Below are 51,558 nucleotides of genomic sequence, written 5' to 3'. Positions count from 1 at the left end.
ACGTGCGACTTCCTATGGAATACAGAATATGGAAATGCAGGGGGCTATGGCAATTTTTACCGTAAACTTAAAAAGAATCCTAAAACTGATCTAATATTCAATAAATCTGAGTTAAATCCAGTCAATTGCAACCAAAATGCTTATTTATCCTTCGAAAAAGACAGGTATATATTGATCAAAAAATCAGTATAACGAAATCTCAACTTTGTTCAATAAAAAAAACGATCAAGTAAAAAACATGTTCTACTTGATCGTTCCTTAAGCTGGCTCATAAATGAGGAACTTTTTCAGTGCCCTCAACGCTTGTTGCATCCCCTTTTTTTAAGCCCCCATCGTCTCCGACATCATTAGTTAGTTTTCCTTTTGGAAGGTCTCGAAATGAGAAGGGAATAAGTAGGGCTAAAGTTGGGAATGAATAGGGGGTTGCTTTACCCTTGCCTTACCCTTGGTTTAGGGTTGCTTTACCCCTAGGGTAAGTCAAGGGTAAAGCAACCCCCTATTTTAGCACTACTTATTCCCAACTCATTAGCTACTCGTTCTTTTTGTCTTATACTGTCTCTTGTACTGATATTACTTGTTGATTTAGGCTAATTCCAACTAGCTTGAAGCTAGTTATTCCTGATTTTGTTTGTTTACCGAGGAAAACATTCCTGAAACCATTTGATTTTGAAAAATACTTTCCTGAAATCAGTTGTGACAAACCATTTGACGTAAGCGTTGTTCTTATATAAAAGAAACATAACATTATGGAGCATCCTATGGAAATGAATACCCTGAGTGAGATTTTAGAGAAATTGAGACTTAAAGGCCTTGACAAAGAAATAAAAATGACTGACCACGGCAAAATGCAAAGTGATCTGAAAATTTATAGTCCAGAAGATTTAACCATTATCAAAACATATCGTTTTGAAGGGGATTCCGATCCCGCAGACAATTCTGTTCTTTATTTGCTAGAAGATAAGGATGGACAAATCGGATATATCATGGACGCCTACGGAATGTATAGTTCACAGGAGAATACGGGGTTTGATGATTTCCTCAAAAAGATACCTACGGCCGATAGAGATTTACAAGAACTGTTTAGCTAAACAGTTCTTGTATTATATTTTAATAATCTACATGGTAATCCTTGGCAAAAGCCTCGCCAGCCCATGCCCGCTTACTTGTCCAGGCTACTGGTTTGGCAGTCCAGAAGTCATGACTAGCTGGCAATCCCAATGGTAAAAAAGACAATGTAGCCATGTATAAACTTCCAGTTGAAGTATAATAATCTGCTATTTCAGATTGGTGACCACAAAAACCTAGTTGCAACCAGTCATTTTTATCAAAAGTACCTGGTGTTCCGTACATGTTCTGCTTCACTTTAGTCAATGCACAACGTACCTGAGCGGGTTTAATGGATTCAGGTAGTTTTTCCATCAATGCAACCTGACTTAATGCCTGGAATGCACCAGTCCGGTAAGTAATAGATCGACCAATTGCAGGATAGGTTCCCTCCGGAGAAATCATTCGCTCCTGCCCTACGGCATAACGTTGCATACGTTTTAAAGCAAGATCATAGACTTTCTGTTCGACCAATTTTTTATCAGCCATCACCGCCAGGGTATCCACCATCATGGGATGGATCACAAAAGAATTATAGTAATCGAAGGCAAGGTTCGGGCCATCGCCATACCAGCCGTCACCTTTATACCATTCATTCAATTTTTTAGGCCCTTCATTTAGGCGTTCGGCATCATAATCTTCTCCAACGGAAAGCAGGAAGGCTTCTGTAATCGAACCGAATAACAGCCAGTTGCTTTTAAATGGTTTTCTGTTTCTTAATGATTTAAAGGCGCTAATGATCCTTTGTTTAGTTTCTGCTTCAAGCGGTTCCCATAATGCTTTTGGCGCTCTTAAAAAAGATTGCGCCAGGTAAGCAGCATCAACAATTGGTTGATAGTCTTTGGCGAAGTTTAAGGCATCTGGGCTGCCAGGTGCAAAACATTTATTCAAGCCATTAACGGCGTCGGCTCTTAATTTTTTTCTTGCTATCCCTTCTGCACTCTCATCATCGGGCAAGGCCAACCATGGGGCAATGCCGGCATAAGTACGACCTACTGCTTCAAGGTAAGTCACTGATAGCGAACGGGAATCGAAAGTAGGTGATTTTTCAACCGGCATATTTTTGATCAATGTACCATTGGCCAGATTACTGACTACAGGACTAGCAATTTTATTCAATAATTTCCACCAATACTCACGGTCGTTTATGGCATACCCTATCGATGTTTTTGACTTGTCTGTAGCGGCTAAAATATTTTTCGGACTCATTGCGCCAATAATTCCAGCCAATGAAAAAGCACCTATAAATTTTCTTCTTTCCATATAATTATGCTATAAATACCAGTTTTTGTAACGCATTAAAGCCTCTAAATAATAATAATCGGCATAAGTTAGAGGCACATCTACTTCTGACCTAAGCGGCAATGCACCTGTACTGTGCATCAGTAGAAAGCCTCCATTTTGGCCAGCCTTAGCACGATAAGCATCAGAGGATAGTGAAGTAATCATTTCCTCCGCAGCATCAATATAAACTTGAGCGTCTTTCTTTTCTGTATATTGTCCAAGCTCTAACAATGCTGAAGCAATCACAGCCGCAGCAGATGCATCCCTATAAGTATTTGGAATACCAGGGGCATCAAAATCCCAATAGGGAACTTTATCGGCAGGCATATTAGGATGGTTCAATATAAAAGAGGCAATGTTTTTCGCCAGGTTTAAATATCGCTTTTCTTTTGTAAACCTGTACATCATAGTATAGCCATATAAGGCCCAGCCTTGCCCACGACTCCATGCCGAAGCATCGAATGCACCCTGGGCTGTCCCCCTCTTAACCACAGCCCCAGTTTTCATGTCATAATCTACCACATGGTACGAGCTATAATCTGGTCTGAAATGATTTTTCATTGAAGTATTGGCATGGTTGATCGCAATCTTTTTATACTTAGCATCGCCACCATGATCAGTTACCCAAGCCAGCAATTCCAAATTCATCAGGTTGTCGATAATCACAGGCCCTTTCCATTTTTTACTGGAATTCCAGGATTGAATTACTTTTGCATTGGGGCGGTAACGTGTAATTAATGAAGCCGCAGCCGTATCAATTGTTGGTCTATATTTCGGGCTTTTAGTAATGCGGTAAGCATTGCCAAAACTGCAAAACATCATAAAGCCCAGGTCATGATTGCCGGTATAGTGTTTTTCCTTTTCCAGTGTGGCCAACCTCAATTCCGCTTCTTTTAAAGTAGTCGGATCTTTGGTATATTCATAAATATAAAGCAATGACCCCGGGTAAAAACCACTGGTCCACCATTTGGTATCACTGGTTTCGACCTTATTGGTTTTAAGATTATAAGTTTTTGGCATTACCTGCGCCGGGACATTTTTAGCGAGCACTTTATATTGCTGTTCGGCAAATCTAAATTGCTCATCAATGAGCTCTTTCATCTGCACCTTGTTCCCGTTTGCCTGCTGCGCACTGGCCAAACCTGCGGTAGCCAGTAAGCAGACAGTAAACAATAGTTTTCTCATAGTTTCCTTGTGTGTTCTTGTATTCCTTTGTGTGTATTTTGTTTTGGGGCTTATGTTTTCGCTTTGTCGTAAACATTACCGCTATTGTCCGAGCTGTTTTTTGTTTCTAAAACGATGACAAAAGGCTGGTCTCCGCCTTGTTTTTTAAGGTGAATAAAATACTCGTTGGTATGGATCTCCTCGGTTGATAAACTTTGTGTAGGCGTAGCCAATGCGTACGCCTTCGTAATGCCCATTTTTGCAGGTAGCTTTACACGGTAAGCGCCTGAAACTGGGGCATTGAATACAACCATGTACAGTTTATTGCCTCCTGTCTTTTTGGTGAAATAACCCCAATCTTGTTTTTCTAATCCGGCGTACTGGCAGTTGTAAATGGCTTCTTTGTTGATTTTCATCCAATTGCCGATTTGTGTTGCCAACTGTTTTTCTTCTTTTCTAATGGCCCCATCACCTTGTGGACCAAAATTGAGCACGAAATTTCCTCCCAGAGAAACAGACTTGGCAGTCATTTCGATCAGTTCATTGGCAGTTTTGATGTGTCCTTTCCAGGCCTTGTTATAACCCCATTGGTTTTCCGGCACAGTCATTACACAGTCCCAATCGTTGCCATGCACATCTTCTATTTTGTTCGGTAATTTACGTTCCCAACCTTGCTCGTAATCGCCCATTAACACGTTATTCGCATCGAAATGGCGCTTGCCTTTTTCATCTGCACGGAAACGACTTCCAATGATGAGTCCTGGTCTGAGTTTACGCATTTCCGTTTCCAGTTGATCTGCAAATTCAGCCTGTTTTACCCATGATTTATCCCAGGTTCCATCAAACCATAAGCCTTTAGCCGTTGGATACATGGTAAGCAGTTCTATCAGCTGATTGCGGGTAAATTGTTTAAAGCCCTCAAAGGCAACGCTATCTTCTTTTGTTTTGATGTCATAACGCCATCCCGGATGGTTCCAATCCATTACAGAGAAGTAAAGGATTACATCTATTCCTGCTTTATCATAGGCATCAACCAAAGGTTTCATAATGTCTTTTTTCCATGGAGAATTGGCAACCGTATATGAGGTATATTTACTTGGCCATAAGCAAAAACCATCATGGTGTTTGGTCGTGATGGTTACATATTTTGCGCCCATCTGTTTGGCTGTCGTCGCCCATTCGTCTGCATTAAAATTTACAGGGTTAAACTTGTAAATTAGCGAATCGTAAGTAGATTTCGGGATACCATTCCATGAACGGATCCATTCGGCAGCACCGTTATATTGTTTGCCATTCCATTCTCCGCCCGGGATTGCATATAAGCCCCAGTGAATGAACTGCCCTAAACCATAGCCACGCCATTTTTGCATTACCTCATCGGTACGTTTACCAATACGGTGACTACCGTGTTTTAATTCGATTTTAGCCGCAACAGGTGTTGCTTGCTGCGCTTTTATAGAAGCCGGACTAAACCATAGCCCTGTGCATATGCATGCGAGTAAGATCCTTTTCATTATTGATTTCCGATTTTATTTAAAGCTTTCCTTTTACCTTCTGTGACTTATCCAACATACTTAAGCCCAAGATCAACAAGGCATCTAAAACAGCCAACACCATGATATACCATTGATAAGATTCCATGTTTTAAGTTTTAAGCAGGCATGTATTCACATGCCTGCGGTTTGTAATTCAGGTCAGTTTTTATGAATTGTGCTTTTAATTATTGAATATCTGAAGACTTCATAGTCCTTAATCCATTACCATCTACGATATAAAACATCCCTGTATAGCCATCATAGTGAATTCCAATGGGGCCTGCAAATCTTGCTACATTAGCGGCTCCATCAATATATCCACTAGTAGAAGTACTAGTTACTCTAGTAAATACTGAAGCATTACCTTCCAGTTCAGTCTGCATAAAGGAAATGTAGTTACCTGTTGTGTTAGACAAGAACACTTTATTCGCTGGACTTACATACAATCCTCTCGGTGAACCCATATTCGTTTTTGACTGGCCCAAAACGGTAACATTATTATCTGACAAAGTTACTTTGCTAATTGCATTCCCGTTCCAACTTGCAACATAAACTGAATTTCCATCAGCACTCAGTTTTACACCCCATGGAATCTGGAATTTAGCCGCCGTTCCCACTCCTGCTGAAACACCCGAAGTAGAACCAGCAAGTATTGTAACCTGATTATTAGAAAGACTTATTTTCCTTAATCTATTTCCGCTCCATTCAACAACATACAGGCAATTTCGAGCCTGATCATAACAAATACCCGCTGGACGGTTAAATGTAGCGGCTGTTCCAATTCCATCTACCGAACTTGCAGTCCCACTACCTGCAATTGTTGTTACAGTAGCTTTATACGTTTGATCAAGCGCAATTTTACGTATTTTATTCCCGCCGCTTGAGTTGTTGTCTGTTGTATATAAATTCCCTTCAGCATCAATCGTGATCCCATATGGCGCACTAAACTGAGCAACAGCACCGTCACCATTAGCGGTTCCCGCAGTTCCTGTTCCGGCTAAGATGGTTGCATTTCCAAATCTATCTATTCGTAATATGCGATTTCCATTACCCTCAGTAACATATCGGTTGCCTAGTTTGTCGGTTACAATATCTTGAGGGGCATTAGCGCTCAAACCATTGTTCAATGCCAATGTCCCTACCTGCAAATTAGTTAATATAGGTTCCGGATATTTAGCAGCTCGCAGATCAAGAGAAAAATCTATAGCTTTCAGTGTGCCATCAGCATTGGCATATGAGATGGTTTTATCTGCAAACCGATCATCTCCTGTTACCGCAAATTTAAACTCCTCCCCAAAAGGAATGCTCATTGTCAACTTACCATTAGTCGCTATCGCGCTGGTTACAAAATCAGTAAATGTAGTTTGCCCTTTTTTTCTGTAACTTACTTTCACATTAGTTCCAAAGGCAGCTCTTTTATTATTTATGCCATACACAGCACTAAACACACTTAGTTCTACCGGAACTATAGGATTTTGAAGTTTAGATAATAAGGTTATTTCTCTGTTTTTCTCGTAAGCCAGGCGAGTAATATAACTGTCTGCCAGATAGTACAAATCATCATTTGTTTTCACCAATACCTCTCCGGAGAATGGGGCATTTAGGATTAATTTTCCTTTAACATCCGTTACACCAAGCAGTCCAATGTCCCTAAAATCAGCTTCACCAGTCAATCTTTGCCATACCGCAATCTCTACATCAGCCAATGGTGCTTGATTGTCTTTATCCAATACGGTAACTTCTAATGGTGCGGTTAAAGGCTTTAATTCCGTTTTTAGGGCAACCGTAGCTCCCCTTACATTTTTAAGGTTGGTTACAACTGTATCGGGAAAATACTTAATGGTATCGGCTACTGCCACCCTAACCTCATTTGGATAAGGAAGAGAAACCATCAATTTACCCGCAGCATCGGCATTTTCGGGGCCGGAAGAGAGCCATTCGGTTGTCTCCGGCACACGGCTACTGATAGAAAGCGCTAAACCCGAAATTGGAACTGCAGTTGTACTATTGGCTACTTCAATACTTAAAGTTGCCATTCCATATTTTGGCGTGGTATGTAATACTACACTACCCCCATTTTCAGTTACAAACTCAAGCGTTTGCTCTCCTTTATGGTAATAAGTCGTGTCTACTTCTATTTTTAGAAAATTTGGATAAGGAAGGATGTAACCACTGATCTGTCCCTTTTCATCGGTACGTACGGTATCAACCCTTACATAATCATCCTTTGGAGAGGTTTTACGACTAATGATCACCTTTACACCAACCACTGGCAGTTGATCATCATCGTTAAGCACAGCTATGTTAAGTGGTGCAGTCAACACCGGGTGTTCCTGAAAAGCATCAGTGGTTAACTTTCTGCAGGCCGTAAATACGACTAGCAAAATTATAACCTGAACAGCATAGTAAAAATATCTTTTCATACTGGTTTGTTTTTTGGTTCTTAATGGCTGCAAACGCTTTGTACTTGCAGCCAATGGTTCTTATTTTGATGCTATTTTATAAATTCAGACTCGAAGACCTCCAGGAATACCTTTCCATCAAGTTTCCAACTGTCTTCTACGGGCACACCATACCAGTAAAATAGCTGTGAGGCGACATCAGTATTCCTTAATGCAAACTGGTCTGGCAATATTGGAACGGGTGTTCCGCAGGTTGGTTTTTCAAGGAAACCCCAAGTGAAGTTGCCGGTTAGCTCTAAATCTTTACCATCGGCCAATGGGCTATAGTTTTTAAAATATGATAACCCGTCATTACATGGCCAATAGCCAATAAGATTGGTATAATAAGGATCAGTTGAGCTTACCCCATCCGCGCAGGCATCTTCAAGGATTTTACTGTCTGGCAAGGCGGTATTCCAGAAACGGATATTGGAAACACTTTGATTAGTGTTGGCCCCAAAGGTTCCTCCTGCGGATCTAAATCCGGCCCAAAGATCTATTGCATTGGACACGTCCTGACCTGTAATCTCCATTGGATTTGTAGCCTTAACCCCATCCTGATAAATCATGATGTACCGCTTACTGGCTAGCATATATATTTTAGCTGCCAATGTATACCAGCGGTTAACAACCATTTTTGGAGGTGCAGCAACACCAAGATCTGAAGATGCCGTTGTCTTTGTAAGCTGGGTGTTGGTTGGTAATTGGCTTCCTTTTATCACAAACCGCCAGGTACCATTAGAGCCGTTATGAACAAACCACCAGCCGGGGTTGGTATTAGCAGGACTACCAGATTTAAAAAAGATGGTAGAATTCTGCGTTCCAAAGGCATGTATTCTCAACTTGAATTCGATCGTATATTCTCCTGTTAATCCTAAATTATACATACTGGCATCTACTGCAGGTACATGAGCAGCAATTGCATCTGCTGAAAATTTAACGCCATCTATAGCTACCGGGGGAATGATCTCCTTAGACTTAAAGTTGGGGTTATAATAAAGGGTAAGTATATTTCTTTCGCGTTCACGATTAGCTACATCACCATATCCCTTTCCTGTGCCGCCATGCGTAGCCGTTACGACAACAAGCCATTCTTCATCTCCATAGGTTTTTCTGGCCTTAATTGTCTCCAACAACTCTCCAATATATCCGTCCGTTTTTAAAACTGCATCCTTGTATTCAGGAACATTTGCAGAGAACCCAAAATTAAGTCCCGCCTTGCTTACCTCGTTAAAGTTAACGATCACCAGGTCGTCGCTTAGCGATTTCAATTTAACGATGGCCGTATCTTTGGCAGCAATGTCATTAGCAACGGTAATAGGCTGGTCTGCATAAATTAACAATTTATTACTTAACTGCTGCCATGTTGTTATAGCCGACGATCGGCGGATTTTTCCTGATGCCTCCAACCTTTCAATTAATGTTGGCCATGAAGTAGTGGCATCATGCTCGTGTCCGTCGTCATTTGATGGGACTTCAAACGTATCGTCTACAATTCCATGTTTGCCAACTCCTACGCCTGTCATGATGTTTTTCCATGTTCCAGCGTCGCTGGGTACAAAATCGGCAAGTGCATTCCAGCTGTATTTGCTGTTAGCCAACATGGCGGTAATTTTAGGGGGGGCTATTGTTTTTACCTCGGCACCAGTGGCACCATCTATCACAACCAGTAGAACCTTTCTTCTTTTCTTGGCGACCCCTTGCGGTTCTTCATTTACGAAGGGTGGATCGAAATATTTCTTGCAGCCCTGCAAACTAAACAAAACCAATACCATTGCAATGGTTAAGGCAGTTAAGGAGCCCAGGCTAAGAGGAGATTTTTTTATATTTTTCATAACTTATATCTGCTTTTATTTAGTTGGATCGAACAGCCATACCTGTTCGGTTAACAATGGGAACTGTGCTGCAATCTTATTTTTGGATACCGTACTAACATACAGGCCCCATTGTCTCATGAAGGGCTCCATGTCTTTTTTAGTCCATTCGGAAAGCCGCTCGTAAAAGAAATCTTTTTGATCCTGTTCGTTCCCCGCGCCAAACCTCGCCATACGCGCCGATGTACATAGGTAAGTCATAAAATCGTATCCATATCGTTCAAAGATCTGAATGAACATTCCCATTCGGGCATCGCCTGAAGCATCGGAAAATTTCTTGGCCCCGAGCGGATTAGCAATCGAAGCAAAGGCTATAGTTGCTGGCATGGCGCGATAAATATTGCTGTGTTTATAGCCGTGTCTATTGGTGATTTTTAAAGAAAAAAGGTTATTCGATACCTCACCCAAATCAGACCAGCTCCAAACTGGGCCCATTTGCATGTTGTGACCAAGTTCATGATAGGTACCCCAGTTAGAGCCAACAACAAGGCTTAGCGTAACTGCCTGCTTGAAGTAATTGTCGGTTGCCATTGCAACCACCGGATATCCAGAATGTTGGGCACCTACACTTGGTTGAATATCGTGTACAATACGCCATGGCAGTGTAGGATTTCTGTTCCTTAAATCGCTGGTAGTTTCTGACAAACCGTACCATTCCCAATAGCTTTTCAAGATTTCCTCATCCCAGGCTGTCATTAAAGCTGTTGGACTTTCAATCGGAAATTTCGCCAATTTATTTACTGGCAGTGTAAAGATCATGCGCTTGCTGCGCAATTCGAACCATGGTACAGTAGTTTTAGCAATCATGGCCTTCCATTCGACATCAGTCGTTTCACCAAGTATAAAATCTGGCGATTTAACCGCACCACTAAACATAAGATCTACCTTTCGGCCAAGTGATCTACTAGGGATAATAAAGATGCTTCCCCCATACGGATTGCGAACATAATTTATTCCGGGAAACAACTGTACACGTGTAAAAATAAGGGGTGCACGCTGCAAGGGAGACTTACCCGTAAGATTGTCATCATGCGCTCCAATCTGCACAGTCAAACCAAAAGTATTATCAGGAACTTTGATTGTAATCAATTCCCCTGGAGGCGCATAAGTACCCGTGCTAAACCAACCCTGAGGGGCTACACTGATTCTCAGATCGCTGGATTTAACTTGTACATAATCTAGGTCTATAGTAACCTTATAATCCTTAAGTCTTGGTTCTTCAATACCTACCATGCCAGGAAATACCCTTGCGGCATTGAACTGAGACTTGTCTACTTTAAACATTGATGTGTCTAATACCAGGTCTACTGTATCTGCCGGATGATTATTGTCCGTTGTTCCTTCGGGATACTGAATACCATAGTTTTTGGTACAGCTCATCATCACCCCCAAAAGGAGTAACATCCCAATGCTTTTAAAAAGTGTTGTTTGTTTCATCATTTTTAGGGGATTAAGGTTTAACATCATTATAAATAGGTATCCAGGTTTTTCCATCCAACCCCATGTTTAGGCTTTTAATATTCATCCATCCATAGATGACATTGGGAATATCAATTCCATTCGGTATTCTGGTATAAATATCTTCGGGAAGGTCCACACAGAATTTTGGTGAATAATCACTGAATGCCGCCCACTCATATTTGTTTCTTAGTATGAAATCATTTTTGAAAGGACTTTGATCTTTGAAAAAACCACTAGATCCATCCGTTGCAGGCCAATACCCTATTAGGTTATTGAAGTAAGGATGCTTGGGGCTCATTGCTCCTTTACAAGCATAAGCAAGGATCACATTATCAGGTATGGCGACATTAAAGATTTTTATTTCGGTAACCAGTTGTTTTGTTGTATTTCCAAACCCAGATCTGTATCCAGCCACCAGTTCTTCATTGTTATTTTGATTTGCTCTGGTGGTAATATCTACTGGATTTGCATAAGCTTTTACCCCATCTTGATAGATCATCACCCATCTTTTGTTGTTTTCGGTATAAATTTTAAACCCAAGGGTATACCATTCACCAACTTCAAGCGCAGGTTGATTGGAAACCATATATGATGCCGGTATACCGCCGAATCGCCAACCGCCGTTGATACCTGAATGAATAACCCACCATCCTGTAGTGGAGTTTGCTGGGCTACTTGTTTTAAAAAGAATAGGGGCATTACTTGAACCCGTAGACCTTCTGAGTACTTTAATTTTAAATTCAACCGTAAAGTCGCCTGTTGTACCAAAATTATATTTAGCCGCTTTATCAGCAGGAATATTTGCGGTAGAATCATTTGCCAATGGCACCGCTTTTCCTTCATAAGGTAATTCTGTTGTATTTGGCTTTGCGTAGTATTGGTATGAAAAACGAGGGTTGTAAAAAATGGCAAAGCTGTTTAACAAAGGATTGCTAAATAAAGTCCCGTCATTTTGACCCGGTGGTACATTCAAGCTACCACCACGGTTTGAAGCCACAACAACCAACCAGTTTTCCTTCTCGTAATTCTGGCGTTGTCTTAAGGCATTCATAGCCTCACCGATGTAAGCATCAACGGTTAACACCGCAGTGCTGTATTGAGGGATGCTGGCCGCGTATCCGTATTGCTGACCCGCACGCTCAACTCCGTTAAACTCAGCTAACACTACACTAGCCTCTTCATTTTTTAATTCGGCAACGAGTGCTGTTTTTACCGCAACATCATCATTATTGAAATTTTGGTTTACATCAGCATTGCTAACCAGGTTTTGACTAAAGGCAAGTGTAGCCGAAAATGCGGCGGTACGCAAATTTGCGTTGTTCTGTTTGATATGCTTAAAGAACATCGGGTAATTTGCCAGATTGTTCCCTGTAAAATCCGTCTGCGTTACTTTATGCTTTGTTTTATTTACTCCGGTAAGCATATCGGCCCAGCTTGTTGAAGCTAGCCCATTAGCATCACTTACACCACTAAAAGTTTGCATGGCATTTTCGCTGATCTCGGTTAACGTAGGTGCCTGAATCGTATTGATAGCCGAACCACGCGCACCATCAATAATGATATATAATACTTTTGGTACCCTGTTCCCTTGCTGCTCCTGTCCTTTCTCGGAAAGGTCTAGTTTATTGTCAAAAGCTTTATTACAGGACACGATGGTAAAGAGAACCAAAGCAATTAGCGACAGGTTCAATCTCCGTGTATGTTTTTGATATAGTCGAGTTGTAGTCATTTCTTTAAGTATTAATGGTTATGGACGTAAAATGAACCTTACAATGTTTCCGGCAGCTTTATTGTCGAATTTGGAGATATATCCAACCATCACTACAGCTGGGAAGCCCAGTGGCGATGTAGTTTCATAGATATCATTCACTATTCCTTCGAACATCCCGGTGTTGTTATAGCCTTCAGCCAGGGTACCATTGGCATTCAAAATCATAAAGCCTTGTCTAACGATGTCGTTATACTTATTGAAAGTTCCACTAACCAGAATCTTTCCATCTGATAGCTGTGCAGCGAAGCCGATGCTTCCACCTTCCAGTTTACCCAATCTAAAGGATTCATCAATCGTTCCATTACTATTCATCATCGCTACGCCATTGGCTGGTTTTCCGTTGAAGGTTTTAAATGCACCACAAATCAGGTACTTGCTAGTAGTTGAATTGTAACGAATGGCAACTATTGCACCATCTGCAACTGCCTGAAAGCTTGGATCGACCATTCCATTATTGTCAACACGTACAATATTATTTGCACCAATTCCCTGGAATTTTGTAAAAGCACCAACGATAATTACCTTACCATCGCTCTGCATGGCAGCATCATAGAAATATCCATTAGGTCGTTCGTAACTGGATTTGGTTGCTGGGTTATAATTATAGGTTAAATCCAATGCGCCACTAGGTTCCATCCTCAATAAATTTTCCATTGGCATAAAGCCTAACACTTTGGTGTCCCGGGTTGAACGCTCATAAAAGTGCTCGTAATAACTACCAAAACCACCTACAGCAATCACCTTATTGTTATAACTAAACACTCTACTAACCGGCCCCATTAATGCTCCATTAAATGCGGCAACAGTATCGAAGCTATTTTTAGGTTGCAATGGGGTTAAATTAACCACCTCTACAATCGTCGAATCCAGTGAACCATTGGCGTTTAACCTGGTAATGTTTCCAATACTTTTCCGGTTATTGAAAGTGCTAAATGCACCACCCACCATGTACTGGCCGTTAGTTAGCCTAACCATAGAGGTTAAACCGCCCCCGGCTCCGGCACCAAAAGCTGCCGTAGGGATGTATTGTCCATCAGGAGAAGTAAGCACAATGCCACTAATTGGAATCTTTTTAGAAGTACTTTTTTCGTAATCTGTAAAATAGCCCATCAGCATCATATTGCCATTGTTTAATGGTATAATTTGATTGATGACTCCGTTTGTCCCGATCAGCGTTTTGAAGGTCGGATCTATCCCGGTTTTACCGGAAACGGTAAATTCCGGACCGAAGAAAATTTGCCCATCAATAACAATGGTAAGTCCACCAGAGCTGGCCCCCACAGGAACTTTCAGCTTAATGATTTTATCTGTAACCTCGGTAACCGTTGCTTCGGTTTCATTCAAATAGCACTTAATTTTATCTTTATATGGTACCAATCCTGTGATCTGGTAAACCACATCAATACCACTAGCCCCTGAAGCAGGCTTAGGCAGCGAATTAGAAAAACGAATGCCTAATGGTTCTTTTCCTCCTGCATACGGATCGATTTGTAGATCATTGCTTTTTTTGCAGGAAGAGAATCCAACAAGCAGCATAATGCACAGGAAACACCACTTTTTAGTATTCATCATTTGATTTTTATTATTGATTTTATACAACATATTTTTATCTCCTCTACAGTTAATTTCCGATACCATTTTCAGTCGCTAACGATACAAACCTTCTCGCACTGAACCCGAAATAATGATTGGTAAATTTGAGCGCATGAACAATTCCATTTGTTGGGTTAATGTCTGAAGAAGACACCAGTGTATTTATCCATAAGCTTTTAGGCTTTGAAAGATCCGGAATGTAGGAAATCATGAGCTGACGATAACCTGCATACTTAATGGTAACCTGGTCTTCTTTGGGCCCATTTACGGCGTCGTGATACACCACACCAATGTTCATCGGCATATTGTTAAGCGCCAGATAGCCCTGTCCAGAATAGGTGTCGAGTGCTGCAGTATCCACTTGTCTAAAATCCTTTAAGCGGCTGGTTCCTTTAAAGACATACATGGACAATACCTCTTTCCAGACTTTTGGTTTAATATCAGAGAGTGTTTTGACTGTATCCTTGCCGGTAAAATAGAGATAGAAATTAAGCTCCCTGATGCTTGCGCCAATACAAGGATCTGGTGGGGCAAAAAAAGTAATGTTTTCATTTTTGAATACATCTTCCATTCCAGCCAGTTTAATTACTTGAGCAAGGGTATCAAAGTGCAATGGCTTTGATTCGAGGTACTGCATAATGTTGCCATCAAACTTGGCATTGGTTATTCCCGTGTCTAAATAATGTGCGTTCTTTTTACAGCCCACAGCAATACATAGTACTGCTGTCATGAGTACAACAAGTCCGGTAATGCGATTTATATTTTTATACATATCTGTTTTGTTTAATGATTAAACCTATTGCCAATAGTTGTTAAGTACCATGTATGGATTATTGGTTAGTGCTTTACTGGCAATTGGCCAGGTCCAGGCACCTGCAATAAATGCTGAGTAAGCCATTGGGCGATAGGAGTACTTTGGATCCATAATTCTTTTAGTGCGGACCAGGTCGTAGTAATAATGCCCCTCACCCATTAGTTCCTTACAACGTTCCCAATAGATAGCGTCTTTAAGTTTACCGTCGCCAGGGTTTGCAGGGAATAGGTCGGCACCAGCTCTTGAACGGATACGGTTTAAAAGGTCTTGCGCACGTCCATCTTCTCCGCCCAGCTCTGCCAGTGCTTCTGCATGGAGTAGAATCACATCTGCCAAACGGAAGATGATCGGGTTATCATCATCTCCTTGTGTGGGAGCTGCACGGTTAAAGAACTTATAGATTATGCCTTTCCCTGATTCGTCGTAAATGTCAGCGATATCAAACCATATGTTTTTACGTTTATCAGTTGCCCCTTCCGGGTATATCATTTTCATGTAACTGCTACGATAGGCGAGCTCACTAACAGTTCTGTCGGTAGAGGTTAAGAAAGGCAAATGTGCCACACTATTAGAAAATTTATGTCTACGATCTACACTTACTTCACCATAGTTACTACTCAATTGAATTTCGAATAAGCCTTCCTGAGAACGACCAAACATCACCAGATAAGTTTGTTCGATTGGCAATAAAGCATAGGCACCTTGTTCGGCCATTCCTATGTTTTCAATATCAAGACCCAGCTCATCTACGGCTTTGTAATAGGTTAAGGCACTATTTGGATCAAAGCTGGCACACCACATGTTCATGTGCATCATCAAAGCATCGGCACTGCCACGCATTGCTCTTACAGCACGGTTTGCAGGATCTTTATAAGTCCAGGGCAGGTCATCTTTTACCTTTTGTAAATCTTCTATGCAGCTTTTAAATACGGTTACTAGCGGAGTACGACCCAAGGGAACCTGGTTATAGGCATTGGTGTAATAAGGTACATCACCATACAGCCTAACCAGGTAGAAATAAGCCATACAACGCATAAATACAGCTTCGGCACGGTACTGTTTTTTCATTTTGTCACTAAAAGCAGGATCATCAATACGATCTACCTCTTTGTACAAAATATTGGCCGACTGCACCACTTTATAAAATGGAGTCCAATCTGGGATCATATCGTAACGTGCACGAGCCTGATACCATTCCAATTCGGCATTATAACCTGGTCTGGTACGTGTTGCATCTGCTGCCAAAGTTCTCTTCAGGTCGTTACCCGACATATAATCGAAATCATATCGCTTGGGAAAGGTCCCGCCGGCCTTGGTTGGGGCATTGCGAAAATCGCCCGTAGCCAGCAGGATGTTAGACATGGTTGCTGTACGGAACAGTCTATACACATCTTTCGTAAAATCTTCTGCGTCTTTTGCTGTTTTCCAATAATTGTTGCCTGAAAGGCTGGTTACTGGTTCAACATTTAAAAACTTTTTACAGCCTGGATTTGCAATCAGCACCACCAGTAAGGGAATAATATATAAGATCCTTTTCATCATCAATTTCATTTTAGAACTGTACATTTAAACCAAGTGAGTAACTACGTCTACTTGGATAACCTTTAGAGTTATCGCGGCCCAGGTCCGTCACGTTTTCAGGATCAGGTCCGGAGTAATTTGTGAATGTATACAGGTTATTTCCTGTACAATAGATCCTCATAGAGGTAATACCTAAGCGTTCCGCGAACTTCCTATCAAAAGTATAAGCCAGTGTGAGCGTATTGATTTTCAGGTAAGATCCATCTTCCTGGAACAAGGTCTGATCAAAGCGGAATGGCCTGTAGATATCGTAACGCGGATAGTCATAAGGATTTGGATACATCGCATTGCTTGCTGCTGATCTCCAATAATCGTATCTATCTAAAGGCACTAAGTTGTTTTGTTTAACGGGATCAGCAAAATTCTGGAATCGCTCTGCTAATGCATTGTTTAAAATGTCTCTTTTTAAGGTATAAGACATGTTTAGGTTCATGGAATAGTTTTTATAAGAGAAAAAAGAGGATATCCCTCCGGTAACTTGTGGAAAGGAGTTACCAGCAATAACCAGATCTCGTTCGTCCAAAATATAATCGCCATTAATATCCGCCCAATGTGGATCACCTCCCTGGAAAAAAGTAGTATTTTTTCCGTCGCTAGTGCGATACCGCATCCCAGTAACCGGATCTACTGCCACATCATCCGTACTTGCATACACCCCTTTGGTGTTGTAAAGTACGTTCGACAAGCTGTTTCTACCCAAGCGGTAGAGGATATTTTGTTTGGTTGCCTCATCGGTAATAACGATAGACCGCACGCCATCCGGCAGCTTGGTTAATACATCTTTATTGATTGCTCCATTGAATGAAACCGTCCAGTTTACCTTACTTTCTTTAGCCAATGGGCGAACGGTCAATGACAGTTCATAACCATAGTTAACCAGACTAACTTCATTGGTTTTAATACTTTCGAAAGCATTGTGATCTGCCAGTTTTTTGTCTCTTAACTGGTTATCAACCATTTTATAATAAGTATCAAAAGTAATCTGGTATTTTCCATCCATCAAACCTAATTCAAGACCGGTATTGAACTGGGTGGTAACTGTTGGGGTTAACAGCGTATTGGGCAGTTGTTTGAAACCTAAACCAATGGCTTGAGATCCGTTATAGGATCCGCTATAGTTATAGGCACCAAAAGCATCAAATACGGTACCTGCCGGAACAATGTTTTTACCCCAGCTGGTACGTATTGAACCAAAATCTATCCATTTTATGTTTTTGAACCAGTTTTCTTTGTTAAAGTTCCACCTTACAGCTACCGCCGGATTTTTAGACCATGGCACATCCGGGCCACTACTCGATAAACCATCGAGGCGGAATGAAGCATCTATTACATATTTTTTATCGAAATTGTAAGAAAATGAACCAGCTATCGCTGCTGATCTTGAATCTGCATAACTATTTAAAATACCGCCCTTAGAGTCGGCAGCATTAAAACCTCCCGGTCCCTGATACTGATCACTTGGTGTACGTACCTGGTTAATTACCTGCGCCTGGTAGTTGCGAATGTACATCTCGCTGAAAACGAAGAAATTTACGTTATGGAAATTATTAAACGTTTCCGTATAGTTAACCATGTTACGATTGTACAGTGTGCTTTTGCGATCGCTATAGGTATAAAGACTTGATTTGTTATTATTTAAGATGGCCGGCTTAAAGGTATCTTCAGTACCAGTGTTGTAATCGTAGTTTACGGTACTCGTAACAGCTACTGTCTTAAGAAATTGGTACCTGGCCTCCAGATTGGTTTTTATGTTCCCGGATTTGTTGTTATTATCTACAATCATTACCCCGGTTGCATCTCCTGCCCCACTAAATAAAGAAGGTGGCGGTAAAAGTGATGACGCCGAACTTCCGCTGGCCACACCTCCTTGCTGTACGCCATTTCCACTTCCCTTTTTACTGATACCCAGTGCCGTAGACACGTTGGTAAATAATCGAAATTTCTCGTTAGGCTGATACAATACGTTCATCCCCAATGAGTATCTGGTTAAGCCTGTATTTTCGACAATGCCATTTTCATTGTAATAACCGACGTTTACTTTGTAATTGAATTTCTGATCACCACCGGATGCATTGATATTGTGTGTTTGGTTAAGGGTGGTTCTGTAAAAAACGCTTTGCCAATCGGTTGAGTTGTTGTAAAATGCATTTAAACTATCGGCCAAAAAAGGTGTATTGTCAATTAACTGTCTCGCATCATATAGACCTTTTGCATAATTATAGATCTGCCATAAGCGCATATCACGTTCTGTTTTTCCACCAATTACTTCTTTCAATTTCGGTGGGGTGTTGACAAAGAAGTTAGTGGTGTATTGGATGATCGGGGTTTTAGATTTCCCTCTTTTGGTCGTAATTAAGATTACTCCATAGGCACCCTGAGATCCATATAATGAAGTTGCCTGTGCATCTTTTAACACAGAAACCTCTTCAATATCCTCTGGTGGGATCAATGAAAGTGGGCTGATGCCCGGACCACCTTGAGAAAAACCATATTCGTAATTTGAGTTGGCATCTAAAGGCACCCCATCAATTACAAACAATGGAGAAGTTGGTGTTAGGAAGGCATCACTACCTGAACCCTGGATATCTATACTGGATAAACCACGGACGAAGATTGATCCGCGTGCGCCGGGACTACCAGTATTATTCTGAATATTTAAACCAGCCACTTTACCCTGCAGTAATTCCATTACGTTGGCTACGGGCACATCCTGAAGCGCCTTGCCACTAATGGTGGTGATTGCTCCGGTAGAGACTTCTTTGGTTTTTGCAGAATATCCTACAATTACAACCTTATCTTCGAGGGTATTTGTAGATTCCTGGAGCACAATACGCATACTTTGCTTATCGTTGGCTTTTAGTTTTTGTACCTTAAAACCGATATAGGTAAAGGTAAGCTCCGTGTTTTCGGGTACGGTAACTGTAAATGAACCATTACCTGCGGTAGAACCTACCGATTTAAGGGGATTACCCGTAGCAATATTTACACCGGGTAATCCAAGGTTAGTTGATTTTTCAAATACAATACCTTTTACGGTTACCATCTTTTGTGCATACGCCATTGTTCTGGAAGTAGAGACCAGGATAAGGAGCAGTAAAAATTTAGAAAGGTACTTCATAGTCCTATTTTGTTTTAGCGTGTTCAGCTTAAATCTATTTTGATCTGTGTACATCATTCATTTTCGAATCTTGGGTTATCCCGGTTAAACCAAAAAATGATTTCCCAATCTCCCTGCTGGTAGATGTTGAAGTTGAAAAGAAATCCAGCGATCTGCTTTATACCCCCAAAACCCAGGCGCTCATAAGCAAAAGAGAGAGAAGCCTGCTTACCATCAAGGGTAGTATATGGTGTTGGAATAGATACCAATGGGATTGGATAAGCCACCTTATATCTTACATAGGTGTCTGTTTTCTCCATATCGAAACCATGTACCAATGTATTCCAATTGGTTAGGTTAAATTTGTTTGGATTAATTGCATTGAATACTGTATCCTGAAAACGAAAGGTTAATGAGTTTCCTTCTCCTACCTTTTTCATATAGACGTTCATATCCATTGGCATTAAAACAGTATTTGTACGCTCTCCAATCATATTGAATATTCCCGTTGGCGTAATCTGTCTATTTAAATCTCCACCCGTGATTGGGTCTTTAGAGTTTGGCTCACTAGCCCTTTCTTTATAGGGTTGCAGCTTCATATTGTTAAAATACCTGCGACCGCCATTATTGGTCACTTCTACATCGAAAGTATATCCAGAATCTGGAAGGGATGTTAAAATCCGGTCATTTGCCGCCGCCCACATAATAAACTCTCCTGAGTGCTCTCTGATCTCAAACAGTGGATGTTTTTCAACAACTCTCTTCCCTTCAATTTCGGCCAAAGTTTTCTCCGTTCCGGTATAAGCCTTTTTCCAAACCAATACATCGAAAGGCTTGATCAGCTCGGGAGCAATTAGTCCATCGCTATTTCTTGGGTTAACAATTTTGAAGGTTAGTGGTAAGGTAGAGCTTTACGCATCAAAATTATTGGACATTAAGGTTGTACGTCCTAACACGGGCATGTACACCGTTTGAGTAAATCGTGCCTCCGTATTAAATGTATCGCGATCTGTAGGAAGGAATTTTTTACAGGCGCCCAGCAATCCGATCAGCAGAATTACAGGGGCTATGGCCAGTGTATATTTTTTATTTATCATGATCTTGGTAACTGAATTCATAATTATTATTTATTGAGCCTAAGGGTAAATTCACTAAACCCAAATTCATGTGAGGGCGTGAGCACATGGATCACCGCATTATGCGTAAAAATGTTTACCGCCTGCGTGGTTGTTCTTTGCCATTCTACGATATACTGAGAACCTTTAACATCGCTGTATTTGATGGTTTTTGGGCCACCATGTACAAAGCCATAAGCATTTGAATTGACCTCCATGGCATGCATTCCATAATCGTATTTAATGGTTTGCATAGATGCACCATCAGTAAGTAGTAAACTATCAGTAGAGAACCTGCCACTGATAAAATACCTATTCAATAGTGTATCGAGCTGATCCAAATTGGCATTACCTAAATTTATATTGGACTTTTTCTGTGTAGTACGCAGGTTATTGAGGTTTAACAACGCCAATGTAAAACTGCGGTTGGTTGGAGCAAAAATGGTAAAGTCGGACGGCGTAATTAGCGTATCTTTTAGCCAGGTAATGCGATCTGCTACTTTTAGCAGTGAATCGTATACTCCTGGCTGCGCCTTTAAGTACTCGTATGCATTGCCATCAAATTCGTTAACCTGATTATCGAAATCATAAGCTCCTTTGTCCTTTTTACAGGCTAAAACAAATAGCATTGCTGTAAACAGGATCAACAAACCTTTTATTAAGTGTATATTCTTTTTCATATGATTACCTCCAATATTCGTTTTGAACCAGTAAAGAATTGCGGCTAAGGACATCCTGACTGATTGGCCAGAAAATCCCGTTGGTACTGATTAATTTATTGAATTGCGTATCGCTCTTTTTAATTCGGTTATAACGTACCTGGTCGTACCATCTCCAGCCTTCGCCCATGAGCTCTCTTCTGCGTTCCTTAAATATGGCATCAAGGACTCCCGAATTAGGACCTGTATATCTAGGTAACCCCCTTGAAAGACGTACATTATCTAACGCATCTATTGCCGGATCCATATTGTCTAAAACAGCCATGGACTCCGCATATAGCAACGCAATCTCTTCCAAACGGGTAAAAACGATGGCAGAGCTGAACAGCCCGAGCGAGCCATCTGTTGAAGCATTACGGATACATTTAACTTTACTAAAGATGGTATTGGAGCTGCCAAACCCGGTAAAATAATCGGTTACGGCTCTACCATTAGCAGCGTTTATGGAGAAACGTTCATCTTTATCTTCATCAAAAATCGATAGGATTGTTTGATCAGGCATAAACATTTGGGGTACTGGTCGTACCACAAGCGGTGCAGCAAGGGTAAGGTCTTCTATGTGTCCATCAAGACTAGCCTCCCTATCGCTCCAGGCAAAGGGCAATCCAAAAATCTGATTGGTGTTTTTATCGTAAAAAAAGCCATCTACCCTAGTTAGCAATGCCGTGGTCATATAACTTGAACCAGCTTTGCTTGCATTGTCAAGTACAAAACGCGCATATCCCGATGCATCTATATAACGTTCGTTCCAAACTGCAACATGTGCCAGAATAGCATAAGCGGAGACTTTAGTTAGCAATACACCATTCCAGGCTGCAATTCCTTGTCCGTAATACAACCCCGGAAAAACGGGATCAAATATATCCCCGTATTTGTAAGGCAAATCTTGTACTGCTTTTAACAGTTCACTTTCGGCATAGCCCAATACGTCTTCTTTTGGCGTGCGTTTGGCTTGTTCAAAAGAACCATCGTTAACAGATTTAATTAAGGGCACATCACCCCAAATACGGGTCATGTAGAAATAGGCGAAAGCGCGTAATGCATGCATCTGGGCGATATCAACCTGGTAATTTTTTTCGGTATACTGCTTATCCAAAGCCATCACTTCGTGTGCACGATCGATAAAGAGATTGGCACTGTTGATTACGGCATAAAACCTTCGCCAGCTGCTTAATGACTGTACAACTGGATACGGTGCATTTAGATTGCTGCCTATAATTGCTTTCAAATCTAGTCTGGAAGTGGCCTGAAAATCGCCATTACGCAATTCGCCGTAAAGCCAGTGTGCGTTGTTATCAGCCATTGCTGCTCTTAGTAAACCATAGGTTCCCAGCAGTGCCGAACGGGTATCGGTAATTGATTTCCAGTTGTTTTTTTCGTTTACCAGGTGTGTTGAATCTATATCCAACTTTTTATTGCAGCCCGACATCAGCACCGTCAGGATTAATGCTCCTGAAAAAATGCGGAAGAAACTTATTTTTGTATTAAACCTCATATTTTTCATATCTATAAATCAACCTTAATACCTAATATGTATGTTTTTGGCATGGATAATCCGTAGCCTGTATCAATGCCTGTATAGCCAACAACTTCAGGATCACCACCTGTATATGGGGTAATGGTAAATAAATTGGTCGCGGTCATGTAAACCAGGAATTTACTTTGCGCTCTTTTTCTTGGATTTAAGAAACTGAGTCGAGCCAGATCGTAGCTTAAGGATACGGAGCGTAATTTTAGGTATGATCCGTTTTCAATAAAGATATCCTGATCCGAACGATACGACTGTACGGCACTCCATGGATTGTATACCGGATATTTTGAGGCATCAAAATTAGTTTGCCAAAAAGTAATCTCATCTACAGCGGCAATGTCGTTCGTTCCTTTTCTGTTGATGAAGTCGAAGCGACCGGCAACGGCCTGATTGAGGATATTACGACCAAGGGCAAAGTAAAAATTGAAGTTCAATCCAAAATCGCCATAAGTAAACTGGTTGGAGAAATTACCCGTAAACTTAGGGATGTAATTACCTAGTGGTACTTTATCAGATTCGTTAATGGTATAATCGCCATTCAGGTCTTTCCATCTTGGATCTCCACCATGGAAAGGCAATCCTTTATAGTTAAAAATCTGAAACGTTTTAGGATCTACAGGTACTTCTACATCCGAATTAAATACGCCATGGGTTTGCAATACCCAGAATTTGTCTATAGCCTGACCTACTACCAATTTCTGCGTTCCAATAAGGATTTCAGACATTCCGCCAGGCAAGGCTTTCAGTTTATTTTGGTTATAGGCAGCATTGAAACTACTGGTCCAACTCAATTGACCTTTTGTTCCTTTCAATACCTCGGCTTGCAGGATCAGTTCAGCTCCGCTGTTGTTTACATCCATCCCACTTTGGTAAGCGGCTGTGTAACCCGACTCGGCATTTACCGGCATAGGCAACAGCATACGGTTGTTATTTTTTGAATATAGCTCGAAACGCGTTTGCAAGCGGTTGTTAAAGAAGCCTGCATCTATACCCACATTTGTTTCTTGCACGTAAGACCATGGGATATCATAACCAATCCATCCTGTAGTATATGGCCTGGACAACGTCCCGAACCCTCCGTAAGAATAGAATGCAGGATTTCCAGACCAGCCTAGGTCTACATTATATTGAGGACCCGCGGCAAAATGATCATCTGAAATTAGCTTCCCTATACGGCTCCATGATGCAGATAGCAATAGTTTAGAAAAAGTTGAATTGTCTTTTAATAAAGTATTTTTCAGGTTATAATCTGCACTGATTGCCGGCGAAAAGAACCAGCGTGCGCTCGGCTGCATATTAGAAGAACCGTCGGTACGGGCTACAGCCGTAAGGCTTAAATCTTCCTTAAAATTATATGTGGCCTTGGCATACAACGAGCTCAGGTTAGATTTCTGACGATCGGTAAAGCGCGAAACAATAAAATCTTTAGGAAGCAGGTATTGATCGCTTTTAGGATCTCCGTTTACCACATTGATCTTGATGTAATCACTTGATCCTTTGTAGCCAAATGCGTAGTTGTATTTGTTTACATCAGCCTGGAAGGAATGGCCTGCTTCGAGGTTTAAACTTTGTTGCTCGTTGAGGTGATATTTATATCTCAATATATTATCAATCACTACACGTTGGTTGTAACCAAAATAATTAGAGACAAAATTGTTCCCATCAAACATGGTTGAAGGGTAAAACACATCGCGTAAACCTTCGTTATAGTCGAAGCCGATACGGGAAATAAAATCAATATCTTTTATTTTGGCATTTAGCGAGAAATAACCTTGAACAGCGTTGTTTTTATTCTTATCTATTGCTCTGTTTTTGTATTCATCTAATAAACTACCGTAAATGAGTTTATTGGGCGATATGGGGCTTGAAAGATCAGGAACGTATTGCATTTCGGCAAAACGATCTCTGAATGACTTGTTTCTATCTCGATCGAGCCTTGTGGCATTGATCATGCTGGAAACTGTAAGCCATTTTAATGGCAACATATTGATAAAGAATGATGCTACGTATTTATCTAGCTTGGTATCATCTGCATTTCCGGCACTTTTGGTGTTTCCTGCGAAAAAACGGAAGTTTGAACGGCTTGTCCCCCCTGTTATGCTTCCGTTAATGTTGTGTACCGGGCTATTTTTATAGTAAAGATCTGTCCAGTTGGAGGGGCCGTAATAATTTTCATTGGTCGCATCTCTAAGGTATGCCGGATAATTATCCATGTCCGCTGGGCTGGCGAATTTATTATAAAATGGCATCCTAAAATCATTTTCGTTTTTAGCATTGGCAGGTGTTACCTGATCTTTCTGCACCATTCCATAATAACTATTGAAGCTGATTTGGTTCAATCCTTCCTGCGCATTTTTGGTGGTGATAAAGATGGCTCCATTAGCTGCTCTAGGCCCATAAACTGCTGCCGCAGCGCCCCCTTTAATTACATTGATGGATTCTATATTATCTAAATCAATGGTAGAAAGTAGATTGGTTGCCGGTCCAATGGGCAGGTAGCTGAACCGTTGCACATCGAACATAAAGGGATTATCCTGAATCAGCGGAATACCATTGAGGTATACTGTAGGCTGAACCTGATAAATGTCTTTTCTGGATAAGAGCGGCATTGGCAATCCTCTAATCATCATGCTCTGTTCTGTTGTACCAGGTTCGCCGCTGGTTTCTTGTACGTATACTCCGGCTACACTGCCTTTAATCACTTGCTGAAGAGAACTAAAGGGAATCAGGCCTAATTGTTTTAAAGGCAATGAATCGACATTCTTTACTGATACAAAGCGTCTCAATTTTACGCTTCCGGAATCCGCTGCCACCGTATCCTTTTTGGAACGACTTGTAGTATCCTGAAAGCCGAATCCACTTAGCGGAAAACCAAGACCAACAAGAAAAAAAGACACAAGGAGACATTGACAGGGGATTAGTCGATGTTTATTCATACATGTTTGGTTTAGGTATTACTTAGTTTGTTTTGTCGGAACAGTTATAAACTTATTATTAGCTGGTTAGGGCGTTATGGTCTAGTATGGGTTAAATATGATTTAGCATACCGCCTTCAGAATATTACATTGTTCAGACACTCAAAACTGTGATATTATTCCTTTAAAAAAGATGAAAATTCTAAATAAAAAGGTAGAAAAATCATTAACAAAGGCAGATATTTCTATCTTTAGCGCAATAAACATCTAATTATTAGGGATTAATATGAATCTGGTTAAATGGAGACTGATTACTTTATGCTTTTCCTTTGCTGTAATTTTTCATTCGGTCCATGCGCAACATCCGCTTTCTTTTAGTAACCATACAATTGAAAATGGGCTTTCGCAAAACTCAGTAATTTCGGTTACTCAGGATAAATCAGACTTTATGTGGTTCGGTACACGGCAGGGGCTAAACCGATATGATGGCCACCAGTTTAAAAACTATATCAATCATCCAGCAGACCGAAGCAGTCTCTCCAATAATGAGGTTCAAGCTTTATTGACTGATACTGAAGGAACCTTATGGGTAGGAACAGCTAATGGACTAAATAGATATGATTCCGGAACCGATACTTTTATACAGATCCCAACCCGGTCAAAGCGAGGCCTAAGCCAAGGTGGTATCGAATGCCTTTATGAAGACCCTGACAAAAATTTATGGGTGGGGACTTTAGGTGAGCTTAACCTTTTAACAGACAAAAACAAAAACACTTTTAAGTCTTTCAAGTTTAAGGGGACAAAAGAGGAGAGTGTTCAAGGCATTTACGCCATTTTTAAAGATACTCGCGGCAACCTCTGGATTGGAACCGGTAGCGGGTTGTTATGCATGCGTTTAAAAAATGGCCACTACCAATATGAACGGTTTAAATACGATTCGGAAAATAAATCTGGGATCAGTTCAAATTATGTCACCTGTATTAATACTGACGCCCAAAACAATTTATGGATAGGAACGGGCAATGGGGTATGCTTATATAATTACTCGACCAAATCCTTTACTGTTTATAGCCATGACAATAATAACCCGAATTCTATTGTCCATAACGATGTCAGAACCATAACCAGAGATAAACAGGGAATGCTTTGGATTGGCACTCAGGAAGGATTAAGCATTCTAGATCCGGTAAGCAAAACCTTTACTAATTATCAGCATGATCCTGAGTTAAAAAATAGCATCAGTCACAACTCTGTGCACAGTATATATCAGGATGGTAACCAGACCATGTGGGTAGGCACCTATTTTGGTGGTGTTAATTATAGTCACCTGATTGCTACGAAATTTAAAGCTTACCACAACAGCAAGTTAAAATCCAGCATCAGCAGCAACATCCTCAGCTCTATAGTGGAGGATGAACGCAACAACTTGTGGATCGCAACTGAGGGTGGTGGTTTAGATTACCTGGACAGAAAGACCAATACTTATACGAGCTACAAAACAAACCCTAACGATCCAAACAGTATCACCTCTAACCTGATTAAAATCATGTGCAAAGAGAATTCGGGCAAAGGTGAGCTCATTATTGGGACGCATTATGGTGGGTTAAATATTTTTAATCCCAAAACAGGAAAGTTTAAACGCATTATCAATGTAAAAGACGCTAAAAATTCTCCCGGTACTGCCGAAATTGTGGCTTTGCGACAGGATAGTTATGGCACGATATGGATTGGCTCTCAAAATGGGCTATCCATTTTAAGGAGACAGCATGGAATTTTCCCCGATCACACCACAAAGAGTGTTCTAGGTAAGTATTTAAAAAAGAAAAAAGGTATACAGGTTCTTTTTGAGGATCAAAAGAAAAATCTATGGCTAGGCACATCTGCCGGTTTGTATCGGTATAATTTTAGCACCAGACTTTTAAGTCCTTTTACAAAGAATGAGAATGATAGCACCCGGTTGAAGTCTGATTATATCAATTGTGTGGTTCAAACAGCTAAGGGCTTGATCTGCGTAGGTACTTATTTTGGGGGCATCAGTATATATAACGAGCAGACAAACCATTTTAAAACTTATACGGAAGTGGATGGTCTGGCCAATAACAATGTACTTGGTATTGTTGAGGATGATGCAGGCCATCTATGGATCAGTACGGCCAATGGCTTATCGCAGTTAAATTTAAACACCGGAAAGTTTAGAAATTATACAAAGAGTGATGGACTGGCAGGGAACGAGTTTAATGCCAGGTCTTACTTTAAAGATAGTAAAGGCGAGATCTTTTTAGGGGGACTAAATGGCCTCAGTTCTTTTCATCCTAAAGAAATTGAAACGAATAACTATAAAGCACCTCTTGTTTTTACGGGCCTAAAATTATTTAACCAACCTGTAGAGGTGGGCGGGCCTGATCAGCTTTTAAAGGAACAAATTCTGAATACCAAAGAGATCACCTTTAAACACGATCAGAATCACTTTACCTTGGGCTTTGCATTATTAAATTACATCAAGCCCGACAAAAATAAATATGCCTACAAATTAGAGGGCTACGATGAGCAGTGGAACTATACCAGCAACCCGAGTGCCATATACACCAATTTACCTTCCGGCAACTATCATTTTATCGTTAAGGGTTTAAATAATGATGGAATAGCGGGGAGCAACCAAGCCAGCATTGAGATAAAGATTCTGCCACCGATATGGGCCAGCTGGTGGGCATATGTACTTTATGCACTTATATTTTCTACCATCTTGTTCCTTACGGTAAGGTATCTTTTTATCCGGGCATTACTCAAAAGGTCGGAGGATGTACAAAAGATGAAATTGAACTTCTTCACTTATGTGTCTCATGAAATACGCACTCCCCTAACCTTGATTCTTGGGCCACTTGAGCATCTGCTAAAAACAACAAAGGACAATCCTGAAATTAACAAGCAGATACTTCCTATTAAAAATAACGCAGACCGACTAATGAGGCTCATCACAGAGCTAATGGACTTTAGAAAAGCTGAGACCGGTCATTTAAAATTACACGTTGCCAGTGGCAATATTATAGAGTTTACACAGGAGATTTTTCATGCTTTTCAGCATCTAGCTGACACTCGCAATATTCATTATACGTTTGAGCATAAGCAGGAGTTTATTGAACTGTATTTCGATAAGGTCCAGTTAGAGAAAGTGCTATTTAACTTGCTTTCTAATGCGTTTAAATTTACAAAAGACCAAGGCAGCATCCACGTTTCTATTGAAGAGCGCGCGCAAGAGGTGATCCTAAAAGTTAGAGATAATGGAAAAGGCATTCCACAGGAGAGTCAGCAGAAGTTGTTTAGCGACTTTTTTCAAGTTGATGAGCAGGGATCGGGACATATTGGCTCTGGTATAGGTCTGGCACTGTCTAAAAGCATTGTAGAATCTCATCAGGGAAGTATAGGTATTGAGAGTACTCCTGCAACATCAGTTCAACCTGGTGATACTTGCTTTACCTTAACGCTTAAAAAAGGCAAAAGTCATTTTAAAAACACTGAGTTAATAGATACACAATACCACCATTCGGAAAATACAATTTATACCGTTCCTGTTGCTGTGGAGGCAATTGAAAAGGAGACAAGGATTACCACAGCCGAAACGATTTTAATTGTTGAGGACAATCCAGAGATCAGGCAGATGCTTATAGGCTTGCTAGAAAACGACTATCGCGTTCATGAAAGTGTAGATGGATTAGATGGTTGGGAAACAGCAACGGAGTTGCTTCCTGATTTGATTATTTGTGATGTGATGATGCCGGTAATGGATGGATTGGAACTGTGCAAAAAGCTAAAAACTGATGAGCGTACCAGCCATATCCCAGTAATTTTACTTACTGCAAAATCATCTCAGATTCATCAGGTAGATGGATTAGAAACTGGTGCCGACTGCTACATCACCAAACCTTTCAATATTGATTTATTAAAGCTAAACATCAGAAACCTACTCCAATCGAGGGCAACGATGCGACAAAAGTTTAGTAAAGAGGTCAGCCTACAGCCTCAAAACATTAAGGTTAGCACTGTAGAGCATACTTTTATGATTAAGATCGTGCAGTATATAGAGGATCATATGTCTGACCAGGATTTTAGTGTTCCGGAGTTGGCAGCCAATATTGGCATGAGCCAGCCTGTATTGTATAAAAAAATCAGAGCGATTACAGATCTATCTGTGAATGATTTTATCAAAACAATCCGCTTAAAAAAGGCGGCCCAACTCTTTGCTCAAAAAACGTACAATGTATCGGAAGTTTCGTACCTGGTTGGTTTTAATGATCCGAAATACTTCAGCCGTGAATTTAAAAAACAGTTCGGCCATACGCCTAAGGCTTACGTTAACGCTTTAACAGAGCAGCAATCATAGGGCTCTAATCGCTTTCAAACGGCACTTTACCGTTTTATTTATAATAATTCTAAATAAATTTCATAAGTCTCGAATTACTTTATAGATTAGCTTAATTTTTAATCATTCTAAATAGAAAAGAATATGAAATCATTATTACTTGCATTATTATTTACGCTAGGCACAAGTCAATTATTTGCACATGCTTTATGGATAGAGACTGCTTCATCAGGAAAAACTGGGCAGGCCCAGGAGGTAAAGGTATATTATGGAGAATACGCGACTAACGAACGCGAAGAAACAGCCAAATGGTACTCCAATGTTAAAGACTTTACTTTATGGCTAACAGCTCCGGGGAAAGAAAAAATTAAACTGACAACCACTCCTGGAACTAATTTTTACAGCGCAAGCTTTGCTCCCGAAGGAAATGGGCAATACGTATTGACTGTTAGCCATGAAGCCGCAGAGCTTGGCGGAACTACAAAGTATGAATTTATAGCCGCTGCCATCGTAACAGTTGGTAAACCAAGCGCTGTAGATGTTGCTACCATTCCAGTATCTCTTAAGGTGCATACTGTTGAGGCTAAAACCTACAAGGTTAATGCTCCTATACAAATAAAAGCTATAGCAAACGGTAAGCCTCTTGCTAAGACAACAGTATCGGTATTTTCTCCTGAAGGTTGGAGCAAAGAAGTAACAACTGATGAAAACGGAGTGATAACTTTTAGCCCGATCTGGCCTGGGAGATATGTTCTTGAAGTATCAGCTCGTGAAAAGACTGAAGGCACACATAATGGCAAAGCCTATACTGCCGCATGGCAAGGGGCGACTTCAAGTTTTGAAGTGAGCAAATAGCATTAAGTCCTGCCTGCACACATACTTTGGTTAGAGTGTGTGCAGTGCAGGCGCTAATTTTTATTGTCCAAATCGCTTTTCCTGTAGCAAATCATAATGTTTTACATAATCCGGGTGTTCTGTCTTCATCAGCCTATCCCAGATCCTTAAATACAATCCGTAATTACCTCTGAATTTTTGATGATGCAGATTATGAAAGGTAGAAGTATTAATGATTTCGAATAGAAAAGTCTTTCTGAACCCTTTAGGCATAATTTCGTAGCCCAAATGCCCATAAACGTTAATTACAAAAGAAGAAAACGCAAACAGTCCAATCGTTAATGGATGTAATGGCATAGAAAACACCAACACAATGATGACTGCGCCCTCTGCTATGGCTTCCAGGAAATGGAAGGAATAAGAGGTCCAGGGAGAAGGATTTGTAGATTGGTGGTGCACCAAGTGTGTTGCTTTAAACAACTTTTTATGGTGTAATATCCGGTGCATCCAGTAAAAATAGGTGTCATGCACGACTAAGGTTAGCAAAAGGCTCACTGGAATCCACCATAAAGGGTAAGCATGTAAATCAGTATAGATAAAGGTATGCGGCCTAAGTCTGTCAGACAATGCAATAATTGAGGTGACTGCCAGCATGATGCTTGATATAGAGGAGTGCAGGATTTCTCTCAGAAAATCGGCCTTACCTGCCAGCCTGCTTTGAATTTTATTTCGCAGCAGGCTTTTGGGGAAGAGCAGGTAAAAAACTAAAAAAAAGATGCCTGCAATGATAAAATAGCGGCCAATAGTAAGGAGAAACGCCCAGCTAATGGTTTGAAAAAGATGGTTCATCATTATTTACGTTTTCTGCGGATTAATAAAATAAGGCCTACTAAGAATATGACACCTGGAATGATGAAATAATACAAGATTTGTATCGGTTTTACATAGTCCTTAATCAGCGTAGTCATATTATCTTTTGAAGCTGGGCGACTGGTATCGATTGGAAACTCTCCATAGGAGAACCATCGGAATATACTCATCGCAAAATTGACATTTAAGGTTTGCAGATTGTTCCGACTCAATTCTGTATTGCTGAAAAAGTCCGCATCAGCAGATACGATGATCCGTTGTTCCTTATTCTTCACATTCCTGGTGAGCATCAATGCTGTAGGGAAACTTCCCTCCTGATCACCCTTGATGTGATCAACTACCAATGTTGCTGAGTCTAGGACAAACTTGCCTTTCTTGATCCAGCTCGTTTGGGCATCAGACATTAATAGCGGATGAACGCTAAAGCCTCCCTGTGGTACGTAGCTTAACGCGCCAGCATTAGGCATAGAAACTACCATTTTATACATATAAAACTGTTGCAAACTTTTGTCCATAGCTACAGCGCCCGCAGCCAGACTTGGTGTAACCAGATCAAAAGAATAATCCCTGCTTTTTTGAACAATGGTTCCGTTTAGCATTTGAACACCCAATGAATCCAGCAAGGAATTAACAACGTTCTGTTTACCCGGTTCTCCGGCAATCATCAGGTTTCCACCGTCAGCAATATATTTTTGAAGCTTTGTTTTGGCAACCGCAGTAAACTCCACCCTTGGATCAGCAATGATCAAGGCAGCAATATCTTTCGGAATCTCATTACGTTCCAAAGAAACGCTGTCTACATCAAAACCCTGATTAACCAATGAACTTCTGGAATACTTACTATTAGCCAATACCTTGTAATCCCGATCGCCCATTTTATCCATACTGCGTTGATAACCATCTGTAGCAAAAACAAGCTTAGGTGCGGTAACAATCAATCGCTTTAAAGCAGCTCCGGTTTCGGCTTCAGATGGCCAAAATTGATTATCAGGGGCAGGAAATGTCCGTAAAAAAGTAGTCTTCCCTTTATATTTCAATTGCATCACCAAACGGGCACTTTCTCCACGCAAATCAACCTGCGCTTTAAGTTCTTGCGGACTCAAAAAATCAGTAATATCGATTTGTTGCAAATCAGCCATGATAGTTACGTACTTATTGAAGCTTACTTTCTGTTCAATCAATTGTGGCGTAACGCCAGGAACACTGTCATAATAATAAACCCATTTCAGCTTAATGTTAGGTTTAAATCGCAGATAAGATTCCCAACGGGCAATATTAGAAATGCGTTCAATAGGCGCTCCTCTAAAATAAGAATCGTCTAATCCATTAACGTAGGTAGTTACTTCAATGGGCTCCTCACCCATATTTTTAAGGATCTCCTGTGAGACTTTAGTAATGGTATTTGTTTTAGTGGCCGTGGCATCATAATATCCGATCATCGGCTGACGCGAACTGACATAGGCAATGCTTAAACCGACCAATAAGATCAGTGCATATCGGCTAGCCTGTTGTAAAAACGATCTGGACAGCCGTTCCAGTTCCAATTTTGTAATGGTAAATGCCAGAAACATTCCCGAAATCACCACATAATAAATCACATCACGGGTATTTAACAATCCTGCAATCATACGCTCGGTACGACTAGGCATGGAAAGACTATGCGTCAAATCACGGATAAAATCAAGATCCTGTCCAAGCGTTCCTATGTAATTCATAAAAGCCAGCATCACAAACGTGCTAATCGCGGCTACTGCCTGATAAGTGGTTAAGCTAGATACAAAAATCCCTATCGCTGCATAAGCGCTTAACAACAGGAAAATAGCCAACAGCCCAACCAAGGCATGTGGATAATCAAAATTAACGAAGAACACGGCGCCAATCAACATAAACAAAACGAGTATGCCTATAATCACCAGGTTATAAATGAGCATGGAAATAAACTTCCCATAAATCACCTGGCTTAGTTTTACCGGGGAAGAATAAAGTAATTTTATACTTCCACTACTGGTTTCCTTGCTGATAATCCCCATGGTAATCAAAGGAATGTAGAGGTACAGGTATTCCAAAATTTGGGTCAGGAGATTCGTTTTATCCGGAACATTGGCATAAATTGTAGTTAAAAAACCAAATGTCCCTCCTTGCACCAGTCCGGGGATGCCTGGCATAAAAGCCAGGTTTAACTGTGTAATGAGCACAATGATCAATAACCAGGCTATTGGTGAATAAAATAGCAGGCTGAGCTCCAGCCTGGCTATTTGTATAATTTTCTTCATATTTCGTATATCAATGGTTAGTTTTTTCTGGCATCAATACCAGCTTTACATAGTTTTTATCCTGAATGTAAGTGGCTGCCACCTGCTTAATAGATTGAACCGTCATATTATTTATCGCGGTTTCATAGTCAAAAAACTGTGTTAAGGGCTCTTTATTGATGTTCCTTGAAACCAGGTAATCCAACCAGTATCCGTTATTTGTTGAACCGCTTTGCAGTCCTGATTTACTTACCGCTTTAAATTTTTGTAGGTTTTCGGCAGAGGGGCCTGATGTTCTCATTTTATTTAATTCATCCTGTGCCGAGACAATCAATTGATCTACATTCTGCGGGGCACAATCAAAGGAAATGGTCAGACTAAACCTGCTTTTCAGGTATTTGGTCATGCTCATTTGTACGTTTGGTGTATAAGTACCACCCTCCTGATCGCGAAGTCGCTGCGTAATGCTAATCTTCAGGGCATCGGCAATGGCATTCATCTTAAACGTATTGTCAAAACTGTAATCAAAAGGACCAGAATAAACCAGCATCACGCTTGATTTCTGTGCCGTACCTTTGTATACGGTCTTAGCAATCCGGCCTGCAGGAATGTTAATGTTCAGGTCGCGAGCTTTTTCTTTCAATCCTTTTGCAGGCAATGAACCCAGGTATTTCTCCAATAAAGGTTTCATCGTTTCCAAATCTATGTTCCCCACAAAAAAGAAATTAAAACCGGAAGCGTCAGAGAAACGCTCTTTGTAAATCTCATAGGCTCTATCCAGCTTAACGGCATTTATGCTGTTTATGCTTCGAGGCTGTTTGCGGACATGATAGTTGCCCAACACCAAGCTTACCGCATCCATAAATACCTGGGCCGGATTACTTCCCTTATTGGCCAATTGTTCTTTGGTGCGACCAATCAATACATCGAATGCTTCCTGGTCCTTTCGGGGTTCCGTAAAATAAGCATTGAGCAGTTCAAGCGTGGTTGCCAGCTCTTCTTTAGAGCTACCACCGCTAAATCCCTGATAAAGATCATTCACAAAAGGACTTACCTGTACCTGCCTACCAGTAAACAATTTACTAAGCTGCTCGGCATTATAGTTTCCTGCACCCGAAACCGACACTACATTTGCGGCATTAATGGCATTTTGATGATCTGCATCTGGATATAGAGAAGCTCCACCCTCGGCAAGCCCTTTAAACAAGATCTGATCATTCTGGAAATTGGTTTTCTTTAACCATACAGTTACACCATTGCTCAGCGTAATCTTCTGCACGCCGATTTTTCCAAAATCTTCCAAGCTAGTAATCTTACCTGGAACGGGTGTTTTTTTCAACAATGGAAGGTCCTGTATTTCATCCACAAATGGACTTAAGGGAGCCGTATAAACTGCATCTATCCAACTCAATACAGTAGCCTCATCTGGTAGAAAAGCTTTATTTTCTTCAGAAGATTTCACGATGATATCGCGATCGGTATCCTTCAGATAAGATTTCAATAAGTCGTTAATTTCTGTTAGGGTAATATCAGGCAATAGCTGACTGGTTAGTTCATATTCCTTAGCAATTCCGGGAGCAATATTGCCTGTCAGGAAATGTTGTAGATAAGGTTTGATCAGCACTTCGGAAGCCGTTTTATCATGCTCTTTCAGTGCATCAGCCATTCTTTGCTGGTAGCTCTTTTTCACGCGGTCCAGTTCAGTTTGCAAAAAGCCCTGCTCCTGCATCCGGCGCAGCTCTAGCCAAACACCCTGTAACGATGGCTGTGTCTCGGCGGGCTTGGTGCCTAGGTTAACTGAGAAAGCAGAAAGTCCACCGGTTAATGAAGTAAATGTGGCGAATGGCATTTGCCTGAACCTCGCATTGATCATTTGTCCCAATAGGTTTTTCAGCAGCGCGTTGCGGTAGTCTGATGTGGTAGCCATTACAGCTTGCTTCTGTTTCATTAAAATCTCTACACCAATACCACCAAATTCCGGGTCTATGAACTGCATATACTGGTTTTTACCAGTCAATTCTGCGCGATATATTGGGCGCTCTTTCTCTTTTTCCGGGTTTTTCAGGTCCGCAAACTTCGCTTTGATGGCTTTCTCCATCTGATCGGCATCAATATCCCCTACAACAATTAAAGCCTGTAAATTTGGACGGTACCAATCTTTATAAAAACTACGGATTTCTTCTGGTGTGACCTTCGAAATAACTTCCTCTGTTCCAATCGGCAAACGCGATCCATATCGGGATCCATTGCTACACAACTGTATGCTTTTTTCTTCGTAACGTTGCTGCATACCCTGGCGGACACGCTTTTCTTCTAAAATCACATGACGCTCCTTTTCCACATCTTCTGCTTCTATATTCGCATCTTGTGCCCAGTCCCGCATAATCTGTAAACCGTTGTTAAGCAGTTCAGGATTATCAGATGGCAATGGCAGCTGGTATACAGTTTCATCAGGGCCAGTATTGGCATTGATGTCTGCACCAAAACGCACCCCTGATTTTTCCAGGTAATTGGAGAGTTCCTTTTTAGGAAAATGTTTAGTCCCGTTAAAACTCATGTGCTCTATAAAATGGGCTACTCCTCTTTGCTGATCTGTTTCCAGAATAGAACCTGCCTTTACGGCCAGGTACATCATGACCCTTTTTTCCGGGCTTTTATTTTTGCGGATGTAATAGGTAAATCCATTGGCCAGCTTCCCGGTCCTCAATTCAGGATCAAGAGACAAGGCCTGGTTATCCAGCTGAGTTTTACAAGCCAAAAACATACAAAAGGCCCCAACAGACAGTAAGCCTAAAAATCTATATTTAATTAACATATTGTTCTGCTTTAATAATCTCTACAATCTTTTCATTTTCGATGATGATCATACCTTGTCTGTCGGTAGTGATTCCACTGGCCAGTGTATATGGATAGGTAGGTACACCATCTTTCATTACCGTAGGCAAGAAAGAGAATTGTACATTATCCGATACTTTGCCTAAGGCTTCCCCAACTTCAATGATGTGGGTGGATACCACAAAGAAGCTGTTCCTGTTCTCAGAGAAAGCTTTCGTAACCGCCAAAGTAGCGTCGTAAGCATCCTTCACATTCGTTCCTTTAAACAACTCATCAAACAATACGTATAAGTCTTCCGATTCACTGACTGCTTTAGCAACCGTTTTTGTACGCAATACTTCTGCATAAAAATGACTGTAGCCCATATCCAGGTTATCCGACACGTTAATTGAAGAGAACAGTCCATCTTTTACCGAAAACTCCATACGTCTCGCCGCTATCGGGAAACCCATGTGCGCCAGGTAAACAGCAATTCCCATAGATTTCATAAAAGTAGATTTACCCGCCATATTGGCCCCGGTGAGGAACAACATATTGCGTTCGCGTGTTAAATGTAAGTTATTGCTTACCCCATTTTTTAAGGCAGGATGGCGGAAACCTTCCATATCTAATAACATCTGTGCGACTGGTAAGGCTTTGGCATATACAAAACCCTGATCTGCCGCTACAGCGGCTACGCCGACATACACATCCAGCTCATAAATCAATTTCAATAAGCCTTCCATCTGACTGATCATCGCATGACGGATCACATAGTCATTGCGGATCAGCTGCATCAGCGAAAGCTGACCTTCAGGAGCATCTAATATCCCTTGTAATCTTGAATCTTGTAACACTCTCAATGCGGTATCTAAATCACCCTGATATACTGAAACACCTGCTTTTCCTTTCAGTTCAGAGAAGAAATCTCTAAAAGCCTGCAACACTTCAATGGTTACCGATTGTCCGGCTTGCAGCTGCAACAATTCGGCATTGTGAAAAAGCACTTGTTTAAATTTCTTGGCGAAAATCCCCCAGGCTACTCTTGGCAAAGCAGCGCCAGCTCCTCCAGCCAGGTAATCTTCCATCGATTCCACCTGCGAACGGATCACCGGAAAAATGATGTTATGTTGCTGAATAAAAGCAAACAGCGCACTACGCTTATTGATCTGCTCCACGTTATTCAGCGGACGGGCAAACATGCCTTCCAGCACCTTTTCTCCGCCCCGGGTTTGCAGGTGATTGAATAAGCTATAAACGGATTGTTGTTTAAACTTACCCTGCAGGTTCAAATCTTCTACTGTTTGCTTATCTGCGAGAAAGTTAGGATGCTGTTGTTTCGTTTGCTTTTCATCTTTGATGAGTTCTATTACCCCTTCGTTATTGATGATGATCATCCCATGACGGTCATCCGTAATCCCTTCGGTAAGCGTATAGGTATAAACGGGCTTACCGTTCTCCATACGTGTGGGCAAATACCGGAAGATCATGTTATTGCATCTTTCTCTTAACACCGACCCAGCTTCCATAATGTGCGTTGAAATCACAAATAAGGAATGTGGCTTTTTAGCAAAAGCTTCCATGATGGCAATGGTGCCTTCATAAGCATCCTTCACATTGGTCCCTCTAAACAACTCATCAAATACCACAAAGAGATTTTTACCTGCGCCAAGCTCTACCGCTACTTTCTTTACCCGTAGTACTTCCGCATAGAAATGACTGGCCCCCATGGCCAGGTTATCCGGCAGGTTGATGGTGGTATACATACCATCGCACACAGAGAACTCCATTTGCTTTGCCGCAATAGGAAAACCCAGATGTGCCAGGTACATGGCAATGCTCAGCGATTTCATGAAAGTCGATTTACCCCCCATATTGGCCCCCGTTAGGAACACAATGTTACTTTCGGGCGTCATTTCTAATGAATTGGCAACTGGTTTATGTAATAAGGGATGATAAACACCCTGTAAGCTCAACCGGTTGGCATCGCGCTTTAATGCTGTGGCAAATATATAATCTCTTTCGCTGGCCACCCGGGCAATGGAAATGTATACATCCAGGTGATAAATGTGCTGGAGTATTTTTTCCATCAAGGCACGTTGCTGGAATCGCAAAATATTATCATATTCTACAATTTTGCCAGAAGAGATTTTGCCTTTGCCATGATCAGCAAAAATGAGTTCCAGCTCTTTGGCTTTCAACAAAGTGATCACCAGCTCCACTTGCTTGGCATAAGGATTAGCCGACACTTTAGGCTCAATCTCCAGCATAAACCTTTTCAGTCCCTTCAAAATTTCGATCAGAGCCTCTACGCTTTGTCCGGCTGCTTTAAAATCGGCCATACTAAAGCCCTGGTTAGATAGGCGGCTACGTGGATCTGTATTTCCTAAATATCGTTCGGCTTCTTCAAAGCGATTCCCTTGTAAAGGAAATTCCGTTTTACTTTCCTGGAAATACCGTAAAATGGCCACCCGATCGTTAATCGACTGATCATCCGAAAGTGGGTTCCGGAACATATCTTCCAGCAAGGAAGCTCCGCCCTGGGTATAAGTTTTATTAAAAATATGGTAGATTGAATCGCTCCCCGATTTGGAGAAAACATTCAAATCGTCGATGGTTTGTTTATCGGTTATAAAGCTCATAATTATTTACGTTTTCTGCGGATCAAAAGCACCATGCCCAGTAGGACAATCGCACCCGGGATCAGGCCATAATACACTATCTTTACAGTTTTCACTCCTGCTTTATTCAGCTTCAGTTTGTTGTCTTTCGAGGGCGGACGCGACATATCAACCGGGAACTCATTGTTAGAGAACCAGGTAAAAATGGCTATAGCAAGAGTTCCGTTAGCTGTTTGCAAGTTTGATCTTCCCAGCTCTTTGTTACTGAAGAAATCTGCATCTCCCGCTACCACAATCCGTTGTTCTTTATGCGTCATTTTCCTTGTTAGCATCAATGCCCCAGGAAAGGCACCTTGTTGGTCACCGTTTTTTGCTTCAAAAACCAATGCAGCCGAATCCAGTACAAAAGATCCTTTTTTAATCCAGCTATATTTGGCATCTGTGGTTAGAATGGCTTGGGTTTTAAAAGCCGATTGAGGGTCAAAACTTAATGCGGCTACACCCGGCATCGATATGATCTCTTTCTTTTGATAAGGATTATTTAAGCCGGAGTACATGGATAAAGCCTCTTTAGTTAGCCTAGGCGTAACCAGGTTATAGGAATAATCCCTGCTACGCTGTACAAGGGTTCCATCGAGCATTTTAACACCCAGTGAATCCAGTAAAGGGTTAACTACTGATTGTTTGCCCGGTTCACCTACAATCAACAGGTTTCCGCCATCAGCAACATACTTCTTGATTTTAGTCAAAGCAGCCGGACTATAGGCTACCTTTGGATCACCAATAATGAGCGCAGCAATGCCACTTGGTATTTCATGGTTTTCTATAGCAATACTATCTACATCAAATCCCTGGTTGATCAATGAAGCCCGTGCCGTCTTGATATTAAAAAACATTTTATAGTCGCGATCGCCCACTTTGTCTACACTTCGCTGATAGCCATCTGTAGCAAAAACAAGCTTAGGCGGTATAACAATCAAACGTTTCAGTGCCGCCGCCGTTTCGGGTTCTCCGGGCCAGAAGTCACTATCATCGAAAGTTCTTAGAAAAGTGGTTTTATTCTTGTATTTGACCTGCATCACCAAGCGTCCATTTTCTCCACTCAGGTTTACTTGTTTGCGGATCAGCTCAGGTTCTAGAAAATCGTTCGTATCCAATTCTAAAGCTTTTACCCTTTCCTTAAACAGGGTTTTTAAACTTTTTCCCGGATTGGCTGCATAAAATTGTGGGGCAGGGATACTGTCATAATAATAAACCCATTTGAGCTTAATATTCGATTTAAAACGTAAATAAGCCTCCCAACGCGCAATATCAAGAATCCGTAGACCAGGGTCAGCATTGGAGTAAGTATAATCCATGACATTGATGTACTCGGTCACCTCCACCGGTTCATCCCCCATATCTTTCAGTATTTTCTGGGTAGCCTTAACGATGGTATTCACTTTCGTATCTGTGGCATCATAATAAGCAATTAGGGGTTGGCGAGAGCTGAGATAAGCTACCGCGAGGCCCACAATCACAATCAAACCGTAGCGGCTTAGCTGTCGCAAAAATGGTCTTGTTTGCCTCGCGAAGTCGAGTCTGGTAATGGTAAAAGCCAGGAACATTCCGGAAATAACCAGATAGTAAATGACATCTCGGCTATTCATCAAACCATTGATCATCAAATTTGTGCGACTCCCAATGGCCAAACTATGGGTCAGGTCACGGACAAAATCAATTCGCTGTCCAAAACTGCCTATATAGTTTAAAGATCCCAGAATCATAAAAGTACTAATGGCTGCTACCACTTGGTAGGTAGTCAAGCTGGACATAAAAATCCCAATAGCAGCATAAGCGCTCAACAAGAGGAAACAGGTAAACATCGCAACCAGGGGATGCGGATAGTCAAAATTTTCAATAAACAGGACTCCAAAAATAAAAAATAGCCCCATTACACCTATAATAACCAAGTTAAAAGCCAGCATGGAAACAAACTTTCCAAAAATGATCTCACTGAGCTTTACCGGTGAAGAATACAATAACTTAATGCTGCCACTATTGGTTTCCCTGCTGATGATACCCATGGTAATCAGGGGTGTATACAGGTACAGACTTTTGAGAATTAAAGCATAAATGCCTCCTGCTCCTACATTTGTAGCAGTATAGAACCGATTGGTTAAAAAATCAAGTTCTAAACCGAAGTGTTGCAGGTGCTGCAATTGACCCACCATTACGCCAAACGTAAGCACCATCTGCACAAAGAGCACCATGATGAGTAACCAGGCAATCGGGGAATAAAATAGCAGGCTGAGTTCCAGTCTGGCTATCTGTATTATTTTTTTCATTGTGTGTGATAATACTTAATTAGAGATTCTGGACAATTGGGCAAAGGTTTCATCCAGGGAATTCTTTTCCATATTTAGCTCACGCAAGCGCCAGCCTTGCTTTGCACTTTCCAGGACAATGGTTTCAGAAATGTTGCGATCACCATTAAAATAGATGCGCAATTGCTTTTCAGTCAGCATTTCTATTCTTACAATACCTTCAATAGCCATTAAAGCTTCTGCCGGAGGTGCATTTTCCATCACTACCAACATGCTGTGCGGAGCGATATAGTTGTCGAAAGCCTCCATGGTATCCGCAAAAACGATCCTGCCACTTTCAATCATCACGATATCCTTGCAGAGGTACTGTACTTCGGTTAGGATATGGGTAGAAAGGATTACCGCACGCTCTGCAGCAATGTCCTTGATCAGTGCACGCACTTCAAGAATCTGGTTTGGATCAAGGCCATTGGTTGGCTCATCAAATACCACAAGCTTAGGGTGATGAATAATGGCCTGAGCGATGCCTACCCTTTGTTTATAGCCACCGGATAAGTTTTTGATCAATCTTTTATTGATATGAGTTAATCCGCAGCGTTCTTTTACCTCTTCCAATGCTTTTTTCAGCTGACTTTTTTCCACCGAGCGCAAGATTGCGGTATGCACCAGATATTCATCCACAGTCAAATCCATGTACAAGGGCGGGGTTTGTGGTAAAAAACCAATTTCCTGCTTAGCGCGTTCCGGTTCTTTACTGAGGTCGATACCGTTGATGATCACAGATCCGGTTGTTGGTGTCAATACTCCGCATAGAATATTCATGGTGGTAGATTTACCAGCGCCATTAGAACCTAGCAGGCCTACAATTCCGCTGCGTGGAATTTCGATGTTAATGTCTCTGATAGCCCAGCTGGTACTGTAACGGTGCGACAGTCCGCTGATACGAACAATTGGTTCCATATTTTTTGATTTAGATGTGTTTTTGATGTACAGGTGACCGGGTGTTTTTTTGACTTTTTAGACAAAAACATCCCTGATCACCTGTTTATGGGTAATTGAATTGATGCGCTAACCTGATGATTTTACGCGCTTTCTATTGCTATGTTAATAGTTGTTGATCATGAATGTTTTTTGTTGCTGTGCCGGATCAGCAGTACCTGGAATACCAATCAGGGCCAGGGTAAAATTCCTGTAGCGCCATAAATTCTCAGTTGCCTTAGCGGCACCTTCCAGTGCATAAACAGCAAGTACCTGTTGGGTTTCCTGATCCCGGAATTCAAAAGTATAGGTACCGGTTTTAGCCAGTGCTGCATATTTTTTGTATCCGGTGATCCCTTTATAAACCAATCCTTCGACCTCTTTTCGCTCTCCATTGCTGATCACATATACATTAACCGGTTTGCTTTGGTAAGAAAGGTTGGTAAATCTTACGCCAAATGTACTATCTGGTTGATTGTGATATGGCGGTACAGCAGTCTCCAGCAGGTAATCGGGATGACTAACCGTACCAGTAAGGAATAAAGAGTTTATACTTCCCTTTCCGATCTGGAGTTTTAAATCAAACAGGGGCTGGCTTGTAGCGGTAGTATCTGGAGATTGAAACAAACGAATTCTTTGTGTCTCATTTTCTACATTCAGCTTACCAACATCGCCTTCAAGCAATCCATATTTCAAAGCGCTAGCTGTCCTATATAGATAATAGCTGGGATTTGCCCCCTCATTTAAATTGACTAGAAGTGGCTTACTACCTGCAACAGCGTTGGCAACAATCAACGAAGAGATAACCGGTAATGGCTCTTCTTTTTTACAGGATAAAAATGCTATGGAGAGCAATACATTCAATAGCAGGGTATATATTTCAAATTTCCTCATGTTCTTTCATTTAAATGTTAGTAGCCTGGGTTCTGGCTCAGGTTATTGTTTGCCCTGATCTCTGCTTCTGGAATTGGATACAGGAATTGTTCATCTCCTAACCAGGGTTGTTTCCTTTGGAGCACCGAAAGCACATCATGTGCCCGTCCCGTTCTTTTCAGGTCGAACCAGCGGTGGCCCCATTCTCCAAAAAGCTCTGTTCTTCGTTCCTTTTCAATCGCAGCAATCACTTCGGCTTTGGAAAGTGTTGCTGGCAGGTCATCCAAACCCGCCCGGTGACGAACCACATTGAGGTCATCAATGGCAAGCCTCAGGTCACCGCCACCTAAAGCACGGGCTTCGGCCCTGATCAGATATTGTTCAGCCAGTCTCAATACCATATAATATTCAGTAAGTGGACTAGAAATTTCGTTAAACCCCTTTTTATATTTATATGGCGAATAAAGGGTTTTTCCATTTTTAATGATACGGATTGTCCAGTCTATTTTTCGTTTGTCATGATTTTCAAAATTCTGTATCAATTCGTCGGAAAACCGTATACGATATTCTCCTGTAAATGAAATATTATGAAGAAAACTATATCCCTCCGGGGTGGCAAAGCCGGTTGTACCTGTTGGATCATTTTGCTGTAATTGCCAGATGGCTTCTGTACTGTTCGTCAGAAATACCTCATTCAGGTCATCTTTTAACTGGAACAAGCTTGTTTGACTGATTACTTCTCCAGCCAATGCGGCCGCATTTTGATAATCACCTGTAAACAAATAAACCCTGGCTAGCAAGGCCGTCGCTGCCCATTTATTTGGGCGAATCCGTGCATTAATTTTTGAACTGGAAAAATCAATACCAAGAGCTGCCCTTGCATCCTCAAGGTCTTTAACTATCTGTACATATACTTCAGGTTTAGGCGTACGTTTCATTCGGGCAGTTTGGTTAAAATCTACCGTAAGTGCCAGTGGTACATCTCCAAAAAAATTAACCAGGTAGAAATAGGAAAAAGCCCTTACGAACTTTGCTTCAGCAGTCAGCCTGATCCTTACTGGATCTTTAAGTGTTGGCGCTGTTGAAGCCGAAATGCCTTCAATGACATCATTGGCACCATAAATCGCCTTATATGCCGTAGTCCATAATATACTACTTTCCTCTTTAAATAAACTAATCGGGTTAGGGCCGGCGGAAATGTCAATTAACTCATCGGAAGAAAAACCAGCTCTCAAGGTGCTATACCCACAGGCAAAACTGCCATAAATATTCCCCCCGCCCCCTGAATTAATCATTTGAGAATACACTCCAGCCATGGCCGAAGTTGCCTGGTCATCGGTTGCGAACACTTTACTTGTCGTTATAGTATCCGCCGGATCAGGAACGCTGATCATCTTTTTACAGGAAAAACAAACCAATACCATTAAAGCAATCAGGCCGCCATATGTATTTATATTTCTTTTAATTTTCATCTCTTTAGCAATTAAAAATTTAACGATAGACCAAGTAAAATGGTTCTGGCCGGTGGAAGTGCTCCAAATTGTATATCAGGATCCATCCCTTTAGAGCTACTGATTAAAAATATATTCTGTGCACTCATATTCATCCTCAAAGATTCAGCACCAAGTTTTTTAACAAACTTCTGATCAAAAGCATAAGAAAAAGCCACATTAGACAAGCGGATATAAGAGCAGTTTTCATATATCGCATCAGAATTGGCATACCTACCGAAATTCTCATCCTGTAAAGTGGTCGGTTTTGGATACTTTGTCTGGTCACCTGGTTGCTTCCAGTAATTGCCAATGACATCGGAAGGTAAGTTCAGCATACCCCCTATCCCCGTACCGGGGCTAAGACCGGGTTTTGTTCCCATTTGGTTCCTGTAATCAAAGAAAAAACTGATACTTAAATTACTATAGCTAAAATCAGTACCTATTCCACCGTTAAATCTAGGCGTCATATCTAATCTCACATACCGGTCGTCCAAACCTGTACCAGGTACACCAGTACGATCATCCAATCGACCATTCTGGTTATAATCTTCAAAAGTATATCGACCGGTAAGTGGATTTATGCCGGTATAATGATACAGATAGAGGTTGTTCACACTTTCTCCTACTTTATATTTATCGGCATAAGGAGAGTGTTCAATATCGGGATAGCCCAGCAATTTATTAAAGTTGCGGGAACCATTGAACCTCCAGTTCCAGTTGATTTTATCGGTACGCATTACATTTGCCGTGATTGAAATTTCCCAGCCACTGTTCTCAATCAATGCAGGCCAGTTGGCCTGCACCATAGGAAAGCCAGTATATACCGGTGTCGGATACTTGGTCAGCTGGTTACCGCAACGATCACGGTAAAGTGCAGTCTCCATCGTTATCTTATCTTCTAAAAAGCTCATACTTAAAGCCACTTCCATTTTTTTGGTCACCTGCCACCTGTACTGTTGATTCACAGCCTGCGTGCTAATTATAGGCGTATTGCCATCATAGTCCGGTAAAAGTGCATAGTCAACCAAACCTTTTGTCCACCTGGTCAAATACTGATAATCACCTATAACATCACTGCCCGTCAATCCGTAACTTCCTCTCAACTTCATAAAACTGACAAAAGGCGGGATTATATTTTTAAACCAGTCTTCTTTAGAGAGGGTCCATGCGGCAGCAACGGAGCCAAAATTACCAAACTGCGTTCCTGGGGCGAAACGAGAAGATCCGTCTCTCCGGCCGTTCAGGCTAAGAATGTATTTCCCTCCTTCTATGTCGTAATTGATCCGGCCAAATACCGCTGCGTACTTATAAAAAGCCTGGTTTTCCTTGGTATCGGTAAATGGAGCAAGGGAAATGGATTCCAGAAGATCATCGCTTTCATAACCAGCTCCAACAGTTCTGATGCTGCTGGTCGCCGTTTTCTGAAAACTTCCTCCAAGCATAGTGCTCAACTGCCCCGGGCCCAGTTTTGAATTGTAATTGATCTGCGGCTCTACGATCATATTGTAAGTGTTAGTTGTTCCTATAAATGCCCCGCCCCTTGGATTCAATGCAGGATCCTGAGAGATAATTGTGCTATAGGCTTTATTTGTATTGATATTTTTTTGGTATCCAACTCTGGTTGAAATCGACAAGCTATTGAGTATGGCATAACTGATGTTCAAGCTACTGTTCAGGAAGTGTGTACCCGAATAAGATGGTACTTCCAATGCGCCAAAAGGGAAATTATTGCTCATATCAGCCTTACTCCAGGGCTCATAATTGAGCAGGCCGTTTTCATTATAAATATCTGGTGCGTTAGGCGCCAGGGTAACTACACTTGGTGTCATTGTGTTGTTTACAGCTGTAAAACTATACATGGTACTCAAATCCATCTTAAACTTCCTGTTTAAATTGGTATGCCCTAAATTGAATGAAAGACCTCCCCCCTGGTTATTACCCTTGCTCGTCAGGATCTCTGTTGATTTTCCATAATTTCCACTCAGCGTAAACTGGGTTTGTACATCACCACCAGATAAGTTAATAGCTGCTTTCGTCTGTCTACCTACATTTCCCCAAAGCTTTTTCTGCCAATCGGTATACTTGGTGGTATCCCACAACATCAAATCAGGTGCGTTAAATACATCGGGTGTGATGTTGTCGTTTTTTAAAGCTGCTCTTCTTACCTCCAGGTATTGCTGGGTATTGAGCATATTCCAGCGTTGTGTCACCGTACTAAAACCCTGATCCACATTCACCGCAAATTTAGTAGCCCCAGGCTTCCCTTTCTTTGTGGTGATCAGGATCACTCCGCGGGCACCTCTCGAACCATAGATCGCCGTAGCATCCGCATCTTTTAGTACTTCTATACTTTCTATATCCCTGGGATTGATGTTGTAAAAGGGACTTTGACCTCCACTTGGAGAATATCCGTTCTGAACTACCCCCTGAGATCCGCGCTGATAATCTGACAAACCCCCTACTTCTAAATTGTTCATTGGAACACCATCAATAATGTATAATGGATCTGAAACAAAATCAGTGCTTATAGATTGACGTCCCCTAATTTCAATTTTCACGGGACTACCTGCATATCCGCTGACTTGTGAAACGATCAATCCCGGCACCCTGCCCTGCAAGGCCATTAAAGGGTTTTGTACAGGCTGTTTTTCAATCTCAGCAGCGGTAACGGTTACAATATTCCCGGTCGACAAACGTTTGTTGGTTTTTCCGTAAGCCATTACCTGCACTTCATCCAGTTTAGAAGTGCTCAGTTCAAGTTTTACCCCCAATAGGTTGGAGTTTGCCTTCACCTCTTTGGTGATATAACCCATAAAGGAAATTTGTAAAATGGCATCTTCCGGAATATTTTTTAACGTGAATTGTCCGCCAGCACCGGTTGTAGTACTACGCTTTCCGTCTTTAACTGTTATGGTTGCACCCGCCAATGAATTGTTTTGAGCATCAACAACAACTCCAAATATGTCAACCCCAGCAAAAACAGCCACTACCTGATCTATCAGGCTAGGTGCTTTTGCCTGTACAACAATTGATTTTTTTACGATGGAATACGTTAAAGGAAGTCCTTTAAAAACTTCCTTAAGGGCATCTTCCAAAGAAGCGTTCTGCAATTTTACATCTACTTTAATCTTAGTCAGGTCTTCATTTTTCCAGAAGAAGCTATAACCGGTTTGCTTTTCTATGGTAGAAAAAACAGTGGTCAGGATCGCATCTTTCTTTTGAATATTTACATTTTGCGAGTACCCAATAGCCGATACCTGCACACAAGCGATAGTGATTATGAAAAAAATCAGTTTCATTACCATAATGGTTTTACGCATTCGCCTCCCTGATTCCATGGGAGCTTTTGCATATGAGTATAAATTCATACGTTTGTATTGTTTGGGTTTGGATTAGTTTTCAAGAATTATTCATCATTCCGATTTTATCGGAAAGGGTAACCCAGGCAACAGTCCGGAGAAAAGTGTCGAAGCCTTCTCCGGGCTTTATTATGCATAGCTACCCCATAGCAAGCCTAGCCGCTTTTTTGTAGAAGTTTCATCATTTTGGTTGGTTGGTTTTTAGGTTATTTATTATTTAGTTGATTATATTTTAGTATGTGATGCCCACACTATTGCGGCATCACAATGATTTTCTTTCCTTCAATTCTAAAATTGACCTTCCCGAGTTTTAGCACTTTAAGCACCTCAGAAAGGGTATAACTTCTGTCAATTTTCCCATAAAATAGTTCGTCCTTAACGTTGCCTTCATACACAACTTCTACATCGTACCAACGGGCTATTTGACGCATTGAAGTTCTCATATCAGTATGGTCAAACTTAAACAGCCCATCCTTCCATGCTACAGCATCTTCGCCGTCCACATTCGTCACATTAATCTTGCTATCAGTTGTTAAAATCGCCTGTTGATTAGGTTTAAGTAGCGTGCCATTAACATTCACGCTGCCCTCCAGAAGCGTAGTCTTTACGCTTGGTTCATCCGAATAAGAATTGATGTTAAAATGTGTTCCCAACACCTCTACAATCTGGCCCTTGCTAATTACTTTAAACGGCTTTGCTTTGTTATGTGCTACTTCAAAATAACCTTCGCCCTCAAGCTCCACTATTCTATCCTTCCCTTTAAATCCCGTTGGGTATTTCAAGGAAGAAGCCGCATTCAAAATTACTTTTGTTCCATCCGATAAGATCAATGAGTATTGACCGCCTCTAGGCGTTGCTATCGTATTAAATACTGATTCAGTCGCATTCGCAGTTTTACCATTATATACCAGCTGTCCTTCCCCAGTTTTTCTAATAATAGCATCATTCTCATTGGCCAACTCTCCATTTTTAGCATCTGTCAATACTATTTTTTGACCATTTGCGAGTGTTAAAATTGCTTTGTTGGAGCCTGGGGCTATATCGTTACGGTTTGCCAGAATCCCCGCCGAATTGAAGCTGTCAGATTCGTTTACAAAGTACAGCAATCCAACACCAACAGTTAAAATTAACGAAGCTGCAATAGCAATACGAGGCCACAGTTTAAAGCGTTTGGTTTTAACGACATGCTGATTAAGACCTGCACGATCAAGTGTACCTATTCTTATCTCTCTTTCTATCCGTTCAAAATCAATCTCATTATCCTCAAGATGAAGGTCATCGGATTTTTGCATATACCAGTTTTCAAGCAAGGCCTTTTCTTCAGCCGTTGCTAATTCCTGATTATACCTTTGAACCAATTCTTTTGCCCTTTGCTTATCCATCTTGTTTGGAATTCATTTACAGGTAAACGGGCGAAAGTAAAGTTGGGGGTAGAAGAAATTTAAAATAATTTGACATTAACGCAGTAGCAACAAAAATGCAATGCTAATACCCATATCGTTAAGCTTTGGCTTAATCATTTTTAAGGCATTCTGAACCTGTTTTTTAACTGTTTGTTCTGAGATATTCAACTTGGTGGCTATTTCTTTATGAGAAAGGTAGTCCTTTCTACTCAACTCAAAGATTTCCCGCATTTTTGGTGGTAACTTTTGAATCTCTCTTTCCAGAATTTCAAGAATCCTCTTTTCATCAATGGTATCTACCTGAGCATTGCTCGAATCGGAAATAAAGCTGGCTATCTCACCAATATAGTCTGCGCGCACCTTATTCTTACCAATAAGGTCAAATACTTTATTCCTCGCAGCGATATACAACAAGCCCGAAACATTCGCCGTACTTTTTATTGATGCAGCCCTAAGCCATAAATTACCAAAAACTTCCTGAACAACATCCTTAGCATCGTCCTCGTCCCTTAGCATCTTATACACATGTGCATAAATAAGCTTCCAGTGTCTATTGTAGATCTCAGTAAACGCATGTTGATCTCCATCTTTCAATAAAGTGGTCAACTCGGTATCCGGAAGCTTACTATAAACAGTCATCACTTATCTCTCGTACTAAAGTCTTTTGAATTTAAAAACAATGTTAACAAATTACATTGAAAATCCCTCTTTAAAATTCTTGTTCTTGCATTTGTTTTAATGCTGCACAATCCATCTTGTTCCAGCAGCAAAAGCTAATGGGTCACATTAGACCACTTATTTCACTTCATAGGTATTCTGACCATCGATAAGGGATTTAATCGATTTAAAGACAGGAAAAGATTATTGGCGGACAAATCTTATGATACTAGGCTAATTACAAGCAAGGGGGAACTATGATATGATGATTGAACCAAACGCTTTTAGAGACAAAACAGATCACCAATACCAGCAAATGGCTGAGTGTGTTCTGCCAGCAGAATCCTATTGAATCCGTAGGCGCTATAACAGAAATTGGCGGAAGATAAGAGAGCCGATAGCCCAAATGTGCTTAGACCCCTAAAGGGAAAATAAAAATGTTGTAAACAAGAAAAGCCGATAGTCATGATGACTACCGGCTTTCTTTTAAGATTTGGCACCGACCTACTCTCCCACGTGTTACCGCAGTACCATCGGCTCTGGTGGGCTTAACTTCTCTGTTCGGAATGGGAAGAGGTGGACACCACCGATATAGGCACCTAAATATTTTTAAATATCTAGTATATATCGTTTCGCTTTTGTTGCTCAGCTTGCGCCTTGCTCGATTTGTTACTAAACAAATGACATATTATTGAAAGAAGTTATTATGAAGAACAAACAACAGTTTATTGCTCTTGAAAGC

The 51,558-nt window shown here is 41.1% G+C and carries 30 protein-coding genes, 1 rRNA gene and 1 pseudogene; 4 read left to right on the top strand and 28 right to left on the bottom strand.

The window, feature by feature from the left end:
• Together FBD94_RS26185 and FBD94_RS25485 are read left to right on the top strand one after the other, a co-directional pair.
• Positions 1 to 192: hypothetical protein (locus tag FBD94_RS26185; RefSeq protein WP_205945321.1), on the top strand; the 192-nt coding region annotated here is incomplete at its 5' end.
• A 566-nt stretch (positions 193 to 758) separates the two neighbouring features.
• Complete coding sequence (locus FBD94_RS25485) at positions 759 to 1,088, top strand: hypothetical protein (RefSeq protein ID WP_225874850.1); 330 nt, start codon at positions 759 to 761, stop codon at positions 1,086 to 1,088.
• 19 nt (positions 1,089 to 1,107) lie between these two features.
• On the opposite strand, the gene FBD94_RS25480 is transcribed toward FBD94_RS25485, so the two are convergent.
• From FBD94_RS25480 to FBD94_RS25410, 16 genes and pseudogenes are all read right to left on the bottom strand, one after another.
• Positions 1,108 to 2,367, bottom strand: a complete 1,260-nt coding sequence (locus FBD94_RS25480; RefSeq protein WP_131612688.1) for a DUF2264 domain-containing protein — start codon at positions 2,365 to 2,367, stop codon at positions 1,108 to 1,110.
• Positions 2,368 to 2,376: 9 nt separating this feature from the next.
• A complete protein-coding gene (locus tag FBD94_RS25475) occupies positions 2,377 to 3,573 on the bottom strand; it encodes a glycoside hydrolase family 88 protein (RefSeq protein WP_131612686.1) in 1,197 nt (398 codons plus the stop codon).
• A gap of 50 nt (positions 3,574 to 3,623) precedes the next feature.
• Positions 3,624 to 5,066 (bottom strand): alpha-L-fucosidase, encoded by a 1,443-nt coding sequence (locus FBD94_RS25470; RefSeq protein ID WP_131612684.1) that lies wholly within the window; start codon positions 5,064 to 5,066, stop codon positions 3,624 to 3,626.
• 206 nt (positions 5,067 to 5,272) lie between these two features.
• The gene (locus FBD94_RS25465) at positions 5,273 to 7,510 is read right to left on the bottom strand and encodes an NHL repeat-containing protein (RefSeq protein ID WP_136882315.1); all 2,238 of its coding nucleotides are present in this window, start codon (positions 7,508 to 7,510) and stop codon (positions 5,273 to 5,275) included.
• Positions 7,511 to 7,581: 71 nt separating this feature from the next.
• A complete protein-coding gene (locus FBD94_RS25460; RefSeq protein WP_136882314.1) occupies positions 7,582 to 9,363 on the bottom strand; it encodes an alkaline phosphatase family protein in 1,782 nt (593 codons plus the stop codon).
• Between the two features lie 15 nt (positions 9,364 to 9,378).
• A complete protein-coding gene (locus tag FBD94_RS25455) occupies positions 9,379 to 10,842 on the bottom strand; it encodes a M60 family metallopeptidase (RefSeq protein ID WP_169472413.1) in 1,464 nt (487 codons plus the stop codon).
• 10 nt (positions 10,843 to 10,852) lie between these two features.
• Positions 10,853 to 12,592 carry an alkaline phosphatase family protein gene (locus FBD94_RS25450; RefSeq protein ID WP_136882312.1) on the bottom strand — a complete coding sequence of 580 codons (1,740 nt, stop codon included), beginning with the start codon at positions 12,590 to 12,592 and terminating at the stop codon, positions 10,853 to 10,855.
• 18 nt (positions 12,593 to 12,610) lie between these two features.
• Positions 12,611 to 14,206 carry a DUF5008 domain-containing protein gene (locus tag FBD94_RS25445; RefSeq protein WP_169472412.1) on the bottom strand — a complete coding sequence of 532 codons (1,596 nt, stop codon included), beginning with the start codon at positions 14,204 to 14,206 and terminating at the stop codon, positions 12,611 to 12,613.
• A 49-nt stretch (positions 14,207 to 14,255) separates the two neighbouring features.
• Positions 14,256 to 14,999, bottom strand: a complete 744-nt coding sequence (locus FBD94_RS25440; RefSeq protein ID WP_235884656.1) for a fasciclin domain-containing protein — start codon at positions 14,997 to 14,999, stop codon at positions 14,256 to 14,258.
• A 24-nt stretch (positions 15,000 to 15,023) separates the two neighbouring features.
• The gene (locus tag FBD94_RS25435; protein ID WP_235884654.1) at positions 15,024 to 16,583 is read right to left on the bottom strand and encodes a RagB/SusD family nutrient uptake outer membrane protein; all 1,560 of its coding nucleotides are present in this window, start codon (positions 16,581 to 16,583) and stop codon (positions 15,024 to 15,026) included.
• Between the two features lie 10 nt (positions 16,584 to 16,593).
• Positions 16,594 to 19,740 carry a SusC/RagA family TonB-linked outer membrane protein gene (locus tag FBD94_RS25430; protein ID WP_225874847.1) on the bottom strand — a complete coding sequence of 1,049 codons (3,147 nt, stop codon included), beginning with the start codon at positions 19,738 to 19,740 and terminating at the stop codon, positions 16,594 to 16,596.
• Between the two features lie 53 nt (positions 19,741 to 19,793).
• Positions 19,794 to 20,615 (bottom strand): annotated as a pseudogene (locus FBD94_RS25425) (DUF5007 domain-containing protein); the annotation flags it as partial.
• 15 nt (positions 20,616 to 20,630) lie between these two features.
• A complete protein-coding gene (locus FBD94_RS26400) occupies positions 20,631 to 20,837 on the bottom strand; it encodes a hypothetical protein (RefSeq protein WP_235884653.1) in 207 nt (68 codons plus the stop codon).
• Between the two features lie 5 nt (positions 20,838 to 20,842).
• The gene (locus FBD94_RS25420; protein ID WP_165503726.1) at positions 20,843 to 21,514 is read right to left on the bottom strand and encodes a fasciclin domain-containing protein; all 672 of its coding nucleotides are present in this window, start codon (positions 21,512 to 21,514) and stop codon (positions 20,843 to 20,845) included.
• A gap of 4 nt (positions 21,515 to 21,518) precedes the next feature.
• Positions 21,519 to 23,048 (bottom strand): RagB/SusD family nutrient uptake outer membrane protein, encoded by a 1,530-nt coding sequence (locus tag FBD94_RS25415; RefSeq protein WP_235884652.1) that lies wholly within the window; start codon positions 23,046 to 23,048, stop codon positions 21,519 to 21,521.
• Between the two features lie 11 nt (positions 23,049 to 23,059).
• Complete coding sequence (locus FBD94_RS25410) at positions 23,060 to 26,020, bottom strand: SusC/RagA family TonB-linked outer membrane protein (RefSeq protein ID WP_131612663.1); 2,961 nt, start codon at positions 26,018 to 26,020, stop codon at positions 23,060 to 23,062.
• Positions 26,021 to 26,285: 265 nt separating this feature from the next.
• Between FBD94_RS25410 and FBD94_RS25405 the strand changes: the two genes are divergently transcribed.
• Positions 26,286 to 30,377 carry a hybrid sensor histidine kinase/response regulator transcription factor gene (locus FBD94_RS25405; RefSeq protein WP_131612661.1) on the top strand — a complete coding sequence of 1,364 codons (4,092 nt, stop codon included), beginning with the start codon at positions 26,286 to 26,288 and terminating at the stop codon, positions 30,375 to 30,377.
• Positions 30,378 to 30,500: 123 nt separating this feature from the next.
• Complete coding sequence (locus FBD94_RS25400) at positions 30,501 to 31,211, top strand: DUF4198 domain-containing protein (protein ID WP_131612659.1); 711 nt, start codon at positions 30,501 to 30,503, stop codon at positions 31,209 to 31,211.
• A gap of 60 nt (positions 31,212 to 31,271) precedes the next feature.
• On the opposite strand, the gene FBD94_RS25395 is transcribed toward FBD94_RS25400, so the two are convergent.
• The 12 genes from FBD94_RS25395 to rrf form a co-directional block, all read right to left on the bottom strand.
• Positions 31,272 to 32,042 (bottom strand): sterol desaturase family protein, encoded by a 771-nt coding sequence (locus FBD94_RS25395; protein WP_225874845.1) that lies wholly within the window; start codon positions 32,040 to 32,042, stop codon positions 31,272 to 31,274.
• Entirely contained in the window at positions 32,042 to 34,333 is a 2,292-nt protein-coding gene (locus FBD94_RS25390; protein WP_131612657.1) for a Gldg family protein, read from the bottom strand. The genes FBD94_RS25395 and FBD94_RS25390 overlap by 1 nt, the downstream gene beginning before the upstream one ends.
• Before the next feature lie 10 nt (positions 34,334 to 34,343).
• Positions 34,344 to 37,127, bottom strand: coding sequence for a M16 family metallopeptidase (locus FBD94_RS25385; protein WP_131612655.1), 2,784 nt, complete (start codon positions 37,125 to 37,127; stop codon positions 34,344 to 34,346).
• A complete protein-coding gene (locus FBD94_RS26395) occupies positions 37,117 to 39,768 on the bottom strand; it encodes a MutS-related protein (RefSeq protein ID WP_225874844.1) in 2,652 nt (883 codons plus the stop codon). Before FBD94_RS26395 ends, FBD94_RS25385 begins: the two co-directional genes overlap by 11 nt.
• Positions 39,769 to 39,770: 2 nt before the next feature.
• Positions 39,771 to 42,074 (bottom strand): Gldg family protein, encoded by a 2,304-nt coding sequence (locus FBD94_RS25375; protein ID WP_131612653.1) that lies wholly within the window; start codon positions 42,072 to 42,074, stop codon positions 39,771 to 39,773.
• A gap of 15 nt (positions 42,075 to 42,089) precedes the next feature.
• Positions 42,090 to 43,013: an ABC transporter ATP-binding protein gene (locus tag FBD94_RS25370; protein ID WP_131612651.1), complete on the bottom strand. Its 924-nt coding sequence runs from the start codon at positions 43,011 to 43,013 to the stop codon at positions 42,090 to 42,092.
• 144 nt (positions 43,014 to 43,157) lie between these two features.
• On the bottom strand, positions 43,158 to 43,925 hold the full coding sequence (locus FBD94_RS25365) for a DUF4397 domain-containing protein (protein ID WP_136882308.1): 768 nt from the start codon (positions 43,923 to 43,925) through the stop codon (positions 43,158 to 43,160).
• Positions 43,926 to 43,942: 17 nt separating this feature from the next.
• On the bottom strand, positions 43,943 to 45,376 hold the full coding sequence (locus FBD94_RS25360) for a RagB/SusD family nutrient uptake outer membrane protein (protein WP_136882307.1): 1,434 nt from the start codon (positions 45,374 to 45,376) through the stop codon (positions 43,943 to 43,945).
• 11 nt (positions 45,377 to 45,387) lie between these two features.
• On the bottom strand, positions 45,388 to 48,696 hold the full coding sequence (locus FBD94_RS25355; RefSeq protein WP_169472411.1) for a SusC/RagA family TonB-linked outer membrane protein: 3,309 nt from the start codon (positions 48,694 to 48,696) through the stop codon (positions 45,388 to 45,390).
• 311 nt (positions 48,697 to 49,007) lie between these two features.
• The gene (locus tag FBD94_RS25350; RefSeq protein ID WP_136882305.1) at positions 49,008 to 50,138 is read right to left on the bottom strand and encodes a FecR family protein; all 1,131 of its coding nucleotides are present in this window, start codon (positions 50,136 to 50,138) and stop codon (positions 49,008 to 49,010) included.
• Positions 50,139 to 50,213: 75 nt separating this feature from the next.
• A complete protein-coding gene (locus FBD94_RS25345; protein WP_136882304.1) occupies positions 50,214 to 50,798 on the bottom strand; it encodes an RNA polymerase sigma factor in 585 nt (194 codons plus the stop codon).
• A gap of 509 nt (positions 50,799 to 51,307) precedes the next feature.
• Positions 51,308 to 51,419, bottom strand: a 5S ribosomal RNA gene (rrf, locus tag FBD94_RS25340).
• Between the last annotated feature and the right edge of the window lie 139 nt (positions 51,420 to 51,558).

Origin of the sequence: Pedobacter hiemivivus (assembly GCF_005144565.1) — a bacterium.
Taxonomy (GTDB): domain Bacteria; phylum Bacteroidota; class Bacteroidia; order Sphingobacteriales; family Sphingobacteriaceae; genus Pedobacter; species Pedobacter hiemivivus.
This window is presented reverse-complemented; position numbering and strand designations above follow the sequence as displayed.

Bases quoted from the DNA above. Each gene is read 5' to 3' on its own strand.
- FBD94_RS25485 (WP_225874850.1), top strand. From the start codon at position 759: ATGGAAATGAATACCCTGAGTGAGATTTTAGAGAAATTGAGACTTAAA.
- FBD94_RS25480 (WP_131612688.1), bottom strand. From the start codon at position 2,367: ATGGAAAGAAGAAAATTTATAGGTGCTTTTTCATTGGCTGGAATTATT.
- FBD94_RS25475 (WP_131612686.1), bottom strand. From the start codon at position 3,573: ATGAGAAAACTATTGTTTACTGTCTGCTTACTGGCTACCGCAGGTTTG.
- FBD94_RS25470 (WP_131612684.1), bottom strand. From the start codon at position 5,066: ATGAAAAGGATCTTACTCGCATGCATATGCACAGGGCTATGGTTTAGT.
- FBD94_RS25465 (WP_136882315.1), bottom strand. From the start codon at position 7,510: ATGAAAAGATATTTTTACTATGCTGTTCAGGTTATAATTTTGCTAGTC.
- FBD94_RS25460 (WP_136882314.1), bottom strand. From the start codon at position 9,363: ATGAAAAATATAAAAAAATCTCCTCTTAGCCTGGGCTCCTTAACTGCC.
- FBD94_RS25455 (WP_169472413.1), bottom strand. From the start codon at position 10,842: ATGATGAAACAAACAACACTTTTTAAAAGCATTGGGATGTTACTCCTT.
- FBD94_RS25450 (WP_136882312.1), bottom strand. From the start codon at position 12,592: ATGACTACAACTCGACTATATCAAAAACATACACGGAGATTGAACCTG.
- FBD94_RS25445 (WP_169472412.1), bottom strand. From the start codon at position 14,206: ATGATGAATACTAAAAAGTGGTGTTTCCTGTGCATTATGCTGCTTGTT.
- FBD94_RS25440 (WP_235884656.1), bottom strand. From the start codon at position 14,999: ATGTATAAAAATATAAATCGCATTACCGGACTTGTTGTACTCATGACA.
- FBD94_RS25435 (WP_235884654.1), bottom strand. From the start codon at position 16,583: ATGATGAAAAGGATCTTATATATTATTCCCTTACTGGTGGTGCTGATT.
- FBD94_RS25430 (WP_225874847.1), bottom strand. From the start codon at position 19,740: ATGAAGTACCTTTCTAAATTTTTACTGCTCCTTATCCTGGTCTCTACT.
- FBD94_RS26400 (WP_235884653.1), bottom strand. From the start codon at position 20,837: ATGAATTCAGTTACCAAGATCATGATAAATAAAAAATATACACTGGCC.
- FBD94_RS25420 (WP_165503726.1), bottom strand. From the start codon at position 21,514: ATGAAAAAGAATATACACTTAATAAAAGGTTTGTTGATCCTGTTTACA.
- FBD94_RS25415 (WP_235884652.1), bottom strand. From the start codon at position 23,048: ATGAGGTTTAATACAAAAATAAGTTTCTTCCGCATTTTTTCAGGAGCA.
- FBD94_RS25410 (WP_131612663.1), bottom strand. From the start codon at position 26,020: ATGAATAAACATCGACTAATCCCCTGTCAATGTCTCCTTGTGTCTTTT.
- FBD94_RS25405 (WP_131612661.1), top strand. From the start codon at position 26,286: ATGAATCTGGTTAAATGGAGACTGATTACTTTATGCTTTTCCTTTGCT.
- FBD94_RS25400 (WP_131612659.1), top strand. From the start codon at position 30,501: ATGAAATCATTATTACTTGCATTATTATTTACGCTAGGCACAAGTCAA.
- FBD94_RS25395 (WP_225874845.1), bottom strand. From the start codon at position 32,042: ATGATGAACCATCTTTTTCAAACCATTAGCTGGGCGTTTCTCCTTACT.
- FBD94_RS25390 (WP_131612657.1), bottom strand. From the start codon at position 34,333: ATGAAGAAAATTATACAAATAGCCAGGCTGGAGCTCAGCCTGCTATTT.
- FBD94_RS25385 (WP_131612655.1), bottom strand. From the start codon at position 37,127: ATGTTAATTAAATATAGATTTTTAGGCTTACTGTCTGTTGGGGCCTTT.
- FBD94_RS26395 (WP_225874844.1), bottom strand. From the start codon at position 39,768: ATGAGCTTTATAACCGATAAACAAACCATCGACGATTTGAATGTTTTC.
- FBD94_RS25375 (WP_131612653.1), bottom strand. From the start codon at position 42,074: ATGAAAAAAATAATACAGATAGCCAGACTGGAACTCAGCCTGCTATTT.
- FBD94_RS25370 (WP_131612651.1), bottom strand. From the start codon at position 43,013: ATGGAACCAATTGTTCGTATCAGCGGACTGTCGCACCGTTACAGTACC.
- FBD94_RS25365 (WP_136882308.1), bottom strand. From the start codon at position 43,925: ATGAGGAAATTTGAAATATATACCCTGCTATTGAATGTATTGCTCTCC.
- FBD94_RS25360 (WP_136882307.1), bottom strand. From the start codon at position 45,376: ATGAAAATTAAAAGAAATATAAATACATATGGCGGCCTGATTGCTTTA.
- FBD94_RS25355 (WP_169472411.1), bottom strand. From the start codon at position 48,696: ATGAAACTGATTTTTTTCATAATCACTATCGCTTGTGTGCAGGTATCG.
- FBD94_RS25350 (WP_136882305.1), bottom strand. From the start codon at position 50,138: ATGGATAAGCAAAGGGCAAAAGAATTGGTTCAAAGGTATAATCAGGAA.
- FBD94_RS25345 (WP_136882304.1), bottom strand. From the start codon at position 50,798: ATGACTGTTTATAGTAAGCTTCCGGATACCGAGTTGACCACTTTATTG.